Here is a 57,671-nt window from a genome sequence, read left to right on the forward strand (position 1 = left end):
CTTGCCTATGTAGGTATTACTCGAGCACGTAAGTATCTAACATTATCATTAGCTCAGATAAGGCGTCTATATGGTCGTGAAGAGCGTAATTTACCTTCACGCTTTTTGTCTGAATTACCTATTGATAAGTTAAATGAAATTAGTTATCAAGGAACAATGTCGCCTGAAAAAATAAAGTCTTACCCTAAAAAGAAGCCTCAATGTGATGGTTACAAATTAGGTCGTAAAGTGTTACATAAACGTTTTGGTGAAGGAACTATTGTTAATCTTGATGGCGAAGGTGATCATAAGCGAGTACAAATAGCTTTTGTTAATGAAGGTATAAAATGGCTAGTAGTTAAATTAGCAAATCTTACTTTATTGTAGATTTCTTTTAAGTAAAATTTGTGACTACTTTCTTGAACGGGAATTAATTGTTAAACTAATTCCCATTTTTTATATATTATAGCTCAGCTTGTTCTTTTACAGATTCAGAAAAAATCTGATTAAACGACTTGTCGGTACGATTACAAATCCAATTATTATCGATGTAATCAAAATGATAACCTTGTTTTTGAGTGGCTAACCATACCTGAAAGAGTGGTTCTTGGGTATTAATGATGATTTTACTGCCATTGGGGAAACTAATGGTGATAACATTGCCGTTTGTTTCATAATCTAAATCGATGTCATGCTCATTTACATAATTATCCAAGAATAGTTCGATTTTGTTGAATAACTGTTCGGTAATGGTATGAAATTGTGTGATATTCATAAAGAGATATTCATTCAAATAAATAATAGAGCGATATTAACATAAATGAATATACTCCGCCACAGCAAGGTGGCAAGAGTAAAAGTAGGTACTGATTTACTAATTAGCGAGTGGTAAGGAACAGGCAATAGTAAGTAGCTTATATTGCTCGTTATCATGAGTGATAGCTATCCAACGGTTTGCTATCTCAATTGTGTTGACTAATTTTCCATCACCAAAATTATTTTCGATTGTTCTAAGCTTTCCTTTTGCTAACTCCATTTTGTCGCAATTGGCATAATATTCGATCCTTATGGAATGATAAGGTGTCTCTGTACCATCATCATTTTTTTGTATCAATGCTGGGCTGTAATTAGTCACTTCACTAAATACACGAATTTTGGAGTTGAAAGGGTGAAGGTTGATCGATTTTCTATCTAAAAATGAATAGCCAATAGTATTATTGTCGTTAGTTTTTGATGTTGGAATGAATTGTTCTCCTACTCTTGGATCTTTTAAACTTTCAACAGCAGTATTTTCATTTGCTTTCGTATCAATATTAGCTTTTTCCCCTGAGGCATGGCTGAATGCTGCAAAAGAAAAGAGAATTAAAAATAAATTGACCTTTTTCATTTAAATTTTTTCTCCATCTTTTGAGTTAGCTTCTGTAGGATTAGTTTGTGATTGATTTTGTTGTTTTTCTTTTTCTTTTTGCATTTTTTCTTGGTTTGCTTTAATTCGCTCTTGCAGTTCAGCTTCTTGTTTTTCGATGATTGGTTTTAGATCTGGGCGAGCCGTAAGAATTGTTTCTTTTTCTAAATCGCCTTGAATAGAACAAAAAATACTACTTTGATTATTAGCAGAAGATTCTAGATAAAGTGCTTTATTAATTGTACCAAACCTTGGAATAACACCATCGATGGCATAAATATCATCTTCCCATGTTTTAGATTTTGATTTTTTATCATAAATTTTAGCATTTGCTATGTAAGTGTTTTGGCTATAATGCAACCAATTAATATTGCTTAAAGCACTTTTAATTTCATCTTGCTTGTTATCAAAGATAAATCCCCAATAAAGAAACTGACCAGATAAAGTAGTTGAAATATAAATATTTTGATAGCCAACAATTTCTAAATCATGATACTTAAGTGGTTTTTTAAACATAACTTTATTTTTGTCGGTTTTTTGAATAGATTCAACAGGAATATAAGTTACATTATCGGGAGTGGTTGCTAAATCAACGTATTGATTTATTGACTCTTGGTGTTTAGATAATTGTTCAAAAAACTGATTATCACATTGCAAAAATGTATCAATTACCTTATCTGTTTCATCCTGTATATTATTTGTTTGGGCAAAAACACAAGAAACGAAAGATGCGCAAACTAGCACAGAAAGTTTTTTGAGAAGCATGGCGAATTTCCTTGAACCACAAATATATTTCTTCTTTTGTAAAGGAAGATTGTAAAGTAATGTAAATATAAATGTCAATTGACATTATTTCAATTCTCAACGAAGACCATTAAATCACCGTTTTTAAAGGATATTTTAATCAAATCACTAATCGCTTTGTTTCTTAAACTCACAACTCCTCCTAGCGATAATGTGGCATCAATTAAGGGGTATTGAAAGCCTGTAATGGTTACACCAGTTACTTTCGAAAATGGCATTAGTGAAATAATATGATCTTTTACATTGGTTATTTCTTGATGATGTTTTGCAAAAAAGAAATGACAATAATTATCATAAAAGGTAATTTGATACTGATGATAATATCTTATTGCAACAGAAATATTCCCCAAAAAGTGATCGCTAGCATGACCACTAGCACCATAAACATCAAATGTTTTCACCCCTTTACCTGCTAAAAACAAAATTGCTTTTTCAAAATCAGTTTTATTTTGGTCAGGTGTATGAATAATTTTAGTTTTAGGTGGAATTGCTTTGTTAGGATTATAGCTATCTAAATCGCCAATAATAAAGTTTGGTTCGATTGACAAAGTCGACAGATAATTATGATAAGCCCCATCTGTGCAAGCAATATAAGTATAATTATCCAAATGTTGAAAGTCATGTTGTGGTGGCTCGCCATTAATAAAAAGTAAAGCTCTATTTTGTGACATTACACTTTTTTCCTTTTGCTCATTTTATTGGTAAATCATAAAGCCAAAGTATATGCCATGATAATAGCGTCTTCTTGTTTACCATTAGTTGTTGGGTAATAATTTTTTCTAATCGTTATTTGGTTAAATCCCAGCGTGTGATAAAGCTTAAGTGCTGCCGTATTTGATTGTCTGACTTCAAGCCAAAGGGTTGAGATTGGATAGGGCGATTTTATCGTTATTAACGCATCTATTAAATGATTGAGCAGCTCTCTTGCTAGTCCTTGCTTTCTGAAATCGGGATGTATTGCAATGTTAAATAAATTTGCTTCATCTGCTACATGTTGGCAAATACAAAACCCAACTATTTGGTTATTAATCGTTATTTTAAAATTGAGATAACGTTCACCTTGGTTTGAAAAGAATGTTTGTTTTGACCAAGGAATTGCATGGCAAATCTTTTCTAATTCAAAAGCTTTTTTTAAATCATGTTCGGTGAGGATGGAAATAGTTTTCATATTGACATAATTGTTGCCATAGTAGGCGTTTTTGTTGTGGTGCTTTTGCAAGCTGATTTAAACTGGTTGTTTGAATAGTTAATGGGTTAATCCAAGACTCATCCAAGGTAATATCAATAAACCAAATTACTGTATTAATTTCATCAGCAGGAATAATTAATTGTTGTGGCGTTAAAAACAATACTTGTTTTTCAGTTAGATGGATAGCATTTAAAATATCATAATAGATTTTTTGTGTTGGTTTTTGTTCTGCAACTACAATCAATCTAATTTCTTCACTTATTTGTGTCGCTATTTCACCTTTGAAAACATTAGCATTCCTCAAAACGTATTGAGTTATGTTGCACTGTTTTAGATACCAATCTTGTAGTGTCATTATTGACTTACTGTTTTTTATTAGAGATTAAAGATAGTTAATTGTATAATCAATGCATCAATTTATAAAGGTTTTTCATTGAGGAAATATGGCAACATCTGCTTTTACCCCAGTAAGTCAAGTACTTGAGCGTCACCAAACATTTTTTAACGATAAAAATGTGCTGATAGCTGGTGATATTCAGGATAGTTATCCATCTATTATGTCGGCAAATCAAGTTAAGATTCATTGCACACAATTTCATACTTATTTACGTCTAAAAGCTAGTGCACGAGGCAATCACACCTATTTTTCATTATTGCCAGAAGCGGATTTTTACGTAGGAATGAATACACTGATTTACTATTGGCCAAAAACTAAAAGCGAAGCACAATTTCAGCTTTCTTATTTATTGCATAATATGCCAAAAGGTAGTGATATTTTTATCATAGGTGAAAATAAAACAGGTGTAAAAAGCGTGGAAGCTTTATTGAATGATTTTGGTACAATTCAAAAAATCGATAGCGCAAGACGTTGTGGTTTATATCATTTTCAGGCAGATAGCCGTTTAGTATTTAATCTTGATGAATGGTGGTTAAGTTATCATTTAACTATTGAAAATCAGAATATTGAAATAAAAAGCTTACCTGGTGTTTTTAGCCAAAAAGGCTTAGATGCTGGTAGTGAATTATTGTTAAATGCATTGATGGATCGTACTGATATTATTAAAGGTAATGTATTAGATGTGGGATGTGGTTCGGGCATTTTGTCCACGGTGCTAGGTAAATTAAATCCTGATATAGCACTAACGTTATCTGATGTAAGCTGTGCAGCAATTGAATCAAGTAAAGCCACGTTAAACCGTAATCATGTTAATGCCACAGTTGTAGCGAGTGACGTTTTTTCAAATCTAAATGATAAATATCATCTTATTGTTTCGAATCCACCTTTTCATGATGGTAAACAGACTAATTACACGGCCGTTAATACGTTAATCAAAGAAGCAAAAAAACACCTAAAATTAAATGGTTATTTGTGCATTGTGGCAAATTCATTTTTACCGTATCAAACCATTTTAGATGAAACATTCAAAAGCGTTGAAGTGATTGCCCAAACGACGAAATTTAAGGTTTATCTAGCAAGCCATTAATAAGTGCTGTTTATTTTGTTTAAAAAAATAGGGCGATGTTATCGCCCTAGGTATAAAATTTAAATATTTAATAACAAACTGATTTCACTATTCTTGATATCATATCTGGATTAAGAGAGAGCTTCTTTTAATGCCTGCATTTCATTATAGGTAAAATCACAGCGCATAAATTCTTGGTCAAGAAGAATAGGAACAGAGTTGCTTTCTCCAACTACGGCCAACACATTACATTTATTTCTAATCTTATCACCTATAATGATTGGTCCACCGTTTGAGTCTTTATTAAAATTGGCTGCATATTTAGCATTTATTCCTTGTGCATTGCTTGCACGATATAAGGCAGTTATTATTTTACCATAAGAGACTAGTTTAACTGGTACAATAACAGGTGTTAATTTTTGCCCGTTAATTTCCTTGATAACTTTTATCATTTTATGTGTTCTTAAGAAACATCCTAAACTCATCCATGTAACCAACAACAACAAAAGAATAAGACCAGTAGTAGCCACAAATACAGTCCGCATATTATCAATAGCTAAATTGATTGTTACTAGTGATGGATCATCGGCCGAAGCGACAGTTACAACTTGATAATTTCCTTTTTTCCCCCCAATGAAAGTATAATCACGCTTAATAACTTGTCCTGTATCAGTAGTAATTTTCACTGAACAGTTATCAACCATACGTCTTGCACGACATGTTCCTTCTACATCATAGTCAACCACAACAGGATTCTGTGATATTTTATAATCATCAATTAATCCAGGATAATTTCTTATGGCCATAAATAAAGCTAACGCAAAGAGAATTATTGCTGCAAGTAATCTTCTTATTTGATGCATTGAGCCTTCTTGCTTTAAATTCATGACTTTTAAAGGGCGAGTTGGAAATACTTCTACTAATTTATTCATCAATGCCATTTTATCAATATACTCCTTATTAAAAATAAAAATTTCATGTCTAAGGCTAAAATTGTGAATTTAAAAGCTAACCTTTAATCACAATAAAATAAATAATTTATTTATTATTTTTTATTAAATTAGAATAAATATTATCATAATATTTACTTTGTAGGAATTACTCATATTGTTTACGGCAATTTGACAAACGACTTCAAATTAAATAACCCTAGAAAACTGCTGCTGCCTTGCCATTTTTCGCATATAAATATCAAAGCACATACAAATATTGCGTATCAATAAATGTCCTTTAGGTTGGACTTCGATTATATTGTTATTGATTGTCACTAATCCATCTTTTTGCAATGGAGCTAGTAATTTTAAATCTTCGGAAAAATAATCATCAAATTGAATTTGGTATTGCTGTTCAATGACATTTTTATCTAAATGAAAATGGCAGATAAGCTGTTTTATCACATCACGACGAATCTTATCGTCACGATTTAAGGTGAATCCTTTCCATAATCCATGTCCTTTTTGCTCAACCTGAGTTTGATAGATTTTTATATCTTTCTGATTTTGCGCATAACTATCACCTAACATACTAATGGCCGACACACCAAGTCCAAGTAAATCAGCATCGCCTTGAGTTGTATACCCCTGAAAATTACGATGCAATTTATTTTCTTGTTGAGCAATAGCTAATTCATCAGAGGGCTTAGCAAAATGATCCATACCGATAAAGTGATAACCAGCTTCGGTTAACTTTTTAATGCTAGTTTGTAGGATCTGCAATTTTTGATTGGCATTAGGCAAATCATCATCTTTAATTTTTCGTTGGGCAGCAAAACGGCTTGGTAAGTGGGCATAATTAAATACACTTAAACGATCGGGAGAAATCTCAATCACTTTATTAAGCGTTTCGGCAAAACTTTCAATGGTTTGTTTTGGTAGGCCATAAATTAAATCTAAACTAATTGAGTGAAAATTATTTTTACGTGCTTGATTAATAAGAGACCGTATTAATGTTTCATCTTGTTCACGATTAATTAGGCTTTGGATTTCGTGATTAAAATCTTGAATTCCCATACTTAGCCTATTAAAACCAACACTTGCTAAATGGTCAATTGTTTGTGGTGTAATTTCACGCGGATCAATTTCGATGGATAGTTCGGCATTAGCAACAAAATTAAAATGCTTTTTTAACGAGGTAATCAATCGAGTAATTTCAGCATCGTTTAAAAAAGTTGGTGTACCACCACCCCAGTGCATTTGTGTTACCGTGCGATGTTTAAATAATTTTGCACGTTCGGCAATTTCAATATCTAAAATATCAAGGTATTTGGTAACTTTTTGTGTTTGGCGAGTAATAAGTTTATTACAACCACAAAAATAACAAAGCTTATGACAAAACGGAATATGTACATAAAGCGACAACGGCTTTGTAGGATAACGAGTTGCTGCCGATAAAAATTCCTGCTCATTAAATTTTTCGTTAAATTCAAGTGCAGTAGGGTAAGAGGTATATCTTGGGCCAGAATAATTATATTTTTCAATTATCGCTTGATCCCATAATTGCGTATCAGTCATGCTTTTTACTTCCACTTATGTCTATCTTTAGTGTTGTTATTTTTATGAATTTTTACTATTGCTTTTTGTTGGTTCTTGATTTTGGTTTTAATTTTGATTCGATTAGTTTTATTTAAATATAACAATGTGCAAATCAACAACCCAAAATATAAACTTAACATAATTAATATTGGCACTATGATTTGCTCACTGTTAATTATTAATTGACTGAATAAAAATAATGGATTCTAAGCTTAAATTATCAGTAGGAATATAATCCAATAGATTATATTCCTACTGATATCAAGACACACACTATCACGATTGCCGATTATATTTTACTATCATTAGTTTCGTTTTAATAAACTAACAATATCTTCTTTCTTTTCGTCTAATTCTTCAAAATCATCAAAGTCTTCATCAGTATAACCAAGCTTTTGCATCAGTTCATCGATACGATTCAATTTTCTATCAAGATAAATTTGTTGATCTTTAGTGAGTTTGACATTTTGCTCGACTAGATCAAGTAACATATCTAATTTTGGATCGTTCTCTAACTGTTCTAATTCTTGTTGTGGCGATAAAATCGTTTTAATTGGTTTAGATTGTTTAACAGGTTTTTCTATATTGTTAGAATCTTCAACAATTAAAGAAATAGGTTTTTTGCTACCCACTCTTGGATCTTTGGTTGTTTTTGTCGAATTTTTATTTTTATTATTATCTAGCTTATTAAAGCGAGAGCCACTTGGTAAACCTTTGTGTTTGCGTTTACGCTTCAGTTCCCGAGATTCTTCATTAATCTCTTGACGGCTTTTTTTAGCTTTCTGTTTTGATTTATTTTTTAACATAAAATCTCTGTCTAATATTAGGGTTAATCATTTTACAAACGTATTTTATCAGTAAGTCCAGAATATAGCTATGATGATGACGTCATGCTAATTTAAGATTGTAAAAAAAGAAATTTATGTATAATCTGAGTCAAATAAATTTGTTAGATCGAATTAGAGAACAATATAAAATGAAAAATCACTTAAGCCCTTATCTGAAATTTAATCGTCAAGAATGGGCTAGCTTACGTAATACTGTACCAATGACTTTAACTGCAGATGAATTAGTTTCGTTACAAGGTATTAATGAAGATTTATCCATGGATGAAGTGAGTGAAATTTATTTACCTTTATCTAGATTACTTAATTATTACATCAGCAATAATTTTAATCGGCAAGCTGTTTTATCTAAATTCTTAGGTAAAAGTCAAAAAACACCTTACATTATTGGCATTGCAGGCAGTGTTGCTGTAGGTAAAAGTACTACCGCTAGAGTACTACAAGCATTATTAACCCGTTGGCCTGAACATCGCAAAGTATCTTTGGTAACAACTGATGGTTTTTTATATCCAAATAGATATCTTGAAGAACATGGAATAATGAATAAAAAAGGGTTTCCTCAGTCTTACGATATAAAAAAATTGCTTAATTTTGTTGCTGATATAAAATCAGGACAGGCACAAGTTAAAGCACCCGTTTATTCTCATTTAGTTTATGATATTGTCGAAGATGAAGAAATCGTTATTGATAGTCCTGACATTTTGATTCTTGAAGGTTTGAATGTACTGCAAAGTACACTGAATTATCCACAAGCGAATAACCGAGTTTTTGTTTCGGATTATGTCGATTTTTCAATTTATGTTGATGCTGATATGTCATTATTACATGATTGGTATGTAAATCGGTTTTTAAAATTTAGGGAGGGTGCATTTAGCGATCCTAACTCTTATTTTAATCACTACTCAAAACTTCCAGAACATGAAGCTACAAATATTGCCAATCGTATTTGGCGAGAAATTAATGAATTAAATTTAGTTGAAAATATTTTACCTACAAAAGAACGAGCGAACCTTATTCTAACTAAAGGTAAAGATCATAAAGTCAATTGTGTTCAATTAAGAAAATAAAATTAAGGAAAAATTCGTATGAAATCAGTAATTCGGTTAATAAGTAAATTGAGTGTCATTACATTAGCTATCTCATTATCATTTGGTGCTTATGCTTCAAATGAACAACTAAAGGGACTTACGTGTGAAAGCAAAAAACAGGCTATTGAAAAACAGATTGATTATGCTAAAAAAAATAATAATTCTCATCAAATCCAAGGGCTTGAAAAATCATTACGTAACTTAAATAAGCATTGTTCAAATGATGATTTAGAAGCCAAATATAAAAAAGAGATTAACGAAAAATCAAATAAAGTGGCTGAAAGAACTAAAGAATTAGAACAAGCAAAATCAAAATCAAAATCAAAAGCGAAAGCGAAAGATAAAGATAATGAACAGAAAATTGTCAAACAACAAACAAAATTAGCTGATGCTGAAAAAGAACTTAATGAAGCTAAAACTAAATTATCTGATTTTTATAAAGAATTGGGAGCGAAATAAACGATATCAGGCAGAGTATTTCCCGATTCTTGATTTATTTGCTCTTCAACGATATTTTATTATTAACACCATCAATAGTTATTGTTGACGGTGTTAGTTTTACATTTTTTATAAATCTATTGTCATACTAGACTTTTTAAAGCAAAAAGAGTATGGTGTGCGCCTTGTTACGTGGTTCGTGAACCTCCCACGCTAAAAAACTAAGGAAAAATAATGAGTAAAATTACACTACTAGGCGATCAGTCTGTTCGCTATCCAACAACCTATTGTCCTGAAATACTCGAAACGTTCGCTAATAAACATCCGAATAACGATTATTTTGTTAAATTTAATTGCCCAGAATTTACTAGTCTTTGTCCTATCACAGGGCAACCTGATTTTGCGACAATTTATATTTCATACGTGCCCAATATTAAAATGGTCGAAAGTAAATCGTTAAAACTTTATCTGTTCAGCTTTCGTAATCATGGCGATTACCATGAAGATTGCATTAATATCATTATGAAAGATCTGATTAAATTAATGGATCCTAAATATATCGAAGTCTGGGGAAAATTCACTCCGCGAGGTGGCATTTCGATTGATCCTTATGCCAATTATGGCAAATCGGATACTCATTGGGAACAAGTTGCGGCTAATCGATTAGCCAATCACGACATGTATCCAGAAAAAGTGGATAATCGCTAATCTAATCTATCCAAACAGGAACAGTTAATGCAAACTCGTAAAGCACTAGTTATATTTTCTGGTGGGCAAGACTCAACCACTTGCTTACTGCAAGCCATTGCTGATTATGGACGTGAAAACGTTCAGGCAATCAGTTTTCACTATGGTCAACGTCACGCAATAGAGCTTGAAAAAGCTAAAAGGATTGCTGATGATCTTGGTATTAAACAAACCGTCATTGATACTTCAGTTATCAAACAAACTACAAATAATGCGTTGATTGATGACGCTCAAGAAATTAAAGCCGCTCAAGATGGCGATTACCCCAATACCTTCGTTGATGGGCGTAATATGCTTTTTTTACTTTTGGCTGGCTGTCATGCTAAGCAACAAGGAATTTCTGACATTATTATTGGAGTTTGTGAAACCGATTTTAGTGGTTATCCAGATTGCCGTGATGTCTTTATTAAATCAATGAATGTATCAATGAATTTAGCCATGGACTATGCGTTTAATCTCATCACGCCACTGATGTATTTGACTAAAGCGCAAACGTGGGAAATGGCTGATAAACTAGGTTATCTTGATTATGTTCAAAAACATACCCACACCTGTTATTACGGTGTTGAAGGGGGATGTGGTAAGTGTCCAAGTTGTTTATTGCGCAATAAGGGCCTACAAGAATATATGGCTCAAGCTAAATAAATTCATTCATCATTGGGTTCTCTCACCCCATTAAAAAGGAAAAAAGATGTACTTAAATGTTCATTCAGAATCGATAGAAAAAAGTTTTACCAGTAAACAAAAGCAAAAAGCGCTTTACTGGTTGGCTTTTTTTCACATATTGGTTATTGCTTCAAGCAATTATTTAGTCCAAATCCCATTCGAAATTTTTGGTTTTCAAACAACTTGGGGGGCATTCACTTTTCCGTTTATCTTTTTAACTACCGATCTGACTATTCGAATTTATGGTGCTAGTTTAGCGAGAAAAATCATTTTTGTTGTAATGATTCCTGCATTGTTATTTTCATACCTGATTTCGGTACTATTTTTTGAAACCCATTGGGTTGGATTATCAGCATTGACGGAATTTAATAGCTTCGTATTTCGAATTGCATTGGCTAGTTTTGCCGCTTATTTAGTTGGACAACTAATGGATATTACTGTTTTTAACTATTTAAGAAAAAACAGATCATGGTGGGTTGCCCCAACAGCATCGGCAATATTTGGTAATGGTATTGATACTATTGTCTTTTTTGCTATCGCATTTTATCAAAGTAGCGATGAATTTATGGCAAATCATTGGATCGAAATTTCGTTAATGGACTATAGTTTTAAAATTCTAATTTGCGGATTATTCTTTTTGCCACTTTATGGCGTCATTCTGAATTTTATCCTAAAAAAGTTAGTTGCAATGCCTAAAAACAATTAATCATTAAAATCTAAATTTTAGTTACTCACCTAAATAAACATAAACTCATTTATTTTTTTGATGAGTTTTATGTTTAATATTGAAAAACCCACCAATATTTCACAACACCTAAAGGTCAATATAGCTTTTTATCCTGCGTCGGGCAGCCGAAGGCTTCATTCTGCATCCTGTGCTAGGTTTTTAGAAAATTTTGCCAAAAACTAGCGCTTTAGTATTTAGTTAGCTATAATTTTGATTATTTTATGGCAAAACGCAGCTCATTAAAAAATAAACAACTATAAAAATAAAACACAAATTAACAGGAGGTTAGATATTGTGTGCTATAATAATAACAGGCATTGGCAGTGCTATACCTTAAATCTATTTAAGTTTTACCGTAATCAAAAACAAACTCCATTTTGCTTTTTATTATCAAATCTAGCGAAATCGCCAAGATTGCCGTCGATTTCCAACTTGTTATCCAAATTAGCCATAGTTTTTGCACCATTGTTGTTATTGCCATATTCAGTGAGTTCGCAGGCGTTGTTAGCTCGGACCTCACAGGTTATTAACGGCTCTGCGCCGTATTTGACGCTTGATGGTGGCGTCACTAAATTAACTACAACTGATGATTTAATAAGTATTAAGTTATCGGACGGTCAAGTTTTCACTCCACAAAATAATAACTCAGCGATGACGCCAATTCATTTACCTAATGCAGGTGATACGCTTGCTAATATTGAAATGATAGTTCCACCATCAACCGACTCTGTGAGTATAAGTAGCTTGGTAACACAAGGTAATTGGGGAGATGATGATGGAGATGGACAGGGAGCTAATAGTGTCACTGCGACAGGGAATATATCAGTATCGTTTACTGATAAAAATAGTAATGCCGTTAGTCGCAGTGATATATTAGATATTTGTAATGCACCTTATAGGATAACATTAAGTAGTACGGATGCTACTTTAGAAACAAAGTATGGTGTGCCAAATAGAAGTACTTTAAACGGAAATACGGTGTCATATTATATCAACCCAAATTCACAGCAGCCTAAAGTTTGCTATGTAAGGCCTCGTTTGATATTTGGTGGTACTAATTTTGCTGGAGATAATCCTCGCTTTGCGGGGCCATCTAGTATATGGGATCCTACTAAAGGTTTTTTAACACAGTCAATTAATCCATCTTCTTATAGCCTTAATTTTCCCACTACGGGGGCAGATGGATTATATTTTGATTTGGATATAGGCGGGGTAGATGCAAGTCAGTTGACCTGGTCTTCAGAAACTCAAGGAGAGATAACTGCAACAGTGAATTGGGTAAAACCTCGTTCAGACTCATTCACCATTCCATGCCGATGGTGCACGGGCACTACTACATATGATGATTGGATTACAGATAAATCCAAAAACGTAACGCGAGTAACGTTAAATGGTCCTAGGGCGAATAATATCCAAATACAATCAAGTAATCCTAGTCGACTTACTGTGCCATCTTTGCCGCAACTATTTGTGTTGGAAGGGAAGAATAGTAGTGGTGTGGTTGTTAAATATGGATTTGAGCTAAAGCAGTGGTTTGTCCATCGGGGAGAGAAATATACTACTGTTCCTGAGCAAGCAACTTGGTGTAGTAGTTTGGGTTATCGTTTTTCGAAGATAAGAGATTTAAGCAATGCGAAATGTGGTGTGGATAATGCTTATTTTCCATGTATAAGCGACATAGATGGCTCCACACCGTCGTCCGGTAGTCTATATTACCAACGTCAAATAGGGGCAGGATTTTTAAGTGAGTGGAGCGATTTATCCTATTATGGTGATGTGGCAGGTTTTGGTCGTGGTGATATTTGGACGAATGATGCGGTATCAAATACAACTCACTTATATATTCACCGTAATGGTTATGTGGATCAGTGGGGCACCTCTGGAGGTGGCTATGCTGTTTGCACCGTACCTTAGTGTTTAGTTCTTAATCCTTGAACTGTGGGAAGTTTATATGTAAATAGAGAATAATCAACCAAAGAACTGTAAATCCCCCAAACTTAGTACACAACTCACGTAGAAAATTAAGCTGCTTGTTTTAATGTTTTATATTCGAGCAGTGTCATGTTATTTAACGCCTCATGTGGTCTTTCGGTGTTATAAATCGTTAACCATTCTTCGGTTATTCTCCTTGCTTGTGCTAAGTTGTTAAAAAGATATAAATCGAGTACTTCAGTACGATAGGTACGATTAAATCGTTCAATATAGCCATTTTGATAAGGGCTACCGGGCTTTATATAATCAATGACTATATCATGTGATTTAGCCCAGTTTATAAAGGTTTTTCCTGTAAATTCTGGTCCATTATCGACCCGTATTTTTAATAAATATCCATGATATTCGGCCAGTTTATCTAAGTAACGGGTAATTCTTTCTGCCGGTAAACTGACTGCAATATCAATGCCTAGCGCCTCACGATTAAAGTCCTCTATCACATTGAATGTTCTCAAGTTCACATTGCGTTAATCTTTGCCTCTAGTTAGTATTTCGATTCATTCTATGCTGAACATTTTTCTTAGATACTTCTTTTATCAAAGTAATAATTGATCTTTGCAAAAATATTAGACAGTGCCCACCGCTATCATTTTATTGTTTTGGTAAAATTGCTATTCATATTGCTGCGGCGATATCTAGCCTTTGGCTGAATGACGACGAATACGATTATAATAGATTTCAATATATTCAAATAGTGCTTTATTAGCCTGCATCCTCGTTTTATAGTAACAACAATGAATAATATGGGGTTTGAGTGTATGAAAAAACTTTCAACAACAGCATTATCAAAGCAGTTTCCTCTTCGACTCATACTTTGCCTTAGTCCATATTGTAACAATAATTGCTTGAAATCAGCACTGGAATATTGAATTCTTTGGTCACTATGAATGAAGACATTTTTAGGAAAGTGACGCCGAAACAAAGTTTGCTTTAATGTATTACACACTAAATAGCCTGTATCCCTAACATCATGAAGCAGGCTTAGCGCACCCAAACGGGCTTTATGTTGCCAATACTGTTTTTGAATATACTCGCTGAGTTTAGCTGATTTGTTTGCTCTTTTTAACCAAGCATAATAACCCGATGAACTGACACAAAGTAATGAGCATATCCTAGTAACCGGATAGCTGGTTAAATGATTTTTCATATAAGTGTACTTCACCGACTTGGATTGTTGATGATATGCACATGCGCCTTTTTTAGTATATCATTAGCCATTTTCAGTTCTTTAATCTCTTTTTCTAACGCCATAATCCGCTGTTGCTCAGCGGTTAACTCTCGACGGCTAGTTTTATTCGGGGAAAGTTGCCTAATCCATTTATCTAGGGTTGATTTACCCACACCTAGATGATTGGCAAGTTCGCTGATAGAAAGGTGTGCATTAGATAACGCATAATCCACTGATTGTTGTTTGAATTCGATACTAAATTTTTTGACCATGATATTTGTCTCCTATGATTTTTGTTTATATCATAGAGGTGACTTTTGTCCACTTTTTTGGCGAGGATCAGTTTTCATCTTTACATTTCTTTACAAAAAAGTCCGCCAAAAAACTAGCCAACTATTTTATAAATGGTTATACTTTTATCGCTGTAGGAAAACAAGCTTATTAAATAAGCAAATAATTATAAAAATTCAAATAAAACAAAATATTACTTGACACGAGGAACGTAATGCATTATCATTTTAGGCACAAGGCACAAGGCACAAGCACTGGCAAACCTATGTCTTAAATTTATCAAATAATCCTATTCGACGAGTTTTTACACAAAACTTATTTATATCTTCCAAATTATCTCTCAACGTATTATCGAAATTATCGCTCAAATCACCTAAAACAGCTTTGCTAGTATTAGCATTGTTATTATTGTCATCGTCATGGAATGTACAGGCGAATGGCAAAAAGTATCGAGCGGGTAATCGTAGTGATGCAATAATGCTACCAGAGTCGCCAGTTATCAAGTATGCAAGGCCGAATCTATTTTTGGGTAATGACGAATACGCAGGTCCAGCTGACATATGGAATCCTAAGAAGGGCTTTTTAGTTCAATCAATCAATCCTGAATCATACAGCCTAAATTTTCCGACTACAGGTGCGCATAATTTATATTTTGATTTACTCATAACAGGAATAGAACCAGAAGAATTGACATGGGCACCTGTCACGCATGAGGGAATTACTGCAACAGTGACAAATGTTGTAGCTAATAATGACTATTGGATTCCTTGGGAGGATAAGGGGGATTGGGGACAAGTTGTCGCCCGTGTTAAGTTAACAGGTCCAGAGGCAAGAAATCAATGGGATAATCCAAATCCTAGCCTAATTACTAAGCCACAGTTACCGCAGACGTTTGAGTTAGTGGGTAGAGATATATATGGCGTTGAGGTAGTAAAATATGGATTTGTATTAAGGCAGTGGTTCGTCAATCGGGGTGATCGATTGAAAACTTATAGTGACCATTTAGCATGGTGTAATAGTTTGGGTTATCGAATGCCACGGGTAAGAGATTTAACCAATGCAGTTTGTCCTGGTTTGGGTTCAGGAAGTTGGTGTCAAGGCTTAGTAGGCGCCACACCTAGTTCATCAGGTAATCATTACCAGCGTCACATAGGCGCTGGCTTTTTCACGGAGTGGGGCTCCATGTCCCACTACAACACTGATGTGGGCTTCATCAACTACTTCCACTGGACGAGCGACGCAGCAGGTAGCGAGCAGTTCGATGCCGACCCGGGCGATGGCGACGTCCGCTTCACCGTTGCCTTCAACGTCCGCCGTGTCGTTTGCACCGCACCTTAGCTTTTAGCATTTAGTTCTTAATCTGTATGAAAACGCCGAGTTGTTTACACTTCATAATTAAAATAATCCTCTAAAGACTCATAAGGCGTTTTGCCTGAAATCGCTTTATGGGGTTTAATGGTATAATAAAAATTAATAAAGCGTTTAAGTTTTTGTTTTCTATCTTTTGAATCGCTAAATATTTGCCGATTATGCCACATCGCAATTCAAAGTTTGTATCACTCTTTCGGCTTTCACATCGGTTTGACAGGTGGGATTGGTACATTTTTGCTTGATACAGCGATTATCACGCAGTTTATCTAAACAAATATTTATCTAACAAACAAAGACTGTCCAATTTTTGTCAAAAAGTTTCAGGAAAACACCGTGTTTAAGTAAAAAAACAAAAAAATCATGTTAATACTAGAAAATAATTTTTCTAGTTTGCTGTTTCGTTTGATTTATAAGTAAAGATAAACCTTTGGTATCAACCTGTAGCATTTTGCTTGGATAGGTTTTGTAATAGCGTTTAGCCAAATCAATGGCCGTCGTTTTTTCTTTATGATATAAACGCCATATCGCTTGCTGGTGATAAAGCGCTAATTTTGTTTTTTACGACTAATTATTACAGTAGTTTCTCAAATTACCGTAAACAATATTAGTAATATCTTACACATAAGACATCAAATAATATGATGCCTATTGAATTAAAAACACGAAAACAGGCAGCTTAATTTTCTACGTGAGAGTGTACTAAGTTTGGGGTATTTACATCGTGAGTATTTATTTTACCTATTTAGAAACACAACACAGCGAAGGTTTGTATTTTTTATTGTTTAATTATATTTACTATTTTTTTACTGTTTATTTATTTTTGTTGAGAATAATTCGCATTTTTACACTAAAAATAACTTCATTTCTTTCTAAAATATGTATTTTTAATTTTATATGATTATTTATATCAGCACTGTTGTCATTTTTAGGAAGCGTAATGTCATTTTTTACTCTTAACCAGTTACCTTTAGGCCACGAGGCGGTTATTACTAGGTTGTTACCCGAATCGTTACCTTTTCGTCGAAAGTTACTTGCAATGGGGATTACACCAGGGTGTAAGGTTCTGGTTGTGCGAGTTGCACCATTTGGTGATCCGATTGAAATTAAAATGCGTGGATTTTGGCTTTGTTTGCGTCGTAAAGAAGCACAAGCTATTGAAGTTATGGAGGTAAGTAAATGAAGATAGCATTAATTGGTAACCCTAACTGTGGTAAGACGACATTATTTAATTTATTAACTGGCTCAAAGCAACGTGTAGGAAATTGGCCTGGAGTGACTGTTGAACGTAAGACAGGTGTTTTTACTTATCATAATGCACAATATGAAGTCGTTGATTTGCCTGGTACATATTCGATCGAACCAGACCCACTTAGTGTTTCACAAGATGAGCTTATCGCACGTCAGTTTGTGTTGTCTGATAGTGATAGTGTTATTATTAATATTATGGATGCAACTAATTTGCAACGTAGTCTGTATTTAACTTGTCAGTTAATTGATTTGCAAGTGCCAATGATTGTTGTATTAAATATGATGGATGCAGTTAAAGCCATGGGCGAACAGATTAATGTTGATATGTTGTCAACACTGTTAGGTTGCCCTGTTGTGGCATTATCATCAACCCAAAAAATGGGGCTATCGTGCTTTTATCAACAAATCGAAAACATGGTAATCACGCCACAAGTAGCTCAACCGTCGATTGATTTGCTTGGCGATGATCAGCAAGCGGTGATTAATCGTTGTATTTGTGAGTTACCAGATGATAGTGTTGTGCATCAATTCAATCGTTGGCAATTGATGGATGCGTTATTAGATGATTCGCGTTATAACTTACTCGAATGCGAAAAAGAGATGTTTGCAAACTGCCGTTCATTGCTTGCAAAATGGTGTGATAATGAAATTGATGTGGCGCTTGCTAGTGCACGTTATGATACGATTGATACAATTTGTAAGAAAGTGATTGATAAACCACGTGAACTTAGTCGTCGATTTTCAGATATATTGGATAATATTACTTTAGGGCGTATTACTGGTATTCCGTTCTTTTTACTCGCAATGTATGCCATGTTTATGCTAGCAATTAATTTTGGGGCTGTGTTTATTGATTTTTTTGATGTGCTGTGTGGTACTATCTTTGTCGATGGCACAACGCAGTTACTTCATGCTATCAATGCACCGAATTGGCTTACGGCTGTTTTAGCTAATGGGATTGGCCGCGGCATTCAAACTGTTTCAACTTTTATTCCTGTCATTGGGGCGATGTTTTTTTGTTTATCTTTTTTGGAAGATTCTGGTTATTTGGCGCGAGCAGCAATGGTAATCGATCGGCTGATGCGTTGCATTGGTTTGCCGGGAAAAGCATTTGTGCCAATGTTAGTGGGATTCGGTTGTGGTGTGCCAGCCATTATGGGCACGCGAACGTTAGAAAGTACACGTGATCGTATTATGTCGATCTGTATGATTCCTTTTATGTCATGTGGAGCAAGATTGCCGGTGTATGCTTTATTCGCTGTGATATTTTTCCCTAAAAATGCTTCTTTAGTGGTGTTTGCCTTATATTTGCTTGGTGTAGTTGTGGCAATGATAACCGGATTTATACTTAAATTTACGCTATTAAAAGGTTCATTAACACCGTTTATTATGGAAATGCCAGTGTATCGTATTCCGACTTTAAGTAGTCTAATTAGTTTAACTTGGCAACGTTTAAAGTCGTTTATTTTTAAAGCAGGTAAAGCCATTGTGTTGATGGTAACAATATTAAGTATGCTTAATTCATGGGGGAGTGATGGTTCGTTTAGACACGAAAGTTCGCAGGACTCTATGCTTTCTGTTGTTAGCCAAACAATCACTCCAGCATTTGCACCAATGGGGATTAAACACGATAATTGGCCCGCAACGGTGGGAATTTTTACGGGTATTTTTGCTAAGGAGTCGGTGATTGCAACGCTTAATTCGCTTTATTCGATGGGCGATGACAATGAGCAAGCAACCAAGTCATTTGATTTATCACAAGGGATTGTAGATGCGTTGGCAACGATTCCTAAGAATTTAGTTGATCTATCAGATGCAGTATTAGATCCACTAGGGTTTAATACAGTTTCACAAAATATTGATTCACTTCAGTCTGATTTGGATGTAAATTCGGTAACAATTTCTCAAATCAAGGGCGCTTTTGGTTCGTCTTCGAATGCGATGAGTTATTTGATCTTCATTTTACTTTATACACCTTGTGCTGCTGCATTAGGAGCTGTGTACCGAGAGGCTGGTTTTAGATGGATGATATTTGTGGCAATTTGGACTTTTACTATCGCATGGCTAACAGCAACGATTTATTATCAATTTACTTTGCTTGGGCATTCTACTATGGCAGGTTGGTGGCTTTTGGGATGTAGTGTATTTATTGTTGTAGCACTATTGTTTATGCGTATTTTAGGGCGATATTCATCATTTAACCAACAAACGGAACCGAATCTACAACAGTGTAAAGAATCATCATGCTGTCAGTAAGTAGCTGGCTAGCTAATTTGTAAAAATATAGATAGAGAAAAGATTTGTGATTTTTCGTAACTTTAATTATCGGATTATTGCTATGTTAATAACGTCGATTCGTGATTATGTACAATTAAAAGGCCGTGTACCATTGCAAGATGTTGCACGCCATTTTCGTTTACCTGAAAGTGCAGCTGAGCAGATGTTAGGGTTTTGGATTAAAAAAGGGATGATAAAGCTCATAGTACAAGATCAGCTATTGTTTTGCCAAACTAATAAGTGTCACTCTTGTTCAAACTGTCACTTAGCTGGTAATGTTGAATATGTTTGGGTTTAATTGAATCATGAATCAGTAACTTTTTACATTTATAATGTGTTGTCAATTATTTTGTTGCATCATAGATAAATGATGCTAATTAACGCTGATTTGATTTTGTGATTAAATTCACAGAATTAATTTTATTTGTATGGATAAGCTAGCAAACATGGATAAGTGATTCTATATTATCAGAGTCTGAGGCTACATTTTATGTTTTCAGCCTGTCTGATTTTTGACAACAAGATAGATTAATGACCACCTCATGACAAAGTCGTTTTATTGTTGAATAAATGTTATTATACTTTCATTATAGTAAAACGTTGTATGAGGATAAAATGTATGAGTCAATTAGATGAATTTAAAAAATTAACTGTAGTGGTAGCCGATACTGGTGATATCGATTCTATTAAGCAGTTTTCCCCCGAAGATGCAACAACCAATCCTTCCCTCGTTTTGAAAGCAGCGCAACTTCCTCAATATCGTTATTTAATTGATTCTGCAGTTGAAACTGCGAAAAAAATTGGTGGCAGTAAAGAACAACAATTAGTTAATGCGTGTGATCAGGTTGCAGTTAATATTGGCGCCGAAATTTTAAAAACAGTTCCTGGTCGTATTTCGACCGAAGTGGATGCTCGTTTGTCTTTTGATAAACAAGGATGTATTGAAAAGGCACGTAAAATTATTGCACTTTATGAAGAAAAGGGTATTGATAAGTCACGTATCTTAATTAAAATTGCTTCAACTTGGGAAGGTATTAAAGCGGCTGAAGTGCTAGAAAAAGAAGGGATAAACTGTAATTTAACTTTGCTATTTTCGTTCGCACAAGCACGTGCTTGTGCTGAAGTAAATGCATTTTTAATTTCGCCTTTTGTGGGCCGAATCTATGATTGGTATCAAGCTAAAAAATCAATCGAACCTTATGTTGCGGATGAAGATCCGGGCGTAATTTCTGTGCGTAATATCTTTAATTATTATAAACAACACGGTTATAAAACTATTGTTATGGGGGCTAGCTTCCGTAAGGTCGATCAGATTTTAGCATTAGCAGGTTGTGATAGATTGACAATTTCGCCTAACTTACTGGCCGAAATGCAACAATCAAATACGCCTGTTGTACAGAAGCTCAATCCAAATCAAACCATAGTTGCTCGTCCTGCGCCAATGACTGAGGCCGAATTTAGATGGCAACATAATAGCGATGCTATGGCAGTTGAAAAATTAGCCGAAGGGATTCGTGCTTTTGCCGTAGATCAAGGCAAATTAGAAGATATGATTGGCGCATTGTTATAATCATATAAAACAATTGGGGAGTATGCTCCCCATTTTTATGCTATTTTCTTTCGTTAATTTAAATAACGATTTTGCAAGTGATGTTAACCTTGCAGGTATTATCAAATTTAAACTCAAAATTTTTTGGAGATGATGACATGAATGCAACCACACTATCTCACCGCGAACTGGCGAATGCGATAAGGGCATTAAGCATGGATGGCGTGCAAAAAGCAAAATCAGGCCATCCTGGTGCGCCAATGGGTATGGCGGATATGGCCGAAGTACTTTGGCGTGGCTTTTTAAAACACAATCCAACCAATCCTAAATGGGCTGATCGTGACCGCTTTGTTTTATCAAATGGTCATGCATCTATGTTGATTTATAGCCTATTGCATTTAACTGGTTATGATGTGACGATTGATGATCTTAAAAATTTCCGTCAGTTGCATTCAAAAACTGCAGGACACCCTGAATATGGTTATGTGCCAGGTGTCGAAACAACCACAGGTCCACTTGGGCAAGGTATTGCCAATGCTGTAGGTATGGCAATTGCAGAAAGAACATTAGCGGCACAATTTAATAAAGCAGGTCATACAATTGTTGATCACCATACTTATGTGTTTATGGGCGATGGTTGTATGATGGAAGGAATATCGCACGAAGTGTGTTCATTAGCAGGCACATTAAAGCTAGGTAAACTAATTGCATTTTATGACGATAATGGAATTTCAATCGACGGTGAGGTAGAAGGTTGGTTTACTGATGATACCGCAAAACGTTTTGAATCTTATGGTTGGCATGTTATTCGTGGTATTGATGGGCATGACGCTAAAGCCTTAAAACAAGCGATTGAACAAGCGCAAGCAGTAAGTGATAAACCATCACTACTAATGTGTAAAACGGTAATTGGTTTTGGTTCGCCAAATAAAGCAGGTAGCCATGAAAGTCATGGTGCACCTTTAGGTGATGCTGAAATTGAAGCAACCCGTAAATCATTAGGTTGGAATTATCCTGCTTTTGAAATTCCTAAAGATTATTATGATGCTTGGGATGCGAAAGCAAAAGGTAAACAAGTAGAAGATGAATGGAATGCTCGTTTTGATGCTTATGCTAAGGTCTATCCTGAATTAGCGAAAGAATTCAAACGTCGTGTTAATGGTGATTTGCCAGCAAATTGGACTCAAATCACTAACGATGTAGTGAATAAACTACAAGCAAATCCAGCAACTATTGCAACTCGTAAAGCATCTCAAAATGCTATCGAAGCATTTGCGCCAGCTTTACCTGAATTTTTAGGTGGTTCAGCAGATTTAGCACCAAGTAACTTAACCATGTGGTCAGGCTCTAAAGAAATTTTAGCTAATGCTGATGGTAACTATATCCATTATGGTGTGCGTGAGTTTGGTATGTCAGCAATCATGAACGGTATTGCTTTACATGGTGGATTTATTCCTTATGGTGCAACATTCTTAATGTTTATGGAGTACGCACGCAATGCCGTTCGTATGGCTGCGTTAATGAAAATACGTTCTTTATTTGTCTATACTCATGATTCAATCGGTTTGGGTGAAGACGGACCAACGCATCAACCCGTCGAGCAAATGGCAAGCTTACGAGTTACGCCAAATGTGAGTACTTGGCGCCCATGTGACCAAGTGGAGTCAGCTATTGCTTGGCAGTATGGTATTGAGCGCAAAGATGGTCCAACTGCATTAATCTTCTCAAGACAGAATTTAAAACAACAAGAACGTACAGCTGAACAATTAGCCAATGTCTATCGAGGCGGTTATATCTTAAATGATTGTACTGGTACTCCAGAGTTGATAATTATTGCTACTGGTTCAGAAGTAGAACTTGCAGTTGAAGCTTATCATCAACTTACACAAGCGGGTAAAAAAGTGCGAGTTGTGTCAATGCCATCAACTGATGCGTTTGATAAACAAGATAGCACTTATAGAGAGTCAGTATTGCCATCATCAGTGACAGCTCGCCTAGCTATTGAAGCTGGTATCAGCGATTACTGGTATAAATATGTTGGTCTTAACGGCAAAGTCGTTGGCATGACAAGCTTTGGTGAGTCAGGTCCAGCTGATCAACTATTTAAAGCATTCGGCTTTACTGTTGAAAATGTAATAGCTCAGGCAAATAGTTTATTGAAATAGTTAATTTATTATACTAAAAAACACCATCAGTGAAAGTATTGATGGCGTTTTTTTATTTAAATAATGAGTATTAATCAAAAGGATTAACCCATTTTTTGTTTAATTATTGAAAATTCAATAATTGGTTATTATAAAAATGTAGTTAATCCTTTCTATATTATTAAATTTTTATATAGATGATTTTACTTTGATGCCCATTCTAAAATAACTTCAACGGGTTGTTTTTGAATATAGATCATCCTAGCTATTAATAGTAATGCCGCAACAGCAAGTCCTGATATAATACCTATCCAAAAACCAGCTGCGCCAATTGGTTGAATGATTAGGTCGGTTAATCCTAAAACATAACCAACTGGCAATCCGACTACCGAATAAGAAAGTAGAGTAATAAAAAAAATGCTTTTAGTGTCTTTATAACCTCGAAGCACATTACTAGCTACTACTTGTAAATAGTCAGACGCTTGATAAATAGCGAGTAAAATAATAAGTTGCATACAAATAGCAATTACAGCATTTTCTTGTGTAAATATGGTGATGATTTGTGAACTAAAAATAACTAAAATTAATGCAACTATAATGGCGATTGCTAAGGATATGGCTAAACTAATGTAAGAAGTTTGTTTGGCTAAAACTGGTTTTCTTTTGCCCAGTAAATAACCGACACGAATACTAGTAGCAACCCCAAGAGATAATGGAATAGCGAAGGTTAAACTGCTGATGGTGAATATAATTTGATGTGCAGCAACGGTTATTTGACCTAATGGGGCAATTAATAATGCAATCACAGCAAATAAGCTCATTTCAAAAAAGTAAGCGAGAGCAAGAGGAGTACCAAGCACAACAATTTTTTTGATTATAGCAAAATCAACTAGTTTGGTGATTGGTGTTAGGCGAATGTCGCGTTGGCTTGCGCTAGTGAGTGTATATAAGCGTATTAATATAAACATGAGCCAAAAGATGATTGTCGCTGTAATGCCACAGCCGACCCCACCAAAAGCAGGTAAGCCTAATTTTCCATAGATTAAAACGTAATTAATTGGAATGTTGGCAAGAAGGGCAATGAATATAATCACCATGGCTGGCTTTGTGTTTGATAGCCCTTCACATTGATTGCGGTAGACCAAGAAAAGCAAGAATGCTGGCACACCCCACATTATGGCACGTAAAAATTTGGTTGCCACGTCCATCATTTCTGGATCAATAGGGTGATCGTCCGAGCTTCTTAAGTTTATTATTAGGTCGGAATGATAGAGAACTAACATCATAAGCACTGATAATACCAATGCGATGACAACGCCTTGCCGAGTATGATCGGCAACTTGGTTTCGTTTAGCTGCACCATTTAGGTTTGAAATAATTGGCGTTAAAACAGTGAGTAAACCTTGCCCAAATAAGATGGTAGGTAGCCATATCGAGACAGCAATGGCTACCCCAGAAAGTGCCGTTTTACTATAATTGCCTGCCATGATAGTATCAACAAAGGTGATCGCAGTTTGCGATACTTGCGCAATTAGCACCGGAACTGCCAATTTAACCAGATTTTTTACTTCGTGTTTATAATGTTGTTTCATGGTGTTAATTAACGTTTAACCGTTCCCCATAGATCGTACTCATCGGAATGCTCAATGTTAACCTGAACAATATCACCGACTTTGACTTGGTTTTCTTCGTTTAAATAAACAACGCCGTCGATTTCAGGGGCATCAGCCATACTACGACCTATTGCACCTTCACCATCAACTTCATCAATAATGACAGCTAGCGTTTTGCCAATTTTGGCTTGTAATTTTTGCGTTGAGATTTTTTGTTGTAGTTGCATAAAGCGATCAAAACGTTCTTGTTTTATTGCTTCAGGAATTTGATCGGCAAGTTTATTGGCTTCAGCACCTTCTATAGGACTGTATGGAAAGCAGCCAACGCGATCTAATTGCGCTTGTGATAAAAAGTCGAGCAGTAATTCAAAATCTTGTTCTGTTTCGCCGGGATAACCAACAATAAAGGTTGAACGTAACGTGATATCAGAACAGATTTCTCGCCATTTATGGATACGTTCTAAGGTTCTTTCAATGGTTCCAGGTCGTTTCATTGATTTTAAAATTGTTGGACTTGCGTGTTGTAATGGCACATCTAAATAAGGCAAAATTTTACCATCTGCCATTAATGGAATTAGATTATCGACACTTGGATAAGGATACATATAATGCAATCTGACCCAAATTCCCAAACTTGATAATTGTTCGCAAAGCGTTTGAATATCAGTTTTTAATGGCATTCCATTCCAGAAACTGGTCCTGTTTTTGATATCAACGCCGTAAGCTGAAGTGTCTTGTGCAATAACTAATAATTCTTTAACACCACTGTCGGCTAGACGTTTTGCTTCATCAAGTACGTTACCAATAGGGCGACTAATCATTTCACCTCGTAATGATGGAATAATGCAAAATGTACAACTATGATTACAACCTTCAGAAATTTTTAGGTAAGCATAATGTTTTGGTGTTAGTTTTATACCTTGTTGGGGGACTAGACTGGTAAATGGATTATAAGCAGGTTTTGGTGCATATTTATTAACATGATTTAGTACCGCTTCATAGCTGTGTGGACCTGATATTTCAAGTACTTTTGGGTGTACAGTCCTAATTTGATCTTCTTTGGCACCAAGGCATCCAGTTACAATGACTTTGCCGTTTTCATTAAGAGCTTCGCCGATTGCTTCTAGAGATTCTTGCACTGCACTGTCAATAAATCCACAAGTGTTTACAATGACTAGATCGGCATTGTCATAGCTAGGTACGACTTGATAACCTTGTGTACGCAGTTCGGTTAAAATTCGCTCAGAGTCAACTAAATTTTTAGGACAGCCAAGGCTCACAAATCCAATTGTAGGGGGTAACATATTCATAGTATTTATAATAGTGTGTTATATTAAAGAGGTATTGTTTGAGAATTCAATAAACTATATTTGTTAATTATCGTTTACAAATCAAAATAAAGTCGGCATTTTATCACATTTCATCATAGTTAATATACCGATTTTCTAATTTCAAATTTACATTAACAATGCTTTGGCTTATCTATTAAGTATTAGTAATAACTCGGAAAGTAGTTCGTTTGAATAAAAAGGATTATTTATTAAGTATTTCTCTGATATTTATCAGTATAAAATAAAGCCTTTATTGACAATAAAGGCTATTTAAAAAATAGAAAGTTAACAATCAAGTTATATTATTTTAATGCATTAATGATTTCGTCAATTTGACGATCTATGCTTTCAGCACCACCACCCGACAAATACCAAAGATCAGGAGTTAAATAAACAACCTGTGTTTTGCTTTTGTTTAATACTTTTTGTGAAAAAAAGTGCTCAGCCATACCTTGATTGCCGATTGCTTTGCTACGATCAACAACAAAAATAATATCAGGTTTGACTGATTTAATGTAATTATCATCAATAAAAATTGGTTTTGGTTTGCCTATTAAGTTATTTGCGGGCATAACGGTGAGTGGTACCGCTCGTTTAACATCTAGTACATCGTGAATCAATGCCGCGCTTGAGCTTGAATTGATAAGAATCATCTTCCCATCGTTATGAATAGCAACAATAGCTTTTTTAGAACTAGCTTCGGCTACTGCTCGGGCATGTTGAATTTTTTCATCTAATGACTGAATAATATTATCAGCTTTACTCTCTGTGCCTGTAATATTTGCCAGTAGGTGGATATGATTTTTGGTTGATTCAACATAATTTTGGGCGTTAACACTTAAATTAATGACTGGTGCAATTTTAGATAGATCTTCAGTTTTACTAGCTTGACGGCCATCAATAATAATTAAATCTGGCTTAACTTGTCTGATTGCATCAATATTGGGTTCTTTCATATTGCCTGTATCGGTAATTGATGTTTTGTTAAATTGTTGCAAATAAGAAGGGATAACTGATAGTGGAGTTGCAACAACTATCGAACCTTTACCTAGCGCCTCTAAAGTATCTAATGCCCCATAGTTCATGACAACAACTTTTTCGGGCAACTTAGGAACTTGTACCGTTTGGTTGTTGGCAGTTACACTCATTGTTGTCGTTGATTGGCAACCAGTTAAACTTAATATAATCGATGCAATACTACTTAAAAATATCTTTTTCTTTTTATTCATCTCAATTTTCCTGTTTTTATATAAATGATAATTATTATCATTTAACAAAAAGGATTTGTCTAGCTATAAATAATTTTTTAAAGATATTGATAATCATTCTCATATAGTGTAGTCTTCATATATCTTATAAATCTATAAATGTCATTATAAATAATAGGGTTATAACAATGAAAGCAAAAAAGAAGATTAAATTGGCTACAAATGTCATTAATACTAGTATTTTGTTGTCATTATCGACAGCTGCTATAGCAGCTAGCAATTCAGATACTGACACCATGGTTGTTACTGCATCGGGGTTTTCTCAACAAGTCAAAGAAGCACCGGCTACCATTTCGGTAATTACACCAGAAGAAATTGAAAAAAAACCTTATCGTGATGTCACAGATGCGTTGAAGGATATTCCTGGAGTAAATATTACTGGTGGTGGTGATTCTACTGATATTAGTATTCGAGGCATGGATGCCAAATATACCCTAATATTAGTAGATGGCAAAAAGGTTAGTACCCGCGAAACAAGACCAAATAGTGATAATTCAGGATTTGAACAAGGATGGTTACCACCATTAACGGCAATTGAACGTATTGAGGTTGTGCGAGGCCCTATGTCGTCATTATATGGTTCTGATGCGATGGGAGGGGTTGTTAATATTATTACCAAAAAAGTGTCAAATAAATGGCAAAGTGGTATACGTTTAGAATCGGTTATTCCTTATCGTTCAAAAGAAAAAGATACATATACTGGCAGTTTTTCGACCATGGGACCGATTATTGATGACGTTTTAGGTATACAACTTTATGGGCAGTATTCAAATCGTCATGAAGATAAATTTCTTGCTGGTCATGCAGGACAAAAATTACGTAGTTTAAATGGTAAATTGTCTTTAAATGCTACAGACACACAAAAATTTGATCTCGATTTTGGACGAGCTTTACAAAATAGTAATGCAACTGCAGGAAAAACAAGAGATAAATCTAGAAGTGATTTTAATAGAGATAATAGACGAAATACGTTTGCTTTAACACATAATGGTTTGTTTGGTGATGTCTCTACAACTTCATTTGTCTCTTATGAAGGAAATAATAACCCAAAAAGGAACATGAAAATTCGTAATACGGATGTAGATACACGTGTTACTATTCCTTTTAGTATTAACATGCTGACTTTAGGCGGAAAATATAATTATCAAGAGTTGCATGACGAAGGAAATCAACTAAAAACGACATTATCTAAAATTGATCGTTGGAATTATGCGTTATTTGGAGAAGATGAGTTACGTATTTTAGAAAATTGGAGTTTAACATTAGGATTACGTTATAACAAAGATGAAAATTATGGTAGCAACTGGAACCCAAGAGTTTACAGTGTGTGGAATATTGATGATAACTTTACGTTAAAAGGCGGTTATTCTACTGGTTATGCTACACCACAATTACGTTATGTGGTGACGGATTGGGGGCAAGTTACTGGTGGTGGATATTCTGATGGTGTAATTATTGGAAATCCAGATTTAAAACCAGAAAAAACAAATAATTTCGAAATTGGTTTAGGTTATACCAATGATTATGGTATTGATGCCTCTGCAACTGCATTTTACACAAAATATAAAGACAAAATTCAATCATATTATATTTGTAATCGTAAAAAAGGAAGCAAGTGCTTGTTGAATGGTTATAGTAAAAAGTTTGACTTTATACAAGGCCGTGAAAATGTTGGCAAAGCTGATCTTAAAGGCTTTGAATTTTCATTTAAAACGCCTTTATTTACTGATTTCCTATTAACATCTAACTATTCTTGGACAAAAACAGAACAAAAAAGTGGGCAATTTAAAGGACGATCTTTAAATCGAACCCCTAAACAAAAATTCAATACTCAATTAGATTGGTATGTCAGCCAACAATGGGATTTATGGACAAAAATGGCCTATTATGGCATGGAATCGTCTAATAACCGTGATGGCACAAAAGTTGAATATCCTGGTTATACTTTCTGGGACATCGGTGCATCTTATCAAATACATAAACAAGCTAAGGTTTATGCTGGTGTTTATAATCTATTTGATAAAAATGTAACTAACGATGATTTTGGTAAAACCTTAGAAGGTAGACGATACTTTGTTGGGACTGAGGTTAATTTTTAATCACTAAGTAAATTTAATTTTGTCTATAATTTTAAGGCGGCTTTTTAATATAGCTGCCTTTTTAATGATATTATTCAATTAAATATTATTTAATCTGATCTTACAATTAAATTTGTGTATTCATTTATTTATAAATTGCTTAATACGGTAATTTATTAAAAAATGGACATATTCATCCAAAACAAGAAAAGTGAAACGAGTCGGTTTATTTTAGAAAAGTTAATTGCTTTCTTCAAATGATAGATAGTAAAAATTTAGGATGGAACATTGCACTTATTTGTAGTGCTATTAATTGCGATTTATAATCAAATGAATTAAGTTTAATAATTAATTGTTCAGTAGCTTTTCATTGTACTAGGGAATTATTGACTGGACTATCAGGCTTTAACTTGATAGAAGATAAAAATCAAGTGTTTAACTGATGGTTTTGTTGGTTTAATTTGATTGGATTTGAAGCCGTTTAAGATATTATGGCAAAACAACAATAGTTCTTCATGCTCAAAATCCAATCACAATAAAATTAATAATCCTTTAATAATCTCACAATCTCTTTAATATCATTCGGTGTTGTTTGACAGCAACCGCCAATTAATTTTGCACCTAATTTTGTCCAGATTGGTAGTTGATTTTTGAAGGTGCAATCATGTTGATGGTTCTTGTGCCACTGTTTTGTTATTGGATCATATTGTTCACCTGAATTTGGATAAACAATTAATGGTTTGGTTGTAAGCTTATTTAGCACTTCTAATGCTGGAGTAACACTTTCTAACGCAATGCAGTTAATACCAAGGCTTACAATTTGCTCGAAGTTATTTAAATAATCTATTACTTGTGATAATGGTGTGCCATCGCTAAGATGCTGGGCATCTTTTAATGTAAACGAAAACCATGCATTGATAGTTGGAAACTGCTGTATCAATTTAACTAACGCTTTAATTTCAGCAAAAGAAGGTAGAGTTTCACAAGCAAGGATATCAACTTGGGCATTAATCAAGGCTTGAATGCGATCACGGTGAAAATCAATAAATTCAGCTTCAGTTAGTTGATAGTCGCCAGTATATTCTGACCCATTAGCAAGATATGCTCCATAGGGACCAACTGACCCAGCAATCAATAATGTTTTATTTTGCTTTGTTTCATTCAAATACTGCTGTTTAGCTTGCTGTGCAAGTTCAACGCTTTTTTTTATTAATTTGATAGATTCATCAAACGTAATTCCTTTTTTTTCAAACCCTACTGGTGTGGCTTGATAGCTGGCGGTGATAGCGCAATCGGCGCCAGCTTTAAAATAGTCATAATGAACTTGATAGATCAGTTCGGGCTTTTCAATTAATACTTTTGCCGACCATAGACTATCATTAAGATCGCATCCACGGCGTTGTAGTTCACTGGCTAGTGCACCATCAATAATAATGTGATTTTTTTGTTTGAATAGTGCACTAATTAGATTATAACTTGTCATTTTTTACTGCTCGTTTTTGATAAGATTGGGTAAAGTGATGCGCAATAAAACAGACAATTACAAAAGGAATACCGCAATAAAGCGCAATGCGTTGTTCTGGATCGAATGCTAAACCAATGCAAGCAATCAAACACAGAATAAACCCTAAAATTGGCACAAAAGGGTAAAATGGTGCTTTATATTTTAAGGCATTTTTTTGATTTTCGGATAGTTGCTTTCTAAAAAAGTAATGTGAAATGCAAATACTTAACCAAACTGCTACCACGGCGAAGCCAGAAATAGCGGTTAATGCTACAAATACAGTATCAGGAGCTATCACGCTTGAAAATAACGCTAACAATCCACCAAGCATACTTACTGCAATAGCGATCATTGGAATACCTTTATTGGTTAATTTAGCAAAGCACTTTGGTAGTGTACCTTGATTAGACAACGACCACATCATACGCCCAGAGGCATAAAGTCCTGAATTAGCGGCTGATAAAATAGCGGTTACAATAACAAAATTAAATATATCAGCAGCATATGGAATACCGATATTTTCAAATACCATTACAAATGGACTAGTAATAACGCCAGCTTGATCCATAGGTAGTAGAGAGGCTAACACAATAATGGTTCCAATAAAAAAGAGAATCAATCTTAAAATTGTTGTTTTAATGGCAAGTGGAATCGATTTTTCGGGATTATGAGTTTCGCCCGCAGCAATACCAATTAACTCGGTACCAGAAAAGGCAAAATTAACTGAAACCATCGTCATGATAATTGGTGTTATACCATTAGGAAACCAGCCATTATCGGTAATATTGTGTAAAAAAGGTGCTGGCATGTCATTTTTCATAGGAACAAAACCAAAGATAGCAGCAGCTCCAGCAACAATAAAAATAATAATAGTGATGACTTTAATGATTGAAAACCAAAATTCACTTTCGGCAAAGAATTGAGCGGTTATAATGTTTAATGCAAAGATTACGATACAAAAAATTAAACACCAAATCCAGACCGAAACAGTAGGGAACCAATACTTCATACATAATCCAGCTGCGGTTAGACTTGAACCAAGTGCCACTGTCCAAGTTAACCAATACAGCCAAGCAACGGTATAACCAGTGCCAGGACTAATAAAGCGAGAAGCATAAGTGTGAAATGCACCTGTTTCAGGCATAGCGACAGCCAGTTCGCCTAGGCACAACATCACTAAATAAACAACTAATGCACCAATTAAATAAGCAATAATAGCGCCAATAGCCCCAGCAGTAGCAATAATATAACCAGTATTAAAAAATAAACCTGTGCCAATAACGCCACCCAGTGACAACATAATTAAATGACGGGTTTTCATGGTTCGTTTAAATTGGTTTTCTGTTGTGGATGATGAATTTGTATTCATAAATTTTTTTGCTTAAGTTAAAAATAATAAGATTCCGCCAAAATTAGTGGCGGAACTAAATAGGTTAATTTGAATAATAAATTAGCTAATTATAATTGTTCAAAGAATTCTTCTTTTGTTACTTTTTTACCATTTACGTTAACTTCATCACTATCTTTGGTTAGGCTTATATCAGAATAGATACCTTTGGTTTTACCATTGCTTGAAGTAAAATATTGAGAGCTACTAATGAAAAATGCGGACATCATTTGTAGGTTTTGATTTGCTTTAGCAATTTGTTCTGGTGTTACCGTGTTAGAGTTAGGGTTTTCGATCTGTGCGGACGTATACGCTAATACATCAAATGGTGCTTCAAGTTTTAATTTTAGTGAGTCAATTTTATCGTAATCAGCTTCATCAATAGCTGTACTATCTACATCAGACATACTGAAAATTAGGTTAAGATTAATATCGCCTGCAGGATTGTGCCAATTCAATTTATTTAACGAAAAATTAATATAATGCTTTTGTTCTGTATCATCTGAGTCAGGATAACCTATTCCCAATTGATTAGTGAATAGATGTTTATCAAGTCCTTTAAAATCAATATCTATCGAGCCATAACCTAGATTTTGTTGTCCATAAATAATTGAATCTACACTACTTGAAAATGATCCATCGACAGTATTGGTGACGTCATTTAGGACATTTTTTTCGTCCATAACGAATTTATTAATAACAACCGAAACTGGTTTTGAATTAAATGATGCAGGGTAGGTTAATAAAATTTTATCAATTTCAATTTTAGTTGATATGTCAGAGCCAGTAGTATAACTACCAAAGGTGTACTTGCCTTCACCAAGTTCTAATGCACTATCAATTCTTGGAAAGAATGGAACTTCATTTTGGGTAACTTTTATTGCTTTGCTTGCTAGTTTAACAGTGATATATTCGCCATAACTTATACCTGCATGTCCTGTAATAAAAGGCTGATTGCCCGCTAGCTTCCAAAGTGTCGGATTAGTTTGTTCGCTCATTTCATATTCTAACCAAGCCATTTTAGGCGCAAAACTTCCTTTGGCGAGTGCAGCGATAGGAAATGGACCATGATGAATAGTAACATCATCAGAAAATAAGGTTTTAGGTTGAGCATCGTCGCCTGTAGCATTTTGGAGTGATGCTGTAATAGTTAAATGCAATTTAGTTGAAAAGATATTCTTTTCATAATTACTTTTTATAATATTAAACGTAAAATCGTTTTGAGTTTGATTAATTTTGTTTGTAATTTGTACCAATTCATTATCGATGTTATTTTCGATCATGTTGCCTGTATGCCATGCAGTGCCTACGTAAGCAACCCCTAATACAGCAAATATTCCTATAGCAAGTGTGGTTTTTTTCATTATAGTTCTCTTAGTTATTTATTATATTTTAAATTATCATTCCTGATGATTTATAAAATCAACCAGCAAACTTTTAATATATTCAAAGTGATAAATTAATTGTAATCCTAGTTGTTATAATTTTAATCGATTTGAGCTTTCTAGGCGATAGTTTTTTGATTTTTTGTAAAATGCACCTATACAAGTTTAAATAAGTACCCTAGCATATTATGGTGCATATATTGTTAACTACTACGCTTGAATCTAAAATAATCGCTAAATTAACCAATATCATTGAAACATTTTATAATTTTTTTAGTGTCGCTAAAATAAATTAGAAATTTCCAAAAAAATCTTTTTTATCTAGTAATTGTCCATTTACCTTTACGCTTTGATTGCCTTTTGTATACTCCACATTAGAATAGATACCTTCTGTTTGATCTTTATTAAAGATAAAAAATGGTGATCTACTAAAAAACATTTTGGCATTGTTTTTTATTACAGCGCTTTCTTTTGCAATTTGTTCTGATGTAACTTGCTTAGTGTTAGGGTTTTGGATTTGTGCGGACAAACTAGCTAAAACATCAAACGGAGCTTCGAGATTGAATTTAAGTGTATTTATTTTGTCATAGTTTTCTACATCAGTATTTGAGCTATTTATTTCTGATATATTAAACAATAAGTTAACATTAATGTCGCCACTAGCATTGTGCCAATTCAATCTATTTAACGAAAATTCAATATTGTGTTTGTCGCTCTCACTTATGTCAGGATCAGTTGTTTCAAAGTGAGGATCGAAAAATTGTCTACCAACCCCTTTGAAGTCAATATCAAATGATCCACTACCTAGATTTTGTTGACCGTAAATAATCGAACCAATGCTACTGACAAGCGAACCTTCAATTGTATTATTGCTGTCATTTAAGATATTTTTTTGACTCATCACAATTTTGTCAATAATCACTGATTCGTTTTTCGGTGTGGATGATTTGAAATTTAATGTAATTTTATCAATACTGCTTTGCTCATCAATATTTCGATTTTTGTAGTTAGCACGACCTTTTGATTTTAAGTTGTCAATATTAAAATTCCCTTTTGAAAGATAGCTATCAAAACTGTAGTTAATATTGCCAATATTAAATTCATAATCGATGTCTTCTGTGGTAGTCAGTGGCTTTAATGACAGTTTAAAGTCATCAAAGTTAAAATGATGGGTATCGTCAGAAAGAAAAACTAATTTATCCAGTTTGATTTCAGCCTTGATGTCAGAACCATCGGTATAGCTACTAAAGGTATAACTGCCGTTACTGATATCTAAGATACTATCATGAATGGTTGGGATTTCGTTTTGCGAGGCTTTAATCGCTTTGCTTGCTAGTTTAACGGTAATATATTCGTCATAACTCACGCTTGTATGTCCACTAATAAACGGTCGATTGCCCGCTAGTTTCCAAAGTGTTGGATTTGCTTGTTGACTCATTTCATATTGTAACCAAGCCAATTGTGGGGAAAAAGTCCCTTTTGCAAGCGCAGCAATAGGAAAAGGACCATGATGGATAGTGACATCGTCATCAAATAAGTTTTTTGGATAACTACCTTGAATAGTCGATTCACGTGGTGATACGGTCACTGTTAGATGTACTTTTGTTGAAAAAATACCTTTGTCATAATGGTTTTTAGTAACGGAAAATGTGAAAAGATCTTGGGACAGGTTAACTTTGTTTGTGATTAGTGCTAATTGGTCATCAATATGCTCTTCAATCATATTACCGCTGTACCATGATGTACCTGCATAAGCCATACCTAATACAGCAATTATTCCTATAGTAAGTGTGCTCTTTTTCATTGTGGCTCTCTTAGTCGTTTATTGTAATTATAGTTATCATTCTTGATGACTTGCAAAATCAGACAACAAATTTTTAATATATTCAATGCGATCGATTCGTTGCAATTCTGATTTTTGTAATTTTAATCGATTTGAACTTTCTAAGCGATAATTTTTTGGTTCTTTTTGAATTATTTCAATTAAGTAATTGACTGACACCTTATTATTATTACCGAATTCAATATAACCGCCTTTTTCACCAAATTCAATCTTAGTAATGCCTAATTGAGTTGCGTGATAACGGATTTTGGTAGTTTCTAGTAAAAAAAGCACTGCATCGGGCAATTTACCAAAACGATCTCGCATTTCAACTTGAATATCGGTGAGTTCGATAAGATCGGTGATACTCGCAATACGTTTATATAGTGATAAACGTGTATTAACATCGGGAATAAAATCATCAGGAATAAGTGTTGGTAAGCGTAACTCAATTTCTGTTTGTTGATTATTGATTAATGATTCAAGTGTTGGCTCTTTGCCTTCTTTTAGTGATTTGACGGCCTCATCAAGTAGCTCAATATAAAGGTTAAAGCCAATGGTCTCAATTTGACCGCTTTGATCGCTGCCTAATAACTCCCCAGCACCTCGAATTTCAAGATCGTGTGTGGCTAGAGCAAAACCTGCACCTAAATCTTCAAGTGAGGCAATTGCTTCTAGGCGTTTTTTTGCATCTTTAGTGAGTAATTTAGGATGTGGAGTTAATAGATAAGCATAAGCCTGATGATAAGAACGTCCAACTCGTCCTCTGAGCTGATGTAACTGGGCTAAACCAAATTTATCGGCACGATCAATGATAATGGTATTGGCATTAGGAATGTCGATACCCGTTTCAACAATGGTTGTACAAACAAGTATGTTAAAACGTTGATGATGAAAGTCATTCATTACGCGCTCTAAGTCGCGTTCATGCATTTGCCCATGACCAATGGTAATTCGTGCTTCGGGCACCAGCTCTGCCAGTTTTTCGCTTACTTTTTCGATATCAGAAATATCATTGTGTAAGTAATAAATCTGACCACCACGTAAAATTTCACGCAAAATGGCTTCTCTAATCACGAGATCATCATATTCTCTAACAAAGGTTTTCACTGCTAATCGGCGAGCTGGAGGGGTCGCAATAATAGAAAGATCCCGCATACCACTCATTGCCATGTTGAGGGTTCTTGGAATTGGCGTTGCGGTTAGTGTTAGAATATCAATGTTTGCTCGCATTGCTTTAATTCGTTCTTTTTGGCGGACGCCAAAACGATGTTCTTCATCAACAATCAACAGGCCTAAATCTTTCCATTTGATATCTTCTTGTAACAATTTATGTGTGCCAATTACAATATCAATTTTGCCTTCACCAAGAGCTTCTATAATACTTTTTTGTTGTTTGGCGGTTTTGAATCGAGACAGGCTTTCTATGCGAATTGGCCAGTTTGCAAAGCGATCACAAAAACTTTCGTAATGTTGTTCTGCAAGTAAAGTTGTAGGAACTAAAACTGCTGTTTGTTTATGATTAATAACGGCTAAAAAAGCAGCTCGGATCGCTACTTCTGTTTTACCAAATCCAACATCACCACAGACTAATCTATCCATGGCATAAGGAGAGCACATATCGCCAATTACTGCCCCAATGGCATTTTGTTGATCATCAGTTTCTTGATAAGGAAACCCTTGGCAAAATAGTTCATACTGCTCTCGGTCTTGTTTAAATTCAAATCCGGGTTTACTTTCACGTTCAGCGTAAATATCTAGTAATTCAGCAGCAACATCTCGTACTTTTTCGGCCGCTTTTTGCCGTGCTTTGCTCCATGCATCAGTACCTAATTTATTGAGTGGTGCGTTCTCTTCATCGCCACCAGAATAACGGCTAATTAGATTTAATGATGAAACAGGAACATAAAGCTTGGTGTCATTGGCATATAATAGAATAAGATATTCAGCCGTAATCCCACCTGTTTCTAATGTGGTAAGTCCTGCATATCGACCAACGCCATGTTCTAAATGGACAACGGGTTTGCCGGGTGTTAGCTCAGCTAAACTACGAATAAGTGAATCAGTATTGATAGCTTGTTTATTTTCTTTTTTACGACGAACTACTCGTCGTCCTAATAGCTCATTTTCAGTAATAAAGGCAAAATTATCTTGCTGATTGATAAAGCCTTGTTCACTAGCTCCAACGATTAAATAAAATCGGCTATCACTGTTTTTTCGTTCATCAAGTAAATTGATGGTAGTGGGATGAATACGAATTCGTCCAAGAATTTCTTGTAAAGCCTCTTTGCGTCCTTCTGATTCAACCGAAAAGATGATTGTTCCTGCAAAATTTTCAACAAATTTTTGAAATTGCAAATAAGGATCTTTTTGTTGGATCTCAATAGCAATATTAGGTAATGCTACATAAGGCAAATTAACGTTTTTATTTGATTCAATCGTTATTGCATGCGATAAAACCATTCTTGGGTAGTTTTTGAAATTGGCAAAAATCTCGTCAGTTTTAGACCAAATAACATTTGGTGCAAGTAATGGTCGCATAGGATCGACTTTGCGACTTTCATAACGTTGGGTAATATCTTGCCAATATTTGTTAGCATATTGCTCAATATTAACTGTATTGATAATTAAGCTATTTGTTAAAAAATAAGAAAATAGAGGTGTTAATGGTTCGTTAAAAAACAGTGCTTGCCAATATTCAATACCAGTTGGCAAAATATTTTTACTAACTTGTTGATAGATGCTTTCTGAGTCTAATCTAACTTCAAATTGTTCTCGCCATTGACTACGAAACAACTCAATAGCTGTTTTATCGAAAGGAAACTCATGGGCTGGTAGCAATTGTATTTCAGCAATTTCATCAAAGGTACGTTGAGTTTCGACATCAAAAGTACGGATACTGTCGATTTCATCATCAAAAAAATCGATGCGATAAGGCTTATCACTGCCCATGGGGTAGATATCAAAAAGTGCTCCACGAGTAGCATATTCGCCATGCTCCATAACTTGGCTGACTGAACGATAGCCAGCATTTTCAAGTTGAAGGCGTAAATGTTCTCGGCTAATTTGTAAGCCTTTTTTCATCATAAAAACATGTCCACCCAAATAACTTTGTGGACAGACTTTTTGCATTAAGGTATTAATGGGTAAAATTAACGCCCCCTTGGTTAAATGTCCAAGATGATAAAGGCAAGATAAGCGTTCTGATACGATATCTTGATGAGGAGAAAAGCTGTCATAAGGCAATGTTTCCCAATCTGGAAAGATAATAGACGGGAAGGATGTAAACTGCTTTAGTTCTTCATGAATGCGCGAAGCTTGTTGCATATCATCAGTGACAATCACAACTATACCTTCATGTGCATCTATAGCTTGAGCGCAAAATTGTGATAAGGAAGAGCCAACTAGCTGCCCAATTTGCTTTACTTCACCTGATTTTTGAGGAATTAAGTTTGAAATATTAACTGTTTTAGACATGATGAGTTCGTTGATGTCGCTGAAAATTTATTGTCAGATTATAACGTAAGTATGAGGTTGTTTTCTATAACTGTTTAATCCTGTATGATAAGCACCTTGCATTTAACTAGCAAAACTTTGTAAAAAAGTTTCAGGTAATATATACGTTTATGTCAAAAATATTTCGTCCATTAGTATTTTTTATTGGTTTGCGCTATGTATACGGGCAAAAAACGGATGGGTTTGGTCGCTTTGTATCATGGTTGTCGATGATTGGGATTATGTTAGGTTCAATTGGTCTAATTGTGGTCTTATCAGTCATGAACGGGCTTGAAGATCAGATGCAAAGTAGTATTTTAAAGTTTTTACCTCAAGCCCAGATCACAACACCACAAGGTAGGATAGATCCTAAGGTCATTACTCGTGAGCAATTTAATCAGATTCAAGATGTTAATCGTATTAGTCCTTTAGTGTCGAGTGATGTGGTTTTGCAAAGTGAGCAAAGTATCACTGTAAGCACACTAATGGGCATTAACCCAGAAGATGATGATCCTATTAATGATTATATCTATAGTGGATCGCTCTTAGATCTTCAAGCAGGGCAGTACAATGTTATCATTGGACAAACGTTAGCTAATCAATTAGGTGTAACCGTTGGCGATAAAATACGTTTAATGGTAACAGATGCAAGTCAAATTACCCCAGTTGGGCGTATACCTTCCCAGCGTTTATTTAATATTGTAGGACTGTTTACGGTTAACCACGATATCAATCAAACGCTTATTTATGTCAATCAATCTGACGCTAAAAACTTATTACGTTATCCTCCTAATATGATTAGCAGTTGGCGTCTATTTTTAGATAAACCACTTGATATTGCCTCGATAACTAACACCCCATTACCTGAAGGATTAGTCTTTAAAGATTGGCGAGCTAAACGAGGTGAATTATTTCAAGCCATTAAAATGGAAAAAAATGTCATGGGATTGCTTATTAGCCTAATTGTGATTGTTGCGGCTTTTAACATTATTACTTCATTAAGCTTGCTGGTTATGGAAAAGCAAGGCGAAGTCGCTATTTTAAAAACACAAGGTCTGTCTCGCTTTAAAATTATGTTAATTTTTATTATTCAAGGTGCAAGTTCAGGAATAATTGGCACGTTATTAGGTAGCGCCTTAGGACTGCTACTTGCTATTAACTTAAACGAAATCATGCAATTGTTAGGTTTATCTTTAGCTGGTATCTTGCTACCTTCATTGGTTGAACCATCGCAAATTATTTTAATTATTATTGGATTGCTTATGTTATCGCTAATTTCAACACTTTATCCTGCATATCGTGCAGCCAATATTCAACCTGCCGAGGCTTTACGTTATGAATAATTCACAAATATTACTAAGTGCCAAAAATCTTTATAAAACTTATAACGAAGGCAAAATGGTGACCGAGGTTTTAAAAAATGTCTCGTTTGATATTTATTCACAATCATTACTCGCCATTATAGGTAGTTCAGGATCAGGTAAAAGCACTTTACTGCATTTGCTTGGTGGCTTAGATAATCCCACATCTGGCGAAATTATTTTTAAATCACATCAGTTAAATCAATTATCTGAACAAGAAAAGGCACGTCTACGTAATCAAGAAATTGGCTTTGTTTACCAATTTCACCACCTATTGCCTGACTTTACCGCGCTTGAAAATGTAGCCATGCCACTATTAATTGGCGGCGTTTTACCCAACGAAGCTAAAAAACGGGCTATGGCAATGCTAGAGTCGGTTAATTTAGTCAAACGAGCAAATCATCGTCCTTCCGAGCTTTCTGGTGGAGAACGCCAACGAGTGGCAATAGGGCGTGCATTAATTAATAACCCCGCTTTAGTAATGGCTGATGAGCCAACGGGTAACCTTGATAAATCAACAGCCGATTCTATTTTTGAGCTACTGATTAAATTAAATCGTGAACACGGAACCGCGTTTTTGGTTGTTACACATGATCTTGAGCTTGCCAATAAACTTGATAAACAAATGGTGATGAGAGATGGTCAACTTTCTGATAGCGCATCATCAGATAACAATTAATGGATAATTAATATGAATTTATCTTTAATTACCGCCATAAAATTTCGAAAAGGGCGTCGTAAAAGTGGTATGGTGTCGTTAATTTCGATTATCTCAACACTCAGCATTGCTATTGGTATTGCGGCATTAATTATTGGTTTAAGTGCCATGAATGGCTTTGAACGTGAATTACACAATCGAGTGTTATCGGTAGTGCCACATGGACAATTCTATCCCAAATACGGCAATTTAGATAATTGGCAACACGTTCAACAAGAACTTAAAAACAATAATAATATTGTATCAGCCTTGCCATTTGTTAATTTTACTGGATTGATTGAAAACGGTAGTAAGCTTGGTGCTGTGCAAGTACAAGGTCTTGACCCTGAACAAGAAATGCAATTCAGTTCACTACCGAATTATGTACTGAATAATAAATGGCAAGATTTTAAGCCCGATAGCCAACAAATTATTATTGGAGCAGGGCTTGCTAAAAATTTATCAGTGAGTGAAGGGGGATGGGTTTCTTTATTAATTCCTGTTTCGAGTAGTCCAAATCAACTCAAACCACCTAAAAGAGTCCGTTTGCAAGTAGTAGGGATTTTAGAATTAAGTGGCAGCTTGAGTAATAATATGGCAATAATTCCATTAACAGATGCACAGAAATTACTAAATATGGGCGATAGCGTTACAGGTATTATGGTAAATGTAAAAGACGTTTATCAATCCAATAACCTTATTGGTCAAGCAGCATTAAGGCTTGACGAAGATCTGTTATTTAATAGTTGGGAACAGACGTTTGGCTTTATGTATCGTGATATTCAAATGATTAGGCAAATCATGTATCTGGCCATGATTGTGGTCATTGGCGTGGCTTGTTTTAATATTGTATCGACTTTAGTCATTGCCGTAAAAGATAAACAGCGTGATATTGCCATATTAAAGACCCTAGGCGCAACTAATCGTTTAATCAAACATATTTTTATATGGTATGGGGTGATTTCAGGGTTAATTGGCAGTCTAATTGGAGTTATTTTAGGCGTAATACTGTCATGGCAACTTTCTAACATCATGGGCTTTATTGAGTCATTAATGGGGCATAAAATCTTAAATAGCAATATCTATTTTATCGATTTTTTACCATCCGAAATTCATCTGTTTGATGTGGTGATAGTGTTTATAACTGCCATGTTACTTAGCTTAATTGCTAGCTATTATCCAGCTAAACGTGCTTGTAAGATTGAGCCTGCACGGATTTTAAATAGCTTTTAAATAGCTTTTGTATAAATAAGGCGCTGTTTAATGATAATCAGCGCCTTTTTATTATTAATAATAGACATAATAACCATTAGGTAAAGCATAGTGCATATATTGCACATAGATCCCCAATGTAGTCACAATAAATACAAGACCAATAATAAGCAGAGTTAACTTACTTGGGTATTTGAACATTTTAATACATAACGAAACAGCCCCACCAAGTACAAAACCAGCACAAGCACCACCAATATGCGCCATATTATCGATAGATGGCAATAACCCTAACCCAGCAGTTAATACTAAACTCACCAGCATTGCTTTGACTGGCATTTCTTGTATATTGGTTTTAAACACCAAACAATAAGCCAACAATGCGGTAATAATACCCAAAATAGCACCCGAGGCACCACAGCTAATCACATTTTGATTGATGGTGGCAATATCGCTTGATAAGCTTCCTACTAGCCCTGAAAAAAAGTAAATGCCAACAAAAGCAAGGCAAGGAATGCGCTGTTCTAAAATAGGACCAATGCTCCATAATGCCAGCATATTCATAGCTAAATGAGTAAAACTGACATGCATAAATAAATTAGTAAACATGCGCCAATATTGGCCAGAAAAAGTTAACTCCGCAACATCGGCTCCCCAATCAATCAAAAAATGATTTTCATATAATGGCGAAAACCCACGGCTATCAACTAGCCGAAATGCAAAAAAACACAGAATATTGATTACTACCAGCGTTGTTGTGATTTTAGATTGACTGGCGTAATATTTAATATCATTAAAGGTGCTCATTAAAAATCCTTTTGAATAGGTAAATTTTATCGATAGAGGTCAGTTAATCTAACCGTTTACCTAATATCACTAAATCACGCTGAACATTATCTAATTCAGCAATTTTTGGAAGAAGCCCCCATTGTTGATACTGCATTTTTTTAAATAAATTAACACTAGGTAAGTTATGTCGAAACACATAGCTAAAAATTGCCTCAATTCCAGCCTGTTTAGCAAATTGTTCAATTTTATCCACCATAAATTGACCAATTTTTTTGCCACGAAAATCTTGATGAAGATATAAGCTAATCTCAACGGTTTTATAAAAAGCGGGGCGACCATAAAACGAAGATAAACTAATCCAACCACAAGGTTTATCTTGATATTTAATTAACCAAAGTGGACGATTGTTAGGGTTATGCTGGTAAAACCATTCCAATCGACTTTCAACAGAAACAGGTACTGTATCGGCAGTAACTTGGCGACCAGCAATTGTTGAATTATAAACATCAACAATAAATGGTAAATCTTCTAATGTAGCATCGTGGTAAGTAATCATTTTTTTTTGCTTTAAGTGGTTTAAAGTGAAATTATTGTAATTTTATTATTGTTTATTGGCAATAAAGCATATTTTTTATAGTGAGAAAAATAATGCATAGTAATATTTCACATTTAAAATAAAATCAATTCACTAGATGGATTTTTTGAAAATACAATTTAAAAATTGCCTCAAAATATAAAATTTAGCTAACCCTTTTTTTTAACAATAAATTAAAATCAATAAAAACAAAAGGTTAATAATATCTTGTAAAAAAGGGTTTTTGACAGAAAAAATCCTGTTTGCCTTTTGCTAAATGGAATTATAGTATATTGGCTTCTAGTTTACCGCCGTGTAGGCGGTTTAGAAAAACAGCAAGAGAAATGTACATACTAAACCAATGTTTACCGCCGTGTAGGCGGTTTAGAAATCACTGTTTGACATGATGGTAGTCACGCCGTTGTTTACCGCCGTGTAGGCGGTTTAGAAACGTTCGCTGTTCCATTATCAGCCTCTTTTGCCAGTTTACCGCCGTGTAGGCGGTTTAGAAAGCTTTAAAAACCTCTACAAATCGCTCTCCGAAGTTTACCGCCGTGTAGGCGGTTTAGAAAGTTAATAGAACCAAGAGAATTAAGATCCGAATGTTTACCGCCGTGTAGGCGGTTTAGAAACATCACGGGATCTGTTGTTTCAAGCTGATAAAGTTTACCGCCGTGTAGGCGGTTTAGAAAACGTTTTTGTGCCACCTCTATAGTTTCTAATAGTTTACCGCCGTGTAGGCGGTTTAGAAACGATAACTCTATTTCGAAGTCTTCGGGCGTTTGTTTACCGCCGTGTAGGCGGTTTAGAAAATCTGACATTTTTTTAAGAATCTCTTTTCTTTGTTTACCGCCGTGTAGGCGGTTTAGAAAAGTCGGATTATTTTATTAAGGATGATCATTTAGTTTACCGCCGTGTAGGCGGTTTAGAAAATTGCAAAAAATGCCGCACCGACTGATACCGCGTTTACCGCCGTGTAGGCGGTTTAGAAAGATTGCGCTTGGCGGGTTGGTCCTATTCGTTCGTTTACCGCCGTGTAGGCGGTTTAGAAATGCTTTTATGGTGTCGGGGGCCGGCAATTTATGTTTACCGCCGTGTAGGCGGTTTAGAAACAGTTAAACAGGGTTACGGCGAACATCAAAAAGTTTACCGCCGTGTAGGCGGTTTAGAAATTGCGAAACAAGCGACGAGAGTATCATCATTGGTTTACCGCCGTGTAGGCGGTTTAGAAACACTGGTAGCGTTGATAATATTGTATTAGCGTGTTTACCGCCGTGTAGGCGGTATTTTGTATAAAAAATAGAAATTTCTGTATAACTGGTTGATTTTAATGAAAATAAAAAAATTAAATAAAATCAATGCTCTACCTGAACGATTTTATGGGCGTAATACATCTTATAACATGGTAAGGATTATATGTTCATTGGTTGTTAGGTAATTCACTAATTCCTTGGTTTAGAAATTATCACCAATATTCATGATATTCACAAAAGTTAAGGCTTACAAAACCTAACACCATATGCTAATTAAAAAATTGCATAAAAAACTAGCCAAGTTTTTTTAAAATGGCTATACTTTAATCTCCTTAAAGGAATAGATTATTAAATAATCAAATAAATATAAAAATTAAAATAAATCATTAATTTACTTGACAGGTGAACCGTAATGCATTATCATTTTAGACACCAGACACCAGACACCAGCACTGGCAAACCTATGTCTTAAATTTATCAAATAAACATACTGGTTGGATTTTTAGCCCCGCCACGTTTATATTTCCAAAGTTATCTTCCAAATTATTATCAAAATTATTCCGAAAATTTCTGTTAGTATTGGTATTGTTATTATTATCTTCTTTATGGAGTTTACAGGCATTACCCGTTAAAAATGGTCGAAGGATTAATCGTAGTGATGCCGTAATACTGCCATCGTCACAATGGGGGGAGCTTAAATTTGTAAAGCCCAATCTTGAGCTGGGTGGACTCCATTTTGCTGGCCCTGCTGATATATGGCACCCAGATTATGGGTTCTTAGTTCAATCAACCGATCAGGGATCATATAACCTAAATTTTCCGACAACGGGCGCAAATGGGTTATATTTTGATTTAATCATAAGGGGAGATGCCGATGAATTAACATGGGGAACGCCAATTACGCATGATGGAATTACCGCTACAGTAACAAGAAAAACAAAATGTAATGCCCAATGCGATGTTGAATTTCGCGTTACACTAACAGGTCCAGAGGCAAGAAATCAATGGTTCAATCCTTATTCTAGTCGAATTGCTAGGCCAAGGTTACCGCTGACCTTTGAGTTAGTGGGGAGAGATAGAGAGGGGAACGAGGTAATTAAGTATGGATTTGTCCTGCAAAAATGGTTCGTAGTTAGGGGGGCTGAATTATATCACTACCCTGATATGGTAACTTGGTGTAGTGGTTTGGGTTATCGTGTGCCACAGGTTAAGGATCTGACTAACGCTGTTTGTTCTGGTATTGGCTCAGGTCCGAATTGCCAAGGCTCTATCGGCGCTACACCTCCATCAAAAAATAATAATTACCTGCGTACAATAGGTGCTGGATTATTTTCGGAGTGGGGCTTTATGTATCATTACGCTGGTGCGGACTTCGTTGACCAAAACTATTGGACAAGTGACACGACTAGAATAGGGCAGTTTAGTGGTCAGTTTGATGTGGGAGCTAGTAACGGTGATATTTTTTGGTTCAAGACTTCTATTATTAATTATGGTCTTTGCACCACCCCTTAGTTTTTATGACTTAGTTATTAATCTTTATGGTGCTGATGATATTCTGATATTAATAAAGAATAATCAATAAAAGAATAAAATTCCAGTGCGAGGAGGACAGCCAAAATAGCAAAGCCTGAGAGCTTTGCATTTTAATGACTGAAAGTCCAAAAGCACTTTTATTAAAAATTAAACTTGATATAACAAAAGATAGTCAATAAAAAAATTAATCTTTTATAAAATAAAATCAATATTCTACCTGAGTGATTATTATAGTTCAATAATAACTCGTCCACGAGTGATGTCGCTAATATTTTTTTGTAGGAGTTGCGATTTGTCTTTTGTGATAGCGACGTTTACTTTTACACCTTCAGCATCAAACTCTTGATTTTCAACAATGGAATCAAGTTCCTTTAGACGATTTTCGATAATTGGCCATTCGTTATAATAACAGTGAAATTGTAGCGTTATGCGGGCAATGAGTTCAATTAGCTCAGCTTGTTGTAAGCAGTGGCTAGCTGAACCGCCATAGGCACGAATTAATCCTCCAGTACCTAATTTTATGCCACCAAAGTAACGAGTCACTACTACAACTACTTGGTCACAATCTTGTCCTTCAATGGCTGAAAGAATAGGGCGACCTGCTGTACTAGTGGGCTCGCCATCGTCATTAAATCGGTATTGTTGTCCAATCTTCCATGCCCAGCAGTTGTGGGTGGCGTTGAGATCGCTTATTTGATTAATAAAGTCGGTGGCTTGTTCAGCTGATGTGACTGGCGCTGCATTGACAATAAAACGACTTTTTTTGATTTCTTCTGTTAACTCGGTAGGATTTGCTAATGTATATGGCATGCTAATTCTGATAAAATCAATCTATTGGAATAATGATACTGAACAGAATAAAAATGTCTATCAATTTAGAACAATTAATGCAAACACAGCAGGCGTTAGCCAAGCAGGTTAAATGCGATGATGACTTTAATCCGTCAATAAATTACGTTGGTGGTACTGATGTCGGTTTTGAAGATAATGGCAAGATTACTCGAGCAGCAATCGTTATTTTGCGATATCCAACTTTCGAGGTTGTTGAGTATCATATTGCTCGGGTTGAGACAGGGTTTCCTTATATTCCTGGTTATTTGTCTTTTCGGGAATACCCTGCGCTACTTGCCGCTTGGCAGCAGGTAAAACAAAAGCCTGATTTATTGTTAGTTGATGGGCAAGGTGTTGCACATCCTAGGCGGTTAGGTATTGCGAGTCATTTAGGTTTGTTGTTAGATATGCCAACAATTGGTGTTGCTAAAAAAAGGCTTTGCGGTCAATACGAAATATTACCTAAGCAAGCAGGTAATGTAACACCTTTACAAGACAAGCAAGAACAGATTGGTTGGGTTTTATGTAGTAAAAATAATTGCAATCCTTTATTTATTTCAACAGGTCACCGAGTAAGTCAAGATAGTGCCTTAAAATGGGTTAATTTATGCTTGCGGGGCTATCGTTTGCCAGAACCGACTCGCTGGGCTGATGCGATAGCATCCAACAAGCCTTTGTTTAAGAAGTTTATTTATGCAGAATAATTCATTACCGTTAAAAAAAGGTGGCTTTACTTTTAAGCGTTTTTTTGTGGCGCACGATAAAAGTCCAATGAAGGTAACAACCGATAGTTGTTTGTTAGGGGCTTGGGTTCCGATTGATTCTGCTCCGCAAAAGGTACTCGATATTGGCTGTGGTTGTGGTGTAATTGCGTTAATGTTAGCTCAGCGGTTAGAACATGATAGCAGCCAAATTGATGCCATCGATATTGATATGCAGGCGGTAGCACAATGTCAGCAAAATAACCAACAAGCTGGGTTTACTTCGATTAATGCGATTAATGCTGATATTAATCAATTTCAGTTAAGTTATGCGGTGGGCTATGATTTGATTGTGACTAATCCCCCTTATTTTGAATCTGCCGTTGATTGTCGCAATTCCCAAAGACAGTTGGCACGTTATACCGAATGCTTGAACTTTCAACAGCTTATTGACACAGTTAAGCGCTTACTAAAACCGAAAGGGCAATTTTGTTTAGTTTTACCTTATCATTTATCCAATCAGTTTAGGTTATTATGTGAATCTAATCAGTTATATTTATTCCAACTGATGAATGTTAGATATAGTGCAGATAAAGACTTTTCGTTATCATTATTGGCTTTTTCATTTATCCAGGCTAATAAAATTGATGAGCAGCAATTGTGTATGCGAGATGGTGATGGGCGTTATTCTCAAGACTTCAGAAAGCTATTAGCTGACTTTTATTTATTTCGAAAATAACGCCTAACTAATTAATTTGGTGTTATGTAGAAGTGTAAAATAGCGATGATAGCTAATAGGATGATTGCAATAGCGTACACTTTGTCATGCAAGTAACTAAATGCTGGCAAAGATCGTTCCTTTCTGGCATAAAGGTAAAAACAGAGTCCCATACTATAGAGTATCATCGACAGTAATAAATAAACTGTGCCACCAGCATAAATCAACCATATGCCATAAAGCGATCCTAAAGCGCCAATCATAATTAAGTAGGCTTTACCTTGTTGAACGGCTAATTTAAAAACAAAGAGAGCCGCCAGTAAATAGGGAATAAGCACCATTGAGGTTGATAATTGGATTAAGGTGTTGTAGCCAGATTGATAGTAGTGGGCAAGGATAATTAATACGGTTATTAAACATGTTGTTAACCATAATGCGTTGGATGGCGTGCCTGCTTTGTTGAGTTTTCCAAAACAACTTGGTACTGTGTGTTGTGTGCCTTGGCCAGCTAAAAATAGCATTTCGGCCGCTAGCATTAACCATGATAGTAATCCACCACTGACTGACACAATTAAACCAATATTAATTAATGTTGCTCCCCAGCTGCCTACTACATGTTCAATGACAAGTGCCATGGAAGGGTTTTTCATTTGAGCAAGTTCTTGTTGTGGCACAATACCAAGCGATAACACTGATACGCAAACAAGTAATAAGCTAGTAATAGCAAAGCCAAAAAAGGTAGCTCGGCTAATGCTGATGATGTTTTTGGCTCTAGCAGCATACACAGTTGCGCTTTCAATCCCTAAGTAGACCCAAACGGTATAGAGCATGGTGTTTTTTACTTGCTCGATAATTGAGCCTAATTGCGGTGTTCCCCAAAAATCTATCTTAAATGTCGATATTTTAAAGGCAAGGCTAACACAAACAATAAATAAACCAATAGGCACGATTTTCGCTAATGTTACTAGGCAATTTAATAAAAAAGCACGATATATTCCTTTTAATACAAAATAGTGCACTATCCATAAAAATATGATAGCTGTAATAACGGCAGGTAATGTGGTACCATGACCAAAGAAGCTCAAGCAATCAAAAGATCCTAATGCACTAAATAAAATCACTAGGTAGCTGGTGCACGACATCCATGCTGATATCCAGTAGCCCCATGCGGCATTAAAGCCGATATAATCGCCAAAACCTTCACGCACATAACCATATAATCCATCATTGATTTTGTAAAATCGAATCGATAAATACTGAAATATCCGTGTTAGCATTAACATGCCAAATAGGGTTATTATCCATGCAATTAAAATAGCGCCAGAGCCCGAACTTTCGGCCATGTTTTGTGGTAGGCTGAAAATACCGCTGCCTACAATACTGCCAACCACTAACAGTGTGAGTGGCAGGATGCCTAGCTTTTTTCTTACCGATGTATTCATGTTGTTGTCTTATTATGTGGTTTAGTACGGTTAATATTTAATATAGATCGATTAAAATCTTAGTGACATGCAACTTACGCCACCATCAATCTTTTGATATTCCGATGTATCAACTTCAATAACTTGATAACCAAGTTTTTCTATTTTTGCTTTTGTTGTTGGATAGCCCATCGGCATTATTACGTGATCATTAACCCAAATACAGTTGGCAGCATAACTTTCTTGTTCGGGAATTTCGATAATATTAAAGCGTTGAAACTCTGGTTTAGTTATAAATTCGCCTGCTGCTAATAGGTTATTGTTTTCTAAATAAGCTAAACCTGTTTTTAGATGTAATACTTTTTCAAGCTTAACTACCGAACCAGTTAATCCGTACTTCTCTAAAATAGCTATCATTTGGTTAGCACCAGCTTGGTTGGTTCGAGCAGATAAGCCAATATAGTAGTGGTTTTCAACCATCATTATATCGCCAGCTTCAACGGTGCCTGGTGCGGTGATTCGCTCAACTTTATTGGGATAAAATCGTTCAATGGTGTCTGATATAATTTCGGTTTCTGCTCGGCGACTTTCAGCTCCAGGCCTTGTAATAATTGCACAATATGGGGTACAAAGCACAGCGTCTTCAACAAAGACTGAATCAGGAAAACGTTCGTCGGGTGGTAAAATAGTGATATCAACATCGCACTGCTGTAGTGCTCGAATGTAATAGTTATGCTGATCTAAGGCCTTTTGATAATCAGGTTTACCCAAGTTAGCTGACGTTAATCCGTTAATTAAAGATTTGGCGGGTGTTCTTGCAATAATATGGTTAAATTTTTTCATTCTATCTATTTCCTTTTGCTTTAAATAATTATGCTTTATTTATGAATAATAATTCACATTTATAGCTTTATCAAGATGTAAAGTGTATTTTTATTCGTTTTTGGAGGTTTTGTTGGTTTTTTATCTTGATTTATTTAGCTGAATTTAGATAGAGTGGTGGTACATATCTATTTTTTATGCAATGAAAATGACTAACTTATTTTATTTTAGAAAGGAAAGGAGATAAAAGTATTCAAAATAAAAAAAGGCACTAATTGTGCCCTTAATAGTAATTATTCGCCGTCAAAATTAACTAAAGTAAAGCAATCAATTCCCATATCCGTTAACTTTGTTTTGCCACCTAAATCTGGTAAGTTGATTACAAATGCGGCGTTTTCGGCAATGCCACCAGCTTTACGAATTAAATTCGCTGTTGCAGCAATTGTTCCACCTGTAGCAAGTAAATCATCAATAATTAATACTCGTTCACCTGGTTTAATGGCATCAGTGTGAATTTCTAACGTATCTGTACCGTACTCAAGCTGATATTCTTCTTTAAATACGTGGCGAGGCAATTTATTAGGTTTTCGAACAGGAATAAAACCGACACCTAACGCTAACGCAATTGGTGCAGCAAAAATAAAGCCTCGAGCTTCTGTGCCTACTACTTTATCAATTTTTTTATCACGATAATGATCAATTAATAATTCAACAGTGGTTTTAAATGCAGCAGGATCAGCAAGTAAACTTGTGATGTCACGAAACAAAACCCCTTCTTTTGGATAGTTGGGAATAGTAAGAATGCTGTCTTTAATTAATGCAAGTTTTTCTTGTAACTGATTCATCTAAATGCTCTCTAAGTTCTTCTATAAGAGTTGCTAATCTTACATTATATACCTGCAAACTTTTTAGTTGCAACAAAGAAACCGTAATATCATGCTGAAACCTAGCAATACTTATAATTTAAGTAATAAAACTGTCATTACTGTATTTAGCACAGCAATTATAATGGAACAATTAAGAATGTCTTTTTTCATGTTCAATTAACCATCGTTTCCTTTCTAGCCCTCCGACATATCCCATTAATTCGCCATTTGAGCCAACGACTCGGTGGCAAGGTATGATAATTGCAATTCGATTAAATCCATTTGCGCTTGCAATTGCACGAATAGCATGTGGATTATTGATGTTTTCTGCTTGCTCTTTATAGGTAGTTAGTTTTCCATAAGGGATTTGTTTTAAACTGTCCCAAACAGTTTGCTGAAAATCTGTTCCAGGAGTATGTAATTTAACTGCAAAATATTTTCTTCTTCCTTGAAAATATTCATCAATTTCATTTTTAGCTTGAACAATATGGCTATTTTCTCCAAAAATAATTTTTGTATTAAGTTGTGTTTGTAATTGTTTAAATTCTGTTTCTAACATTCGACGATCCACGAATTCTAATAGGCAAATACCTTGATTAGTGGCGCAAATAAACATTGGTCCCAATGGTGTAGTTAGGCGATTAACCAAAATAATTTCGTTATTAGTATTTTGAGATGGGGCATTTTTCATTATTTTTTTGTAAGTGTATCCAAAACCACTTAATGACTCATATCCTGTATCATAAGCGGTATTAATGACATTTTTACCAATTTTAAGCTCTTGAAAGGCATTATTTATTCGATACATCCTTTGATAGGCTTGGAAGGTAATACCATAATTTTTTTTGAACCAGCGTCTGATCGTTTCGGGGCTTATTTGATGCTCTTTTAATATCATATCGGATATTTTTGTTTTAGGATTTTGGGTAATTAATGCGATAGCTTTAATGACTTCTGATGGTGCTGCGTTAGAATTTTCAGTTGGTTTGCAAATTTTACAAGGACGATATCCAGCATCAAGAGCTTCTTTGAAAGTGCTAAAAAATTCTACATTTTCATATTTTGGTTTCTTTGCCCGACAAGTTGCAATACAAAATACCGAAGTTGTTTTAACTCCAGCATAGAATATCCCAATATAGCCTTGGTCTTTTGCAAGTAAAGCCTGATAATATTGTTTCCTTTTGTCTAAATTGGTAATAAGCATAATTTTTAAAATCTTAATTTTAGTTAATTGATAACTGGGTTTTGTAATCTGGTCAGCATATTAAATAAACAATAAGCATCGCAACCGAAAAATCGACAACTATTTTTATTTTACTGTTTTTATGGTTTATAAATATAATTGGTGATTACCACATTCTATCTTTGTCAAAATGTGGTTATATTTAATATATAAATATTGACGTAATAAAACCTTAACCATTTAATGATTGTTGATTAAGGTTTTTGTTTAATTTGTGAATAAAGGAGAGGTGTTTAACGATTTTGCGACAAAACTATTAACTGATAGTGCTGCATTAAGTTTGCCTTGAATGGCTAATGCTTGTTGCTTTGATTCACATTGGGTAAAAACACATGCACCAGTTCCTGTTAATCGAGTTGTACCATATTGGGAAAGGTAAGTAATTATTTTATTTATTGTTGGATAACGTTTCCTAACTACTTCCTCACAATCATTTTTTAATTCGTTAAACTTCAATGAAAGTAAATCAGTAATGCTTTGAGCTGGCGTATTGCGAGTTAGCTCAGGAGCATTAAATATTTCGACTGTTGATATTTCAATATTAGGGCAAGTGACTAAATACCAATATTCAGGAATATCTACAGGGTGAAATTGATCGCCAATTCCTTCGGCAAAAGCCGCATGACCATAAATAAAAATAGGGACATCGGCACCAATTTTTCGTCCTATATCCATTAGTATTTCGGTTGATAAATTAAGTTGCCATAGCTGATTAAGTGCTACTAATACTGTTGCAGCATTAGATGAGGCTCCTCCTAATCCACCACCCATAGGAATTTTTTTATCAATTGTAATATCTACACCTAAATCATTACGGTTGGTATAGGATTTCAATTGTTCAGCAGCAACAACAATTAAGTTTTTATTAACGGGTACATTTGTAAAATCGGTTAATAAGTTAATTTTATTATCTTGACGAACATTAAAGATTAGGATGTCGCAATAATCAATAAATTGAAATAACGTTTGCAAATTATGATAATTGTCAGAACGGCGTCCAGTGATATAAAGGAATAAATTTAATTTAGCAGGTGATAACCACTGTTTCATAACTATTATCCTTTATCGTAAAATCCAGTCACTAATTTTTAAGCGAACAACTTCGTCATCATGCGTAAGCTCTATAGTTGCAGGTAAATCTATCTTTTTGTTTTGATAAGTATAAGTAGAGTAACTTGGAATTTTTAATGTCCATTTATTGTTATTTTGTATAAAGACAGTTGAAAGTAATCTTCCTGAACTATCTAACTTGTCAGTATTGATGTTGTCTGAAAATCCTTTTAACCAATTATGCAAAGAATTAAGTGGAATATTTACATTGGATATCTTTTTCATAAGATTTTCAACATTGGTATCTTGGTAATTTCTACCGTCTTTATCAACCAGTTGAGCATAATTAGGTTCGGCGTTTAATGTTAAAATATTGCTACCAATGGGGGAGGTTAATTTAACTTGGTAGTTATCAGTTGATTGTTGAGCTATTAAAAATCGTCCATAATTACGAGATTTATCACTTATGTAAGCTATACTACCTTTAACTTGGAATGTGTTTATTTGTTTTAGATTTTGTTGGCGGATTTGCCACTGCTGTTCAATCGAAGTGTTGTTTTGAGATTTTGTTATTTGGCAAGCGGTGATAAGTAAAGGTAATATGAAAACAAATATATATTTGATTTTAGACATAAAATAACTCTTAGTTGTTAGTGTTTGTGTCAATAAGTGCAGTATTATAACTGATAATTTACTGAATAAGAAAAAGAACCTTTACTGTTTTTTATGTATAATATAGACGTTTAAGAACTGTTAATAAAATAATATATCTAATAACCTTCAAAAAAGAAGCGATGCAATGTCTATTACAATTTTTGGTGTTAATCATAAAACAGCGCCAGTTGCTTTAAGGGAAAGGCTTGCTTTTCCTAATGAGATTGTCGATAAAGCACTATACAGCTTATACCAACATCCTTTAGTTGATGGGTGTGTTATTTTGTCTACCTGCAATAGAACAGAAATTTATCTTAGTTATGAGCATCAAACTGACTATCTAAGATTAAAACAATCTGTAGAAAGTTGGTTAGGACAATTTCATCATCTTGATGTTGATCTATACCAAGATTCATTTTATTGGTATGACGGTCAACAAGCTGTTGAACATTTGATGTCGGTAGCAAGTGGTTTAGATTCTATGATCATTGGTGAGCCACAAATTCTAGGGCAAGTTAAGCAAGCATATAGTTTTGCTCAAGAACAAAATTGCTTATCTGTTCAATTAAAAAAACTATTTCAAAAAGTATTTCATGTAGCGAAAATTGTCCGTAGTGAAACCAATATTGGCACTAATACAGCATCTGTCGCTTATGCTGCTTGTTTAGTTGCTCGCCATCTTTTTAGTGATACCTCTAATTTAAATATTATGCTTGTTGGCGCGGGTGAAACAATAGAGCTTATTTCACGTTACTTAAAACCGCATGGATTTAATCAAGTTATTATTGCCAATCGAACCCGTGAAAAGGCATTAAAACTTGCGGTTGATATTGATGCAGAAATCATTTCATTACCTGATATCGCTAATCGACTTAAAGATGTTGATATTGTGATCAGCTCAACAGCGAGTCCTTTACCTATTATAGGTAAAGGCATGGTTGAGCGCACTTTACGAGCTAGAAATCATCGTAAAATGCTGTTTATTGATTTAGCTGTTCCTCGCGATGTCGAGGAAGAGGTTAGTCAACTCAATAATGTGCATCTTTATACTATTGATGACTTACAAAAAACGGTTGAAAGTAATTTAGAACAAAGAGCTATTGCCGCTAAAGAAGCGCAATATCTTATTCAAGAACAAGCTGAACTTTTCATTGATTGGCTTAAGACTAGACATGCAGTTGCTTATGTTAAGCAGTATCGTAGTAATGCAGAAAGTATCAAACGTGAGTTACAAATAAAAGCCTTAAATGCCATCAGGCAGGGCGCTAACATTGACGATGTTTTTGCTGAGTTTTCGCATCGCTTAACCAATAAATTAATCCACGCACCGACTCAAACATTACTTCATGCAGCTACACATGATTGTGATGACTGTTTTAAAGTATTAAGTAAAGGATTAGGATTAAAAGAACATTAGTCAATATGTCGTTTTGCTTAGGAAACGAGGAATAAATTGGATCAGATTGAATTTTTTGATATTCCAAGCCCGTGTAAACGAGTTTGTGTAACTGATAAACAAGGCTATTGTATTGCTTGTTATCGCTCAAGAGAAGAAAGATTTAGTTGGTTAACCTTGAGTGATAGCCAAAAGCAAAAAGTTTTGCGTTTATGTAAACAACGGGCATTAAAACGCCGTTATCTATTATCAAAACAGCAACGACAACAACAAGACTTAAATCCAGTAACACCTCAATTCGATCTTAATTTCTAAATCTATTTATCTATTTTTAATATATATTGTAATCTTGTTTAACTCAGAGTAGGATTTTTATACATATAAAGATGGCAATTATTTAGTCACCTTTTTTAATATTATTGGAATTTAAAATATGAAAATGTGTATTGCATGTGGCATGCCAATGACTGCTATTGCTGATTATCCATTGCTCGATATGTCTAAAAACTATTGTAAACATTGTGCTCATAAAGATGGCACAATGAAAACATTTGATGAAAAATGGCATGAAGTTACATTACAATATGCTCAAAATCACAATGTTGATAATGCAGTAGCTAAACAAACTGCTTATATAATCCTTAAAAAATTACCTGCTTGGAAACGCAGGTGGTAGTTGATTTTTTAGGCAACCAAAACGCTTTACGATAATACCTGTTGCAGATATTGTAAAGCTTAGTATAAT

General features: G+C 34.8%; 53 protein-coding genes, 1 pseudogene, 1 CRISPR repeat array and 1 riboswitch (1 of these 56 cut by a window edge). Of the genes and pseudogenes, 24 read left to right on the forward strand and 30 right to left on the reverse strand.

What is annotated here, in order from left to right; all coding sequences use genetic code 11:
• Window positions 1–366: the end of a DNA helicase II gene (gene uvrD / locus ACGH6S_RS02195; protein ID WP_174799454.1), read on the forward strand. The gene continues 1,815 nt to the left of window position 1, outside the view; the window shows 366 of its 2,181 coding nt (coding positions 1,816–2,181); its start codon lies off the left edge, out of view; it ends in the stop codon at window positions 364–366.
• Window positions 367–442: 76 nt separating this feature from the next.
• Here the strand turns inward: uvrD and cyaY are convergent, their stop codons facing one another.
• The 6 genes from cyaY to ACGH6S_RS02225 form a co-directional block, all read right to left on the reverse strand.
• Window positions 443–754, reverse strand: coding sequence for an iron donor protein CyaY (cyaY, locus tag ACGH6S_RS02200; protein ID WP_034912502.1), 312 nt, complete (start codon window positions 752–754; stop codon window positions 443–445).
• Between the two features lie 99 nt (window positions 755–853).
• Window positions 854–1,366, reverse strand: coding sequence for a surface-adhesin E family protein (locus ACGH6S_RS02205; RefSeq protein WP_174799455.1), 513 nt, complete (start codon window positions 1,364–1,366; stop codon window positions 854–856).
• Window positions 1,367–2,149, reverse strand: coding sequence for a hypothetical protein (locus ACGH6S_RS02210; protein WP_174799456.1), 783 nt, complete (start codon window positions 2,147–2,149; stop codon window positions 1,367–1,369).
• Window positions 2,150–2,238: 89 nt separating this feature from the next.
• Window positions 2,239–2,859 carry a thiamine diphosphokinase gene (locus ACGH6S_RS02215; protein ID WP_085165674.1) on the reverse strand — a complete coding sequence of 207 codons (621 nt, stop codon included), beginning with the start codon at window positions 2,857–2,859 and terminating at the stop codon, window positions 2,239–2,241.
• Window positions 2,860–2,894: 35 nt separating this feature from the next.
• A complete protein-coding gene (gene rimI / locus ACGH6S_RS02220) occupies window positions 2,895–3,356 on the reverse strand; it encodes a ribosomal protein S18-alanine N-acetyltransferase (protein ID WP_085165672.1) in 462 nt (153 codons plus the stop codon).
• Complete coding sequence (locus tag ACGH6S_RS02225) at window positions 3,325–3,732, reverse strand: DNA polymerase III subunit psi (protein ID WP_085165670.1); 408 nt, start codon at window positions 3,730–3,732, stop codon at window positions 3,325–3,327. Before ACGH6S_RS02225 ends, rimI begins: the two co-directional genes overlap by 32 nt.
• An 88-nt stretch (window positions 3,733–3,820) precedes the next feature.
• On the opposite strand from ACGH6S_RS02225, the gene rsmC reads away from it, so the two are divergent.
• Window positions 3,821–4,861 (forward strand): 16S rRNA (guanine(1207)-N(2))-methyltransferase RsmC, encoded by a 1,041-nt coding sequence (rsmC, locus tag ACGH6S_RS02230; protein WP_411578625.1) that lies wholly within the window; start codon window positions 3,821–3,823, stop codon window positions 4,859–4,861.
• A 110-nt stretch (window positions 4,862–4,971) separates the two neighbouring features.
• On the opposite strand, the gene ACGH6S_RS02235 is transcribed toward rsmC, so the two are convergent.
• The 3 genes from ACGH6S_RS02235 to yihI form a co-directional block, all read right to left on the reverse strand.
• A complete protein-coding gene (locus tag ACGH6S_RS02235) occupies window positions 4,972–5,781 on the reverse strand; it encodes a hypothetical protein (protein WP_085165666.1) in 810 nt (269 codons plus the stop codon).
• 198 nt (window positions 5,782–5,979) lie between these two features.
• Window positions 5,980–7,350 (reverse strand): oxygen-independent coproporphyrinogen III oxidase, encoded by a 1,371-nt coding sequence (gene hemN / locus ACGH6S_RS02240; protein WP_174799457.1) that lies wholly within the window; start codon window positions 7,348–7,350, stop codon window positions 5,980–5,982.
• Between the two features lie 326 nt (window positions 7,351–7,676).
• The gene (gene yihI, locus ACGH6S_RS02245; protein ID WP_085165662.1) at window positions 7,677–8,177 is read right to left on the reverse strand and encodes a Der GTPase-activating protein YihI; all 501 of its coding nucleotides are present in this window, start codon (window positions 8,175–8,177) and stop codon (window positions 7,677–7,679) included.
• A gap of 170 nt (window positions 8,178–8,347) precedes the next feature.
• On the opposite strand from yihI, the gene coaA reads away from it, so the two are divergent.
• The 6 genes from coaA to ACGH6S_RS02275 all read left to right on the forward strand — a co-directional run bounded on the left by coaA (window position 8,348) and on the right by ACGH6S_RS02275 (window position 13,796).
• The gene (gene coaA / locus ACGH6S_RS02250) at window positions 8,348–9,283 is read left to right on the forward strand and encodes a type I pantothenate kinase (RefSeq protein WP_085165730.1); all 936 of its coding nucleotides are present in this window, start codon (window positions 8,348–8,350) and stop codon (window positions 9,281–9,283) included.
• An 18-nt stretch (window positions 9,284–9,301) separates the two neighbouring features.
• Complete coding sequence (locus ACGH6S_RS02255; RefSeq protein WP_174799458.1) at window positions 9,302–9,763, forward strand: DUF1090 domain-containing protein; 462 nt, start codon at window positions 9,302–9,304, stop codon at window positions 9,761–9,763.
• A gap of 165 nt (window positions 9,764–9,928) precedes the next feature.
• Window positions 9,929–9,973: riboswitch (PreQ1 riboswitch) on the forward strand.
• A 3-nt stretch (window positions 9,974–9,976) separates the two neighbouring features.
• Window positions 9,977–10,450, forward strand: coding sequence for a preQ(1) synthase (queF, locus tag ACGH6S_RS02260; RefSeq protein WP_085165658.1), 474 nt, complete (start codon window positions 9,977–9,979; stop codon window positions 10,448–10,450).
• A 27-nt stretch (window positions 10,451–10,477) separates the two neighbouring features.
• Window positions 10,478–11,134 carry a 7-cyano-7-deazaguanine synthase QueC gene (queC, locus tag ACGH6S_RS02265; RefSeq protein ID WP_174799459.1) on the forward strand — a complete coding sequence of 219 codons (657 nt, stop codon included), beginning with the start codon at window positions 10,478–10,480 and terminating at the stop codon, window positions 11,132–11,134.
• A 46-nt stretch (window positions 11,135–11,180) separates the two neighbouring features.
• Window positions 11,181–11,861: a 7-cyano-7-deazaguanine/7-aminomethyl-7-deazaguanine transporter gene (locus ACGH6S_RS02270; RefSeq protein WP_174799460.1), complete on the forward strand. Its 681-nt coding sequence runs from the start codon at window positions 11,181–11,183 to the stop codon at window positions 11,859–11,861.
• Window positions 11,862–12,176: 315 nt separating this feature from the next.
• A complete protein-coding gene (locus ACGH6S_RS02275) occupies window positions 12,177–13,796 on the forward strand; it encodes a hypothetical protein (protein WP_174799461.1) in 1,620 nt (539 codons plus the stop codon).
• A 107-nt stretch (window positions 13,797–13,903) separates the two neighbouring features.
• Here the strand turns inward: ACGH6S_RS02275 and ACGH6S_RS02280 are convergent, their stop codons facing one another.
• From ACGH6S_RS02280 to ACGH6S_RS02295, 4 genes and pseudogenes are all read right to left on the reverse strand, one after another.
• A complete protein-coding gene (locus tag ACGH6S_RS02280) occupies window positions 13,904–14,335 on the reverse strand; it encodes an integrase core domain-containing protein (RefSeq protein WP_174799462.1) in 432 nt (143 codons plus the stop codon).
• Between the two features lie 174 nt (window positions 14,336–14,509).
• Window positions 14,510–14,587, reverse strand: coding sequence for a hypothetical protein (locus ACGH6S_RS02285; RefSeq protein ID WP_363319045.1), 78 nt, complete (start codon window positions 14,585–14,587; stop codon window positions 14,510–14,512).
• Between the two features lie 89 nt (window positions 14,588–14,676).
• Window positions 14,677–15,021: pseudogene (locus ACGH6S_RS02290) on the reverse strand (hypothetical protein); the annotation flags it as partial.
• Window positions 15,022–15,032: 11 nt separating this feature from the next.
• Window positions 15,033–15,314, reverse strand: a complete 282-nt coding sequence (locus ACGH6S_RS02295; RefSeq protein ID WP_034915696.1) for an IS3 family transposase — start codon at window positions 15,312–15,314, stop codon at window positions 15,033–15,035.
• Window positions 15,315–15,741: 427 nt separating this feature from the next.
• Between ACGH6S_RS02295 and ACGH6S_RS02300 the strand changes: the two genes are divergently transcribed.
• The 6 genes from ACGH6S_RS02300 to tkt all read left to right on the forward strand — a co-directional run bounded on the left by ACGH6S_RS02300 (window position 15,742) and on the right by tkt (window position 23,943).
• The gene (locus tag ACGH6S_RS02300) at window positions 15,742–16,671 is read left to right on the forward strand and encodes a hypothetical protein (protein WP_411578672.1); all 930 of its coding nucleotides are present in this window, start codon (window positions 15,742–15,744) and stop codon (window positions 16,669–16,671) included.
• 970 nt (window positions 16,672–17,641) lie between these two features.
• Window positions 17,642–17,884: a ferrous iron transport protein A gene (locus ACGH6S_RS02305; RefSeq protein ID WP_065589913.1), complete on the forward strand. Its 243-nt coding sequence runs from the start codon at window positions 17,642–17,644 to the stop codon at window positions 17,882–17,884.
• Window positions 17,881–20,208 carry a Fe(2+) transporter permease subunit FeoB gene (gene feoB, locus ACGH6S_RS02310; RefSeq protein ID WP_411578671.1) on the forward strand — a complete coding sequence of 776 codons (2,328 nt, stop codon included), beginning with the start codon at window positions 17,881–17,883 and terminating at the stop codon, window positions 20,206–20,208. The genes ACGH6S_RS02305 and feoB overlap by 4 nt, the downstream gene beginning before the upstream one ends.
• 46 nt (window positions 20,209–20,254) lie before the next feature.
• Complete coding sequence (locus ACGH6S_RS02315; RefSeq protein ID WP_411578670.1) at window positions 20,255–20,527, forward strand: FeoC-like transcriptional regulator; 273 nt, start codon at window positions 20,255–20,257, stop codon at window positions 20,525–20,527.
• Between the two features lie 321 nt (window positions 20,528–20,848).
• Window positions 20,849–21,799, forward strand: coding sequence for a transaldolase (gene tal, locus ACGH6S_RS02320; RefSeq protein ID WP_296301997.1), 951 nt, complete (start codon window positions 20,849–20,851; stop codon window positions 21,797–21,799).
• A 137-nt stretch (window positions 21,800–21,936) separates the two neighbouring features.
• The gene (gene tkt, locus ACGH6S_RS02325) at window positions 21,937–23,943 is read left to right on the forward strand and encodes a transketolase (protein WP_411578669.1); all 2,007 of its coding nucleotides are present in this window, start codon (window positions 21,937–21,939) and stop codon (window positions 23,941–23,943) included.
• A 182-nt stretch (window positions 23,944–24,125) separates the two neighbouring features.
• Here tkt and ACGH6S_RS02330 read toward each other — a convergent pair whose 3' ends face one another.
• The 3 genes from ACGH6S_RS02330 to ACGH6S_RS02340 all read right to left on the reverse strand — a co-directional run bounded on the left by ACGH6S_RS02330 (window position 24,126) and on the right by ACGH6S_RS02340 (window position 28,095).
• Window positions 24,126–25,514 carry an MATE family efflux transporter gene (locus ACGH6S_RS02330; RefSeq protein WP_411578668.1) on the reverse strand — a complete coding sequence of 463 codons (1,389 nt, stop codon included), beginning with the start codon at window positions 25,512–25,514 and terminating at the stop codon, window positions 24,126–24,128.
• Window positions 25,515–25,522: 8 nt separating this feature from the next.
• On the reverse strand, window positions 25,523–26,839 hold the full coding sequence (rimO, locus tag ACGH6S_RS02335) for a 30S ribosomal protein S12 methylthiotransferase RimO (RefSeq protein WP_194240428.1): 1,317 nt from the start codon (window positions 26,837–26,839) through the stop codon (window positions 25,523–25,525).
• Window positions 26,840–27,168: 329 nt separating this feature from the next.
• Complete coding sequence (locus ACGH6S_RS02340; protein ID WP_411578667.1) at window positions 27,169–28,095, reverse strand: siderophore ABC transporter substrate-binding protein; 927 nt, start codon at window positions 28,093–28,095, stop codon at window positions 27,169–27,171.
• Window positions 28,096–28,262: 167 nt separating this feature from the next.
• Between ACGH6S_RS02340 and ACGH6S_RS02345 the strand changes: the two genes are divergently transcribed.
• Window positions 28,263–30,233, forward strand: coding sequence for a TonB-dependent receptor domain-containing protein (locus ACGH6S_RS02345; RefSeq protein WP_411578666.1), 1,971 nt, complete (start codon window positions 28,263–28,265; stop codon window positions 30,231–30,233).
• 520 nt (window positions 30,234–30,753) lie between these two features.
• Here ACGH6S_RS02345 and mmuM read toward each other — a convergent pair.
• From mmuM to mfd, 5 genes are all read right to left on the reverse strand, one after another.
• Window positions 30,754–31,695, reverse strand: coding sequence for a homocysteine S-methyltransferase (gene mmuM / locus ACGH6S_RS02350; RefSeq protein ID WP_411578665.1), 942 nt, complete (start codon window positions 31,693–31,695; stop codon window positions 30,754–30,756).
• Window positions 31,682–33,085, reverse strand: coding sequence for an S-methylmethionine permease (gene mmuP / locus ACGH6S_RS02355; RefSeq protein ID WP_085163920.1), 1,404 nt, complete (start codon window positions 33,083–33,085; stop codon window positions 31,682–31,684). The genes mmuM and mmuP overlap by 14 nt, the downstream gene beginning before the upstream one ends.
• Before the next feature lie 89 nt (window positions 33,086–33,174).
• Window positions 33,175–34,467 (reverse strand): DUF945 family protein, encoded by a 1,293-nt coding sequence (locus ACGH6S_RS02360; RefSeq protein ID WP_174798553.1) that lies wholly within the window; start codon window positions 34,465–34,467, stop codon window positions 33,175–33,177.
• Window positions 34,468–34,780: 313 nt separating this feature from the next.
• Complete coding sequence (locus ACGH6S_RS02365) at window positions 34,781–36,292, reverse strand: YdgA family protein (protein ID WP_411578664.1); 1,512 nt, start codon at window positions 36,290–36,292, stop codon at window positions 34,781–34,783.
• Window positions 36,293–36,328: 36 nt separating this feature from the next.
• Window positions 36,329–39,787, reverse strand: coding sequence for a transcription-repair coupling factor (gene mfd, locus ACGH6S_RS02370; protein WP_411578663.1), 3,459 nt, complete (start codon window positions 39,785–39,787; stop codon window positions 36,329–36,331).
• 158 nt (window positions 39,788–39,945) lie between these two features.
• Between mfd and lolC the strand changes: the two genes are divergently transcribed.
• Genes lolC through lolE form a run of 3 tightly spaced genes read left to right on the forward strand, consistent with a single transcriptional unit; the run spans window position 39,946 to window position 43,096 of the window.
• Window positions 39,946–41,148, forward strand: coding sequence for a lipoprotein-releasing ABC transporter permease subunit LolC (gene lolC / locus ACGH6S_RS02375; protein WP_411578676.1), 1,203 nt, complete (start codon window positions 39,946–39,948; stop codon window positions 41,146–41,148).
• On the forward strand, window positions 41,141–41,845 hold the full coding sequence (gene lolD, locus ACGH6S_RS02380; protein WP_065590452.1) for a lipoprotein-releasing ABC transporter ATP-binding protein LolD: 705 nt from the start codon (window positions 41,141–41,143) through the stop codon (window positions 41,843–41,845). The genes lolC and lolD overlap by 8 nt, the downstream gene beginning before the upstream one ends.
• Before the next feature lie 12 nt (window positions 41,846–41,857).
• Window positions 41,858–43,096, forward strand: a complete 1,239-nt coding sequence (gene lolE / locus ACGH6S_RS02385) for a lipoprotein-releasing ABC transporter permease subunit LolE (protein WP_411578662.1) — start codon at window positions 41,858–41,860, stop codon at window positions 43,094–43,096.
• A 54-nt stretch (window positions 43,097–43,150) separates the two neighbouring features.
• Here the strand turns inward: lolE and ACGH6S_RS02390 are convergent, their stop codons facing one another.
• Both ACGH6S_RS02390 and ACGH6S_RS02395 read right to left on the reverse strand, forming a co-directional pair.
• Entirely contained in the window at window positions 43,151–43,882 is a 732-nt protein-coding gene (locus tag ACGH6S_RS02390; RefSeq protein WP_411578661.1) for a rhomboid family intramembrane serine protease, read from the reverse strand.
• Window positions 43,883–43,925: 43 nt separating this feature from the next.
• A complete protein-coding gene (locus ACGH6S_RS02395; protein WP_085163926.1) occupies window positions 43,926–44,420 on the reverse strand; it encodes a GNAT family N-acetyltransferase in 495 nt (164 codons plus the stop codon).
• 321 nt (window positions 44,421–44,741) lie between these two features.
• Window positions 44,742–45,670: direct repeats of the CRISPR family, unit length 28 nt; unit sequence GTTTACCGCCGTGTAGGCGGTTTAGAAA.
• A 606-nt stretch (window positions 45,671–46,276) separates the two neighbouring features.
• Here ACGH6S_RS02395 and ACGH6S_RS02400 point away from each other — a divergent pair.
• Window positions 46,277–47,203: a hypothetical protein gene (locus ACGH6S_RS02400; RefSeq protein ID WP_296300794.1), complete on the forward strand. Its 927-nt coding sequence runs from the start codon at window positions 46,277–46,279 to the stop codon at window positions 47,201–47,203.
• Between the two features lie 249 nt (window positions 47,204–47,452).
• Here ACGH6S_RS02400 and ACGH6S_RS02405 read toward each other — a convergent pair whose 3' ends face one another.
• Window positions 47,453–48,034 (reverse strand): IMPACT family protein, encoded by a 582-nt coding sequence (locus ACGH6S_RS02405; protein ID WP_174798547.1) that lies wholly within the window; start codon window positions 48,032–48,034, stop codon window positions 47,453–47,455.
• 59 nt (window positions 48,035–48,093) lie between these two features.
• Here ACGH6S_RS02405 and nfi point away from each other — a divergent pair, with 59 nt between their 5' ends.
• Entirely contained in the window at window positions 48,094–48,759 is a 666-nt protein-coding gene (nfi, locus tag ACGH6S_RS02410; RefSeq protein WP_411578675.1) for a deoxyribonuclease V, read from the forward strand.
• The gene (locus ACGH6S_RS02415; protein WP_411578660.1) at window positions 48,749–49,495 is read left to right on the forward strand and encodes a tRNA1(Val) (adenine(37)-N6)-methyltransferase; all 747 of its coding nucleotides are present in this window, start codon (window positions 48,749–48,751) and stop codon (window positions 49,493–49,495) included. Before nfi ends, ACGH6S_RS02415 begins: the two co-directional genes overlap by 11 nt.
• Before the next feature lie 11 nt (window positions 49,496–49,506).
• On the opposite strand, the gene ACGH6S_RS02420 is transcribed toward ACGH6S_RS02415, so the two are convergent.
• From ACGH6S_RS02420 to lolB, 6 genes are all read right to left on the reverse strand, one after another.
• Complete coding sequence (locus ACGH6S_RS02420) at window positions 49,507–50,916, reverse strand: basic amino acid/polyamine antiporter (protein ID WP_065590444.1); 1,410 nt, start codon at window positions 50,914–50,916, stop codon at window positions 49,507–49,509.
• 51 nt (window positions 50,917–50,967) lie between these two features.
• On the reverse strand, window positions 50,968–51,738 hold the full coding sequence (ddaH, locus tag ACGH6S_RS02425) for a dimethylargininase (protein WP_065608562.1): 771 nt from the start codon (window positions 51,736–51,738) through the stop codon (window positions 50,968–50,970).
• Window positions 51,739–52,010: 272 nt separating this feature from the next.
• Window positions 52,011–52,562 (reverse strand): adenine phosphoribosyltransferase, encoded by a 552-nt coding sequence (gene apt / locus ACGH6S_RS02430; protein WP_065559991.1) that lies wholly within the window; start codon window positions 52,560–52,562, stop codon window positions 52,011–52,013.
• A 172-nt stretch (window positions 52,563–52,734) separates the two neighbouring features.
• Window positions 52,735–53,787, reverse strand: coding sequence for a bifunctional transcriptional activator/DNA repair enzyme AdaA (locus ACGH6S_RS02435; RefSeq protein WP_411578659.1), 1,053 nt, complete (start codon window positions 53,785–53,787; stop codon window positions 52,735–52,737).
• 246 nt (window positions 53,788–54,033) lie between these two features.
• Window positions 54,034–54,876 (reverse strand): 4-(cytidine 5'-diphospho)-2-C-methyl-D-erythritol kinase, encoded by an 843-nt coding sequence (ispE, locus tag ACGH6S_RS02440; RefSeq protein WP_174798539.1) that lies wholly within the window; start codon window positions 54,874–54,876, stop codon window positions 54,034–54,036.
• A 12-nt stretch (window positions 54,877–54,888) separates the two neighbouring features.
• Window positions 54,889–55,509, reverse strand: coding sequence for a lipoprotein insertase outer membrane protein LolB (gene lolB, locus ACGH6S_RS02445; protein ID WP_034914549.1), 621 nt, complete (start codon window positions 55,507–55,509; stop codon window positions 54,889–54,891).
• Between the two features lie 166 nt (window positions 55,510–55,675).
• Between lolB and hemA the strand changes: the two genes are divergently transcribed.
• The 3 genes from hemA to ACGH6S_RS02460 all read left to right on the forward strand — a co-directional run bounded on the left by hemA (window position 55,676) and on the right by ACGH6S_RS02460 (window position 57,602).
• Complete coding sequence (hemA, locus tag ACGH6S_RS02450; RefSeq protein ID WP_065559989.1) at window positions 55,676–56,947, forward strand: glutamyl-tRNA reductase; 1,272 nt, start codon at window positions 55,676–55,678, stop codon at window positions 56,945–56,947.
• Window positions 56,948–56,983: 36 nt separating this feature from the next.
• On the forward strand, window positions 56,984–57,241 hold the full coding sequence (locus ACGH6S_RS02455; RefSeq protein ID WP_065625977.1) for a DUF1289 domain-containing protein: 258 nt from the start codon (window positions 56,984–56,986) through the stop codon (window positions 57,239–57,241).
• Window positions 57,242–57,359: 118 nt separating this feature from the next.
• Window positions 57,360–57,602, forward strand: coding sequence for a zinc ribbon domain-containing protein (locus ACGH6S_RS02460; protein WP_065575322.1), 243 nt, complete (start codon window positions 57,360–57,362; stop codon window positions 57,600–57,602).
• Window positions 57,603–57,671 lie beyond the last annotated feature (69 nt).

Origin of the sequence: Gilliamella sp. BG3, assembly GCF_046635605.1 — a bacterium.
GTDB lineage: Bacteria > Pseudomonadota > Gammaproteobacteria > Enterobacterales > Orbaceae > Gilliamella > Gilliamella bombi.

Bases quoted from the DNA above. Each gene is read 5' to 3' on its own strand.
- cyaY (WP_034912502.1), bottom strand. From the start codon at position 754: ATGAATATCACACAATTTCATACCATTACCGAACAGTTATTCAACAAA.
- ACGH6S_RS02205 (WP_174799455.1), bottom strand. From the start codon at position 1,366: ATGAAAAAGGTCAATTTATTTTTAATTCTCTTTTCTTTTGCAGCATTC.
- ACGH6S_RS02210 (WP_174799456.1), bottom strand. From the start codon at position 2,149: ATGCTTCTCAAAAAACTTTCTGTGCTAGTTTGCGCATCTTTCGTTTCT.
- ACGH6S_RS02215 (WP_085165674.1), bottom strand. From the start codon at position 2,859: ATGTCACAAAATAGAGCTTTACTTTTTATTAATGGCGAGCCACCACAA.
- rimI (WP_085165672.1), bottom strand. From the start codon at position 3,356: ATGAAAACTATTTCCATCCTCACCGAACATGATTTAAAAAAAGCTTTT.
- ACGH6S_RS02225 (WP_085165670.1), bottom strand. From the start codon at position 3,732: ATGACACTACAAGATTGGTATCTAAAACAGTGCAACATAACTCAATAC.
- rsmC (WP_411578625.1), top strand. From the start codon at position 3,821: ATGGCAACATCTGCTTTTACCCCAGTAAGTCAAGTACTTGAGCGTCAC.
- ACGH6S_RS02235 (WP_085165666.1), bottom strand. From the start codon at position 5,781: ATGGCATTGATGAATAAATTAGTAGAAGTATTTCCAACTCGCCCTTTA.
- hemN (WP_174799457.1), bottom strand. From the start codon at position 7,350: ATGACTGATACGCAATTATGGGATCAAGCGATAATTGAAAAATATAAT.
- yihI (WP_085165662.1), bottom strand. From the start codon at position 8,177: ATGTTAAAAAATAAATCAAAACAGAAAGCTAAAAAAAGCCGTCAAGAG.
- coaA (WP_085165730.1), top strand. From the start codon at position 8,348: ATGAAAAATCACTTAAGCCCTTATCTGAAATTTAATCGTCAAGAATGG.
- ACGH6S_RS02255 (WP_174799458.1), top strand. From the start codon at position 9,302: ATGAAATCAGTAATTCGGTTAATAAGTAAATTGAGTGTCATTACATTA.
- queF (WP_085165658.1), top strand. From the start codon at position 9,977: ATGAGTAAAATTACACTACTAGGCGATCAGTCTGTTCGCTATCCAACA.
- queC (WP_174799459.1), top strand. From the start codon at position 10,478: ATGCAAACTCGTAAAGCACTAGTTATATTTTCTGGTGGGCAAGACTCA.
- ACGH6S_RS02270 (WP_174799460.1), top strand. From the start codon at position 11,181: ATGTACTTAAATGTTCATTCAGAATCGATAGAAAAAAGTTTTACCAGT.
- ACGH6S_RS02285 (WP_363319045.1), bottom strand. From the start codon at position 14,587: ATGCAGGCTAATAAAGCACTATTTGAATATATTGAAATCTATTATAAT.
- ACGH6S_RS02295 (WP_034915696.1), bottom strand. From the start codon at position 15,314: ATGGTCAAAAAATTTAGTATCGAATTCAAACAACAATCAGTGGATTAT.
- ACGH6S_RS02305 (WP_065589913.1), top strand. From the start codon at position 17,642: ATGTCATTTTTTACTCTTAACCAGTTACCTTTAGGCCACGAGGCGGTT.
- feoB (WP_411578671.1), top strand. From the start codon at position 17,881: ATGAAGATAGCATTAATTGGTAACCCTAACTGTGGTAAGACGACATTA.
- tal (WP_296301997.1), top strand. From the start codon at position 20,849: ATGAGTCAATTAGATGAATTTAAAAAATTAACTGTAGTGGTAGCCGAT.
- tkt (WP_411578669.1), top strand. From the start codon at position 21,937: ATGAATGCAACCACACTATCTCACCGCGAACTGGCGAATGCGATAAGG.
- ACGH6S_RS02330 (WP_411578668.1), bottom strand. From the start codon at position 25,514: ATGAAACAACATTATAAACACGAAGTAAAAAATCTGGTTAAATTGGCA.
- rimO (WP_194240428.1), bottom strand. From the start codon at position 26,839: ATGTTACCCCCTACAATTGGATTTGTGAGCCTTGGCTGTCCTAAAAAT.
- ACGH6S_RS02340 (WP_411578667.1), bottom strand. From the start codon at position 28,095: ATGAATAAAAAGAAAAAGATATTTTTAAGTAGTATTGCATCGATTATA.
- ACGH6S_RS02345 (WP_411578666.1), top strand. From the start codon at position 28,263: ATGAAAGCAAAAAAGAAGATTAAATTGGCTACAAATGTCATTAATACT.
- mmuM (WP_411578665.1), bottom strand. From the start codon at position 31,695: ATGACAAGTTATAATCTAATTAGTGCACTATTCAAACAAAAAAATCAC.
- mmuP (WP_085163920.1), bottom strand. From the start codon at position 33,085: ATGAATACAAATTCATCATCCACAACAGAAAACCAATTTAAACGAACC.
- ACGH6S_RS02360 (WP_174798553.1), bottom strand. From the start codon at position 34,467: ATGAAAAAAACCACACTTGCTATAGGAATATTTGCTGTATTAGGGGTT.
- ACGH6S_RS02365 (WP_411578664.1), bottom strand. From the start codon at position 36,292: ATGAAAAAGAGCACACTTACTATAGGAATAATTGCTGTATTAGGTATG.
- mfd (WP_411578663.1), bottom strand. From the start codon at position 39,787: ATGTCTAAAACAGTTAATATTTCAAACTTAATTCCTCAAAAATCAGGT.
- lolD (WP_065590452.1), top strand. From the start codon at position 41,141: ATGAATAATTCACAAATATTACTAAGTGCCAAAAATCTTTATAAAACT.
- lolE (WP_411578662.1), top strand. From the start codon at position 41,858: ATGAATTTATCTTTAATTACCGCCATAAAATTTCGAAAAGGGCGTCGT.
- ACGH6S_RS02390 (WP_411578661.1), bottom strand. From the start codon at position 43,882: ATGAGCACCTTTAATGATATTAAATATTACGCCAGTCAATCTAAAATC.
- ACGH6S_RS02395 (WP_085163926.1), bottom strand. From the start codon at position 44,420: ATGATTACTTACCACGATGCTACATTAGAAGATTTACCATTTATTGTT.
- ACGH6S_RS02405 (WP_174798547.1), bottom strand. From the start codon at position 48,034: ATGCCATATACATTAGCAAATCCTACCGAGTTAACAGAAGAAATCAAA.
- ACGH6S_RS02415 (WP_411578660.1), top strand. From the start codon at position 48,749: ATGCAGAATAATTCATTACCGTTAAAAAAAGGTGGCTTTACTTTTAAG.
- ACGH6S_RS02420 (WP_065590444.1), bottom strand. From the start codon at position 50,916: ATGAATACATCGGTAAGAAAAAAGCTAGGCATCCTGCCACTCACACTG.
- ddaH (WP_065608562.1), bottom strand. From the start codon at position 51,738: ATGAAAAAATTTAACCATATTATTGCAAGAACACCCGCCAAATCTTTA.
- apt (WP_065559991.1), bottom strand. From the start codon at position 52,562: ATGAATCAGTTACAAGAAAAACTTGCATTAATTAAAGACAGCATTCTT.
- ACGH6S_RS02435 (WP_411578659.1), bottom strand. From the start codon at position 53,787: ATGCTTATTACCAATTTAGACAAAAGGAAACAATATTATCAGGCTTTA.
- ispE (WP_174798539.1), bottom strand. From the start codon at position 54,876: ATGAAACAGTGGTTATCACCTGCTAAATTAAATTTATTCCTTTATATC.
- lolB (WP_034914549.1), bottom strand. From the start codon at position 55,509: ATGTCTAAAATCAAATATATATTTGTTTTCATATTACCTTTACTTATC.
- hemA (WP_065559989.1), top strand. From the start codon at position 55,676: ATGTCTATTACAATTTTTGGTGTTAATCATAAAACAGCGCCAGTTGCT.
- ACGH6S_RS02460 (WP_065575322.1), top strand. From the start codon at position 57,360: ATGAAAATGTGTATTGCATGTGGCATGCCAATGACTGCTATTGCTGAT.